Origin of the sequence: Anoxybacillus eryuanensis (assembly GCF_051200995.1) — a bacterium.
GTDB lineage: Bacteria > Bacillota > Bacilli > Bacillales > Anoxybacillaceae > Anoxybacillus > Anoxybacillus tengchongensis.
Genome location: NZ_JBPODS010000014.1, coordinates 1 through 57,493 on the forward strand (window position 1 = coordinate 1; position 57,493 = coordinate 57,493).

The window sequence follows — 57,493 nt, forward strand, 5'->3', positions numbered from 1 at the left end:
AATCGGAGAAAATTCGCAAACATTTTGCACGGTATTTCCGATTTTCATCCAAAATAATTTGAAAAAGTAGTTCTGAAATAGTGTGCTAATTTACACCATTATCTCTCCCCCTTGTCCTCTTTCCTTACTCATTTTAACATTACAAAAATATTCAGAAAAGAAAAAAACCTATACCTAATTATGGCATAGGTTTTCGATACTTTACTTCACAACGGTAAATCGGGTTCCCTTTTTCTGAAAATTTTTGTTCATATTCTGTCATGACATTTCCTTCAAAATTACTTCGATGAAGATCAAGGCTGACATATTGAAGAATTAAACCATATTGCGAGAAGCTGACCAGAGAATATTCAAACAATCCACGGTTATCCGTTTTAAAATGAATTTCTCCCTCATCAACTAAAATGTTTTCGTATAGCTCTAAAAACGAGCGATACGTTAGGCGACGTTTTTCATGTCGCTTTTTTGGCCACGGATCAGAGAAGTTCAAATAAATACGTTCAACCTCTCCTTTAGCAAAAATATTTGTTAAATCTTTTGCATTAACATTTAATAAGCGCAAATTTGGTAAATCATTTTCAATTAACTTGTCAAGCGCACATACGATGACGCTCTCATACAATTCAATTCCGATGTAGTTAATATTCGGGTTCGTTTTTGCCATTTCCGTAATAAAGCGACCTTTGCCTGTACCAATTTCGATATGGATCGGATGATCGTTTGAAAACAATTCACGCCAGCGCCCTTTGTATTGTTCGGGTTGCTGGATAATGTATTGTGGATATGCTGCAATTTTTTCTTTCGCCCAAGGCTTATTTCTTAAACGCACGTCTCATCCTCCGTTTCTTTGCATATAAAAAGATAAAAATGGCCATATTAATAAGCGAATAGGGGGATGAACATGGCCATTAATCATGAGCATCAATTAACTGTATTAAAAGATATTTTATCGGAACATCAACTCGATCGTTTAGGAACGGTAGCAGAATGTGAACAAATTGAGCGACTCGCCAAATCGTTGATGGCGAACGATGCTGTCCATTCTGAACTGAAGCAAACATTGTCTCATATTTACACGTACAGTCAAAACGGCAAAAATTCAGCCGATCTTTCTTCACATATCAATCAACACGAACAGCAACTAGCTGATTGGATGGATCAGTTAACGTAGTACATGTTCAAGGAAATGCAACAGTCGTTGCATTTCCTTTTCATTATTTCGGTCTTTATGCCATGCAAGCAACCCAATCGTCTGGGCAACAGTATACCATTTCATACGTAACTGCAGTTGTTCATCGAACTCCATACCATATTCCTCCAACCAACTCACCCACTGTTCTCTTGGAATGTAAGCATATAATAACATTCCGATATCAATCGCAGGATCCGCGATCATTGCGCTATCCCAGTCAATTAAATATAGTTGATTATCTTCTGTTAACAGCCAATTATTATGATTCATATCACAATGGCAAACGACATAATCCGTACAATACACATCATCTACGTGTCGCTCTAAAAATGCAAATGCGTCCCGAACAGTCGCGTGCGCATTTAACTCAACATGTTCATTCTTCTTGACTTCCTCTAGCAAACGATGAGGTACCAAAGGCTTTTTGCCGAGACGCTCCATCATCCCCAGCAACTCTTTCGAGCGATGAATTTTCCGAAGTAATTGGGCAACTTGTTTGCTAGTCATATCATGCGGCTTTAATTCACGCGCTTGCAAAAATTGTTGAGCGGTAATGACATCTCCATTTTCCATTCGTTTCGTCCATACTAATTTTGGAACGATTCCTTCTGCCGATAAAACAGCTAAAAATGGAGAAGAGTTGCGTTTCAAAAACAACTTCTTCCCATCGTGCTCCGCAATATATGCATCCCCTGTCGCACCACCTGCCGGGGAAATTTCCCACTCCTTACCTAGTAACTGTTCCAAGTGAGCTCACCTTTCGACTTAGTCAAAATAAAAATTGCAATTGTCATCTTACTAGATTTTATCTTTCTCATCGTTTCCCCGTCAACATTCAATTAATACCCACGTGCCAATTCCATTTATTTCAATGTACCATTCACTTATTTTTCCTATATCTTCTCCATTCGAGCTAAATATAATTTCCCATTTTCCTTCAAAAAGAGGCAATGTCGTTTTTTTCTCCTCATTATGATGAACAACAACAATTTGCTCCCATGAACCATATGCACCAACGTCAACTAGTTGATAAGCAATAACAGATGGATGTGTATCATAAAATTTTATGTGACGCCGAACTTGATCGGCAGTAAAAAAACGAAACGCGCCATGTTTTTTACGAAGCGCAATGAGGGCCATTATCTCTCGAATATCTTCTTCCCATTCACTTTTCCGCTCCCAATCGATTCGATTCACTTCATCAGGAGCGTTATAGCTATTTTCAATTCCTTGTTTTGTTCGATAAAACTCTTGACCGCTGTGCAAAAAAGGGATACCTTGCGATAATAAAACGATAGCTGTAGCTAGCTTCTGACGTTTGCGACGAATATATTCACTCTCATGCGAATTCGCAATCATCATTTTATCCCATAATGTATGATTATCGTGACATTCGACGTAATTGACACTTTGCCTTGGCGAAAAAAATAGATGAATGCTTCCCAGAATAACTTCCATTACTGCTTCTTTATATGAGCAATCCCCTAACGCAAATCCTCGATCGTATACTTGGAATGTGCTACCTTTAACATAGTCACGAAATCGATCATTAAAGTAAGCGATGCGTGGCGTATGTTTTGCGTTCGCAATCGTTGTCTTTTTTTCTTGAGGTAACGGAGTAGCTAACTCCCAACCTTCACCAAGAACAAGAACGGTCGGATCAATTGCATCGATGGCACGACGAACGTCATTCATTGTATCGATATCTAAAATGCCCATTAAATCGAAACGAAATCCATCGACGCCGTATTCACTTAGCCAATATGTCACTGAATCAATGATAAATTTTCGTACCATTTTTCTCTCAGATGCTAAATCATTTCCGACCCCTGTTCCGTTTGACGGATAACCGTTTGATTCATATCGAAAATAATAGCCCGGGACGAGATGTTCAAACGATGATGTTTCACGAATATATACATGATTATATACAACGTCTAAAATGACGCGAATACCTTCTTGCTGAAATGCTCGAATTGCCTGTTTTAGCTCCATGATACGCACATATGGATCAATCGGATCAGTTGCATAACTTCCTTCTGGAGCATTGTAATGTACCGTATTGTATCCCCAGTTGTATTCAAGTGGCTCGAGCTCATTAACTCCCTCAAAATCTTGTACTGGCATGAGTTGAACATGCGTAACACCGAGCTGTTTAATATAAGAAAGACCTGTTAGTGTTTTATTAGGACCTATTGTTCCCCGTTCCGTTAAACCCATGTACTTCCCTTTTTGTTTTACTCCACTTCTTGGATGAATCGTAAAATCGCGCACATGCATTTCATAAATGATCGCATCTGTCATGGAAATAAACGGAGGCATGTCTGGCTTTGGCATGTTTGTCTTTGTCAGATCAACAACAACACCATATGCGCCGTTCACCGAAACGGCTTTCGCATAAGGATCAACGGCTTCACGCCAAACAAAATTGATGTATGTCTTATACGTATACAAAAAATGCTCCATATCTTCATACAATGTATATGTCCATATCCCTTTTTGTTCTCGCACCATTACATAAGTCGTTTCTTCTTTCGTCTTTGGATGAATAAGCTTTAATAACACCGTTGTTGCCGTCGGAGCCCACACTTTAAACGTCGTTTTTTCCGGTTTGTATGTTGCACCGAGATCATTTCCGTCATATGCATATAAATCGTCAAACGCTTTTGTTCGCATCACTGCTCCTACTTGTAAAGGGGCTTGCCATCCTTCTTCCGTATAAACGACATATCGTTTCCCTAATGGAACAATAAAAGGGACGGAACACTCATATTTTGTAAATGGTTGCTGTTTCTCGCTTGAACGAACTGTTAAACGGTATGCCGTTTGTTCCTCATCGCATAAAAAAAATATTGGTGCGCGTTCGTGAACAACATCGTTCGGTAGCAAAATGGTAATTAACGTCAACTCATCTAAATAGGCTTCAAACGGGTGTTGTTTTGTCATCATTATCGGTCACCAACTTCCACTTTTGAAGTGAATCATTTTTGTTGTAAAATAGAGCGAGATAAGGGAGGGAGAAATGATGCATTCATGCATCTCATGTAGCGTTCCATTTCCAATTTTACAATCTGGCTACTTACTTATTATGCAGGAAGAGCAAAAAAAGTATTTATGTTATTCGTATGATTCATTGCAACAATTAGCGACATATTTAGAAACAATCGATCCGAAAGAAAAATCATTAGTTGCGTTATGCAAGAATCCCGATTCACCAGGGGCGTTCGTTCCAATTCATGAGTTAAGCATTCGAATTAAGCATGAAGATGTTGTCCAATGCATAACAAACGGACCGCTCACAAGTTATTTACAACCGATTATTCATACAAAAACAGGAGACGTTTTCGGCTATGAGTGTTTACTGCGCTCACAACGCTTTTCGCCTAAACAGCTTTTTTCTGTCGCACAACAAACAGGTTTGCATACATTTTTAGATCGACGAGCACGCGAAGAAGCGATTCGAGCACGTACAAAAATAAAAAAAGGGATAAAAAGTTTCATTAACTTTTTACCATCAACAATTTACAATCCCGAATTTTGTCTTCGTCATACATTTTCCATCGTCGAACAATATGAAGTAGCACCTGAAGATCTTGTATTTGAAGTTGTCGAGACCGAAAAAATCATTGATGTTGACCATTTAAAGAACGTATTTGCCACATATAAACGATCAGGAATGAAAGTAGCCTTAGACGACGTCGGTGCCGGCTTTTCAACAATCGATATGCTTACGCTATTACAACCTGATTATGTAAAAATTGATCGCCACTACATTCAAAATTGCGACCAAGAAAAAGAGAAACAAGCGTTTTTAAAAGAAGTAACTCGAATTGCGCAGGCGCTTGGCATTCACGTACTTGCTGAAGGAATTGAACGAAAAGAAGAATTAGACTACTGTAGAGAAATTGGCATTCCGTTTGCCCAAGGCTACTATATCGGCAAACCGAGCCCAAATCCGCTATAAAAGAGGCTGAGCTCTACTCATCAGCCTCTTCAACTTCTTCAATGACGAGCGGATCGTAATAGCGTGTATCACAATACGTCAACAATGATTGTGCTGCCTTCAGTTGCATATGCTTCAGCGGCATGGTCAACTGTCTGAGTGACATAAACCATGCATCATAATGACGGCGATCGATAATGTCAAGATCGCTCGGTGCGTAACGATAATCAATATATCCTTCTCGATTTATCAACACTTTTTTAATCGGCATATCGACGGAAAATTGTTTATAAATCGTTTGAACAACTTTTTCTGTTCGGTGAAGCGAAATCATCGGGTTGACGATTTTTCGCTCCACATCATCAAAAATCTCCGTCCAAAAACGTTCAGCTGAACCAACGATAATGTTATTTTTTCGTTCTTCCGTAAACGCAATGCACCACGTTGTCGTTGGGCTAATTAAAATCGTATTTAGCTCGACAGGAGCTTTTTTCAATAAAAACACAGGTTTATACATACATAAGTACGTATCAGGAAAACGTTGCAAAAAATATTTCAAATATACATCATAATAATATTTCGGATCAATAATGGATTCTTCCGTTAACGTTGAACTTGCCCAACGAATTTGCAGTTGAAACAGCTTTTCTAAAAATAATATCTTTAATTCTTCAAGCGTTTTCGGTTCGGACGTAATGGAAAACATAAAGTCTTCCTCTTCTTCCGATTGTTCATTTTCGTCTGTCACATCTTTTACTTTTTTTCTTGTCCATATTTGCTTAATTTTATCAAAAAGAGACGTCTCTTCCTCAAGCCATTTCCATGATTCATATGAATGTGGTTCTACCCTTAAAGCAAGTTGCCCCGTCTCCCATGCATGCTTCATTCGTTCCCATTGCTTCTTTTTTAAGCGAATGAACTCGCTTGGATAATGATAAATATCTAGCTCGTAGCGCGAAATATAATCTTGAAGCTTAATCAGCTGTCCCACGCCTTAACCCCCAGCAATCTATTGTTACTTTCATTCTACAACAAAAGTAACAACGGGCAAAGAAGAGAAGCAAAAATCGCACTTAACGTCATTGCTACCGAGCTAATCGCTGCTTCTTTTTTACCCATTTCAAGTGCTTTTGCAGTACCAATGCCATGTGAAGCCGCTCCAAGTCCGCTTCCGATCCCTAAAGCTGTGGTGAGGCGTAAGCGTTGAAAAATCGTTGGTCCAAACATTGCGCCAAAAATTCCTGCAACCATGACATATACAGCGGCAAGCGTTGGTATGCCGCCAATGAGCGCTGCAATATCCATTGCAACGGGTGAAGTGACTGATTTCGGAATAATGGAGCGAACAACTTGTTCAGGTAAATGAAAAAGACGTGCTAATAATAAGCCACTTCCCATCCCAATGATCGCCCCGAAAAATGTGCTACATAATAACGGCCATAAAAACTGTTTTAGAGTATAACGATGTTGGTAGAGCGGTAAAGCTAGCGCGACAACTGCTGGACCTAGCAAATGAACAAGCCATTTTCCTCCATCCATATATTGTTCGTACGATAGATGAAAAAGCGATAATGTGATAATAATAACGACTGTGCTCGTTGCAATGGGCACAAGCAATGGAAAATAAAAGCGCGCATACAATTTGCGCATCGCCATATACACAACAATTGTCCACAAAAGCATACTAGCGCCAATCATGCCCTTTTCACCTCACGCACTCGCTTTTGTTCACGTGTTTGTGCCCATTGACCAATGAAACCAACAAACAACATGACGATCATCGTGCTCACGATGACAACGAAAATGGACCATATCCCTTTCCCTGAGAAAAGTTCAACATAATCCATAACACCAACAGTCGCCGGGATAAACAACAGTGTTAAATGAGACAAAAGCATGTTGGCACCACGAGAGATCCACTCTTCCTTCACTATTCCGCTCATTAACAATAAAAATAGAAATAACATCCCTATCATACTTCCTGGAATAGGAATGTGTAACAGTTGCTGAATAAATGAACCGACAACATACAATGTATACAATACCCCAATTTGAATGATCGCAATCCCCATCTCTTCTCCCCCTTTTGTCCAATTATGAAAGAGGAAAGCGCATAAGTGGCTTATATTTCGGTGTTTCATTTACATGTGTCTCATATAACACAACGTCATGCACAAAAAATTGAACATCTTCTCCTTCCATTTTTCGTGGATATGTTTCAAGTGAGAATGGAAACGAGCCGTTCCATTTTTTAGCGAGCGTAATATGCGGTGTAAATGGTCGTGCATCAAGAGAAAAACCAATCTTTTTGCAAACGTCATACACATCTTGACGAAGGGAAAACAAACGAGGCTCTTCTTTTACGCCATACCATAAAATACGCGAGCCAAACGAATAAACTTCACTCAGTTGCAACGAAAATGCCTTATGTTTTCGAACCGTTTTTGGCATACGTTCTGCAATTTGTTTTCGCTCTTCTTCCGTTACCCTCCCTAAAAACGCAAGTGTGATGTGATAATCTTCCTCATGAACGAACAAACGAAATGGCGCTTTCCATTGAGACATAAAATGATGTAGCCGCTTTTTTACTTCGCTCGGTACAGGAACTGCCAAAAAATAGTGCATTTATGTCCCACCTTTTAATTTTCTAAATTTTATCAAATTTCCGATACTTTATGCAATGTCTTTTTTGACTGCCAAGCAAAAATGACCATTCCTCCAAATGTCAACAATCCAAAAAATAAATATACGTGCTCGATCGTCCAATGCTCTAAAATATACCCCCCTACAAACGTACAAAACCAACTCCCAAGCCCATTTCCAACCGTGGCATAAAGCGATACAGCCGTCGTACGCACGTGTGCGGGAGTAATGTCACGAACATATTGGAGAGCAGCTGGAATAAACAAACCGACAGACGCCCCTTGTACAATTGTCGTTGCATATACAATAGCTAGTGGTGGTTCAAAAAAGTAAAATGTCCACCGAGCACAAGACAAAGTTGTCGCAACTAATAACACGCTCATCATTCCAAACTTTCGGACGACGCCGTCAGCAAATTTCATAAATGGTGCTTCACTTCCTGCGGCTAATAAAAAGGCAAGTCCTACGCCTGCAAGCGTTCCACCTAAATCAGTAATCAAAATACCGAAATAAAAATTATTAGCATAAATCGGACCGAAAACGAGAAATGTCGTCAACAAAAATAAAAGAAACCTAGGAATACGAATCAATGCTTTCATTCCTTCTCGAATGTTCACTTTTGCACTTGACTGCTCTCTTGGCAACTTCCATGCTAGTACACTCGAAATAATGAGCAAAGCAAAGAAAATGTAAAAAATAAAACGAAGATGGAATAACTGAGCGACTTGTCCTGCAATCGGAACAGCAGCAGCAAATCCAAGTGCTCCCCATAAACGAATCGAACCATACCGTTCATTCGCTTTTTGCACATAATGAAGCGTAATACTGTCAGATAGTGGAACAATACCACTTTGCATAACTGCAAGTAATGCGGCAATCACAAGCAACCATACATAAGAATGAACGAGCGAATACATAAAGCCAAAAAAAGCCGTACCTAATAAAGATACGATTAACACTTGAACTGGTTTGCGCGTATAATCGCTTATCATTCCCCAAATTGGCTGGATGAAAATCATAACGATCGGGCTAATCGACATAATCATCCCGATTTCCGTTCCCGACAATCCGACTTCATCTTTTAAGTACACAGATAATAGCGGAAAAAGCGAACCGAAACTAAAAAATTGCAAAAAGTAAAACATGCGAAAAATACGTGTATACACGAAAAATCCCCCATATCGATATAAAATGACGAAAAGTACCGTCATGAGCGACGGCACTTTTCATTATAACATATTTTTGGAAATTGTCATTTTGCTAACTCATAAATAGCTTGAGCGTAAATAGCTGTTGCTTTAACCAAATCATCAATAAACATGTACTCATCTTTTTGGTGTGCCACATCTGGACGATTCGGAAATAGCGGGCCAAACGCCACCCCCGCTTGTAAAGAACGCGCATATGTCCCACCGCCAATCGCAAGCAACGATGCCCGTTCGCCCGTCTGTTCTTCGTAAACACGTTGCAATGTTTGTACGAGCGGATGATCTTTCGCGACATAATGTGGTGAAGAATGAGAAAAGTTTGTTAACGTAAAGTGATGACGGTTTGCTGCTCGCTCGATCGCCTCTTTCGTACGTGTAATGTTGCTCGTCACAGGATAGCGCAAATTAATGCCGATCTTTCCCCCGTGTTCACTTGTATATGAAAGAACACCGACATTAATCGTCAAATCACCTAGTTCCTCATTTGTATGCGCAACCCCTAATTGCTGTCCGCGTGTATCTCCGTGAAAATATTGGGAAACAAAACGGACGAACTCGGCTGCTTGCGAATCAAGTGCTTCATTCACCAAAAATTTTGTAAGCCATAGCCCTGCATTTACTCCGTTGTTCGGTTCCATGCCGTGAGCAGAAACACCTTGAAGATATAGCTTCACCGTGTCGCCATCTACATATGCCTCACCTTCAAGCGTATGCGAACGTAAAAATGCGAGAAAACGATCTTTTATGTCGTTTCCGTTTTGCAAAATAGCTTCCGCAAAATCTGGAACCATATTGTATCGACGGCCAGCTTGAAACGAAAGAAGAACACAATCATGTGCTTGCTTATTCATTGGCTGTTGAATAAGATCAAAGTCGGCAATCCCTTTTTCAGCGTAAATAATCGGAAAGTCAGCATCTGGCGCAAAGCCAAGCGTCGGCATGGACTCCGTTTGAAAATATCGTTCGACACATTGCCAATCGCTTTCCTCATCTGTTCCAATAATCATGCGTACACGCTTAGATAGTGGGAGCCCTAGCTCTTTCACAATTTTCATCGCATAAAATGCGGCAATCGTCGGACCTTTATCATCTAAAGCACCACGTGCATAAATTTTCCCATCGACGATCGTTGCCCCAAACGGATCAAACGTCCAACCGTCACCAGCGGGAACAACATCAACATGACATAAAATCCCAACAATCTCTTCTCCATCACCCATTTCAATGTGTCCGGCTAATCCGTCTACATTTTTCACAACAAATCCTTCTTCTTCCCCGCGTTTTAGCATGTAACAAAGCGCTTCATACACTTCTTTTCCTAGCGGAGCTTCTTTCGTCGCTGTTTGTTCATTACGTACGCTTGGAATGCGCAAAAATGTTTGTAAATCTTGCAAAAGGGCTTTTTCTCGCTTTTTTACTTCTTCCATCCAGTTCATATTCATCGTCACTTTCACCTTTCCTTAAGAAAAATATGGTATTAATTGTGTAAATATTGTGTAAAATTCAGCAAATTTATAGCATTTTTCTTATGCTTTCGTGTAAAATAAATAGTGAGACATCTAGTTTTTCATCTTTGTTGTACCATGCGAATGATGTGACGATAGGGAGTGATCATTTGAAACCATCTACCGATCGCATGCTAACCCGTATTAAGTCCGTCTACATGTTCATTAATGAGAGAGGAACAGTGACAACGCAAGAGCTCGTGGACGAATTTGGTATTACTCCACGAACGATTCAGCGGGATTTAAACGTGTTAGCATACAACGACTTAATTCACAGCCCTAGCAAAGGTAAATGGACAACAACTAAAAAAAGAGTGAAGATGTCGTCATAATGAAATGTATATAGACGGAACCTGAGCGATGCAGGTTCCTATTTTTTGTCCTCTCCCTTTAATAAAGCAATTTCTTCATCTGTCAATTCGCGGTACTCTCCCGGTTCTAACGTTTCATCAAGCGGTATGGGTCCCATTTGAATACGTTTTAAATAAACAACACGTTTACCGATCGCTTGAAACATTCGTTTAATTTGATGAAACTTCCCTTCTGTAATCGTAACCTGAACATCCGAGCGCAAACCGGAACGGATGATCACAAGCTCTGCCGGTTTTGTTTCATATCCATCATCAAGCACAACACCGCGCTGAAATGCAGCAACATCCGCTTCCGTGACTTCCCCATCAATAATCGCTTCATACGTTTTCGGGACATGTTTTTTTGGTGACAACAACTGATGAGCAAGTTGTCCATCGTTTGTTAACAACAATAACCCTTCCGTATCTTTGTCAAGTCGTCCGACCGGGAATGGATCAAAAATCCGATCTTCCTCTTCTAACAAATCAACAACCGTTTCTTCCACCGCATCTTCCGTCGCTGAAATGACTCCTTTTGGCTTGTTCATCATTAAGTAAATAAACGGTTTATACTCCACTTCTTCTTCCCATACAGTAACAACCTGCGCTTTTGGATCGACATGTATTTTTGCATCTTTAACGATCGTTCCATCGACTTTAACTACGCCTGCTTTCAACAGCTTTTTTACTTCTTTTCTCGTTCCATATCCCATGTTAGCTAATAATTTATCAATTCGTAGCACTACAATCCCTCCAAATGTTTTTCATTTTTAGGCGTTCGTCCATACACCGATGTCTACTGTCACATATACTACCTACGTAACAATTAAAGCGAAAGGAGTTTTCCAAATGGATGAACGCCAACAACAGCAACAAATGCCGGGCATGCCTTATTACGGGGGCTCTCCGTTCACACCAGGATTCCCTAGTGGATTTCCGGGTACACCAGGATTTCCGGGCACACCAAATTTTCCAAGCGGTTCCCTCGAACGCCGCGTCGATCGCCTTGAGCGCATAACAGAGCGCCAACAACAACAAATTAACAATTTAAATCGACGTCTCCAACGCGTTGAGCGTCAACTCGGATTTCCATTTAGCAGCGACTTCTAATAGAAAGAAGAAGGCTATGACACAGCCTTCTTTTCTTTTTTTCTAAAAAATGAAAAACGGTTGCCAAATAAAGCATATAGCAAGTTTGACCGTTCACTTAAATAAAAATAAACAGCCGCTCCAATGAGTCCACCAAATGCAACAATGATCACGGATTGGATCATGCTCCCATTGTAATGCAGGACACGATCCATAAGTTTTACAATCGGCCAAACGACTGCGCACATGATCGTCGTCAAAATCCCCATAAACAATATACGCTTGGCGACAAAATGATAACGATAATTTGTGTAACGTTGAATAACCCATAAGTTTAATCCAACTGACAATGCATATCCGATTGTCGTCGCTAAAATGGCTCCCATCGTTTCAAACGAGACGATAAGTATATAGTTAAAAAATAATTTAAACAAAAGTCCGATTGTTAAACTGATTACAGTAAACTTTTGTTTATTAATTCCTTGCAAAATAGCTGCCGTCACAGAAAATAAAGCAAAGAAAATGGCCGTTGGCGCATATGCTCGTAACACTTCTGTTCCTAGTGGATCATAGCTATAAAAAGCTGCGTATACGTATTCAGATAAAAGCGCCATACCAATGACTGCAGGCATCGTAATAAACATAACAACTTGAAACGTATCGTTTAAATACTTTCGTAACCGCTTGCTTTCCCCTTGCACGTACGCCTTCGTAATCGTCGGAATAAGCGTTAAACTAAACGACGTCGCTAATGTCACCGGAATGATAACTAACTTTTGTGCCCATACATTAAAAATGCCGTATGCGTCTTCAGAAATCGAACCAAGCCCGATGCTCGCCATCGCTTTGTTAAATGTAAATTGATCAATAAGCTGATATAGCGGCATCGCTAACCCAACAAAAGCAAATGGAGCTGCATAGGCGATCAGCTCTTTATACATATCTTTTAACGACATATGGATCGTGCCACGATCTTGCTTTAATATTTCATCTAAAAACGATTTTCGCTTAAACCAGTATATAAATAAAACAGCTAGTCCACCAACTGCACCGATAAATGCTGCGAACGTTGCCACTTGAATGGCAGTCACAAGTGAACCGTCGAAAATACGTAAAACGATATAACTACCCGCAAGCAAAAAGATGATGCGAACAAGTTGTTCAACAACTTGCGAAAGCGCCGTCGGTCCCATCGACTCATGCCCTTGGAAAAACCCTCGAATTAAGCTCATCATCGGCACAAGCAATAAAGCAAAACTGACCGCACGAATGACAGAGGTGACATCGGCAATCGAGTTGCCGTGACCATCATCATTTACGACAAATGGGGCTAACAGCGGCGCACTCATATATAAAATGAGCCATGCGAGAAAACCAGTGATTGCCATTAACGTTATCCCTGACCGAAACAATTTTCGTCCAATCGCATATTCCCCAAGCGCATTGTATTTTGACACAAACTTGGATACTGCAAGCGGCACACCCATCGTTGCAATACTAATAAACAACGTATATGGAACATATCCATACGAATAAAGGGCTCCTCCTTGTTTTCCAACCAGCTGATAAAATGGGAAGACGTATATAAGCCCTAATATACGCGATAAAAACACGCCCCCGGTTAAAATAAATGTGCCTCTTAACAACTTTGATGATGACATATTATCCCTTCCTTAACGGATTCATTGCTCCACCTATTTTAGCACACTTTTTTCTTTTCCATAAAATCATTATAATCATAACAGAAAGGACGTGAAAGTGATGATGTATGATGTCGTAGTCATCGGTGGAGGGCCGTCAGGACTGATGGCAGCCATCGCCGCCGGAGAACAAGGTGGACGTGTCCTCCTTATTGATAAAGGGGACAAACTCGGACGAAAGTTAGCGATTTCAGGCGGTGGGCGTTGCAATGTGACGAACCGAAAACCGATCGATGAACTCATTCAACATATTCCAGGGAACGGTCGTTTCTTATATGGTGCATTTTCGTTGTTTAATAATGAAGATATTATTCATTTTTTTGAACGGCTCGGTGTTCCGTTAAAAGAAGAAGACCATGGTCGTATGTTCCCGGTGAGCGATAGTGCACAATCTGTCGTACAAGCCCTTCTTCACGAGTTAAAACGATTGCACGTCGACATTCGCGTTCATACCCCTGTGAAAGACATTGAATATAAAGATGGATCCGTATATGGGGTGACACTGCAAACAGGGGAGATGATTCGAGCAAAAGCGGTTGTCGTTGCCGTTGGTGGCAAATCTGTACCACATACCGGTTCAACAGGTGACGGCTACGCATGGGCAGAAAAAGCGGGACATACAATTACAGAGCTATTTCCAACGGAAGTGCCGATTATTTCACATGAACCATTTATTCAAAAGCGAACGTTACAAGGACTATCATTGCGTAATGTTGCATTAAGCGTATTCAACGAAAAAGGAAAACCAACCGTCACACATCGGATGGATATGATTTTTACGCATTTCGGTATTTCAGGACCTGCTGCCTTACGATGTAGCCAATTTGTTGTGAAACAGTTAAAAAAACAATCTTCTGTGACCATGGTGATTGATGCGTTGCCAGATGAAAAAGAAGAGACATTATTTCAACGTATTGTGCGCGCCATGAAAGAAGAGCCGAAAAAAACAATAAAAACCATTGTTAAAGCGACGATTTCTCTTCCAGAGCGATATGTATTGTTTTTACTCGAGCAAGCAACCATTGATCCACATACGGTTGCAAGCACGTTAAGCCATGACAAAGTGAGGGCGTTTGTTGCCTTATTTAAAAAATTTTCTTTTTCTGTACATGGCACGTTGCCACTTGAAAAAGCGTTCGTCACAGGTGGAGGAGTATCCGTCAAAGAAGTTCATCCAAAAGAAATGGCATCTAAACTGATGAAAGGTCTTTATTTTTGCGGAGAAATTTTAGACATTCATGGTTATACGGGCGGCTATAATATTACCGCTGCCCTTGTGACCGGTCGGCTTGCCGGCATGCATGCTGCCATTTATGCAAACCAATAAGATCGTCGATCAAGCGATCTTATTGGCTTCTTCCATTATACAAGTTCTCCATCCCAGCCAAGCATGCCATCAATGACGTTACAAACATCATACCCATGCGCCTCTAAATAACGACACACATGCTCACTACGAACACCAGAACGACAAATAATGATATACGTTTCATTTTTGTCTAGCTCGTTCATTCTTTCTGGAATATCCCCCATTTTTATATGTATCGCTGATGGAATCATTCCGAAGGCGACTTCTTCATCTTCGCGTACATCAATGACGTGAACATGCTCACCTGCTTGTATCATTTGTTTTAGCTGTACTGCTGTCATTTCTTTCATCCATCTCTTCCTTTCTCTTATTGAAAGCCTCTCACCGCATATGTGAGAGGCTTGTTTGTAATTAATTTGCGACAATGTTCACTAGTTTTCCTGGGACAGCGATCACTTTACGCACCGTTTTTCCTTCGATTTGTTCTTTAATTTTTTCGTCTCCCATCGCCAATTGCTCGAGCTGTTCTTTTGTTGCATCAGCAGGAACGTGTAGTTTCGCACGCACTTTTCCGTTTATTTGAATGACGATTTCAATTTCATCTTCAACTAATTTCGCTTCATCGTATGCTGGCCAAGCTTCATATGCGATCGTATTGTTATGTCCAAGCTTTTCCCATAGCTCTTCAGCAATATGTGGGCAAACTGGCGACAATAGCTTTACAAATCCTTCCATATACACTTTTGGCAATACAGGCGCTTTATATGCTTCATTAATAAACACCATTAATTGCGAAATCGCTGTATTGAAGCGAAGCGCTTCGTAATCTTCGGTTACTTTTTTCACCGTTTGGTGATATACACGCTCAAGCGTATCTGTTTCTGGGTTATCAACGATTTTTGGATTTAATTCGCCGTTTTCTTCAACGAACAGACGCCATACGCGATCTAAAAAGCGACGTGCACCGTCAAGTCCTTTTGTCGACCATGCAATCGATGCTTCTAAAGGACCCATAAACATCTCGTACAAACGCAACGTGTCAGCGCCATGACTTTCAACAATATCGTCTGGATTGACGACATTTCCTTTTGATTTGCTCATTTTCTCATTATTTTCTCCAAGAATCATCCCTTGGTTAAATAGTTTTTGGAACGGTTCTTTTGTTGGTACAACACCAATATCGTATAAAAACTTATGCCAAAAACGCGCGTATAGTAAGTGTAATACGGCATGTTCTGCCCCACCAATATAAATGTCAACAGGTAGCCATTTTTCTAGTTTTTTAGGGTCTGCTAGTTGTTTATCGTTATGCGGATCGATGTAACGTAAATAATACCAGCAGCTTCCTGCCCACTGTGGCATCGTATTCGTTTCACGGCGACCTTTTTTGCCTGTTTTCGGGTCAACAACATTCACCCATTCTTCAATGTTTGCTAGTGGAGACTCTCCTGTGCCTGACGGTTTAATTTCATCTGTCTTCGGCAATACAAGCGGCAACTCTTCTTCTGGCACTGGTGTCATCGTTCCGTCTTCCCAATGAATAATTGGAATCGGTTCACCCCAATAACGTTGGCGGCTGAATAACCAATCGCGAAGGCGATACGATACTTTTTTCTCACCTTTTCCGTTGGCTTCCAACCATTCAATCATTTTTTTCATCGCTTCTTCTTTATTTAAACCGTTTAGGAAATCAGAGTTAATATGTTCCCCATCACCTGTGTACGCTTCTTTTGAAATGTCGCCACCGGCAACGACTTGTTTAATCGGCAAATTGAATTTTTTCGCAAATTCATAATCGCGCTCATCATGCGCCGGCACTGCCATAATCGCGCCTGTACCGTAGCTCATTAGCACGTAATCGGCGATCCAAATCGGCAATTTTTCTCCATTGGCTGGGTTGATTGCATACGCACCCGTAAATACACCTGTTTTTTCTTTCGCTAAATCGGTGCGCTCAAGATCGCTTTTGCTTTGAATTTGTTTTAAATAAGCTTCAACTACTTCTTTTTGCTCAGGTGTTGTAATTTTTTCAACGAGCGGATGTTCAGGGGCAAGCACCGCATAAGTTGCGCCAAATAACGTATCTGGACGCGTTGTAAACACCGTAAACGTTTCATCGTGTCCATCGACTTGAAAATGAATATTTGCTCCTTCTGAACGGCCAATCCAGTTGCGTTGCATTTCTTTTATGCTTTCAGGCCAGTCTAGTTCCTCTAAATCTTCAAGCAAACGATCGGCATATGCGGTAATGCGAAGCATCCATTGTTTCATCGGCTTACGAATGACCGGGTGACCGCCACGCTCGCTTTTTCCATCGATCACTTCTTCATTCGCTAATACCGTTCCTAGCGCTGGGCACCAGTTGACCGGCACTTCATCCATATACGCTAATCCTTTTTCATATAATTTTAAGAAAATCCATTGTGTCCATTTGTAATAGTTCGGATCAGTTGTATTCACTTCTCGATCCCAGTCATATGAAAAACCGAGCGATTTAATTTGACGGCGGAAGTTGTTAATATTTTTTTCTGTAAATTCAGCTGGGTCATTCCCTGTATCAAGCGCATATTGCTCGGCTGGCAATCCGAACGCATCCCACCCCATCGGATGCAACACGTTATATCCTTGCATGCGCTTCATGCGCGCTAAAATGTCCGTTGCTGTATATCCTTCTGGGTGACCAACGTGCAGTCCTGCCCCTGATGGATATGGGAACATGTCGAGCGCATAAAACTTTCGCTTTCCGTCATCTTCTGTCGTTTTAAACGTTTTATTTTCTTCCCAATACTTTTGCCATTTTTTCTCGATTTCACGATGATTAAAACTCACGTGACAAACCTCCTTTTTATCCATTTTTAACAAAAATGAAAAACAAAAAACCTCCCATCCCGAAAAGGGACGAGAGGATTCTCCCGCGGTACCACCCTTGTTAGCGCACGAATCGTGCACTCACTCTCATCATTAACGCAGATTCACGGCGCATGCTACTTCATTCGCACACGCAACTCCAAGGCGAGTTCGTAAACAAACTTCGGTTGACTCGCACCACCCGTCAACTCTCTGCATGCCATTTGTTTACTACTACTCCTTTTCACCGTCATTTCGATTATTTCATTATACACATTATTTTAAAAAATTTACGTCCACGTTGCAAGTGTATTCAAGTATGGCTGCTCAATCATACAAATGATATATGATGTGAAAAATGAAAAATAATTAAAAAATTATTGTAATTTTACATTTAAGTTATTATATACTAAAATAAAAAAGGTGGTTACAATAAATGACAAAAAAATTATTTCTCATCTTCTCTATATTTGTCAGTTTTCTTTTTTTCGGATGTCAGTCAAAACACACGAAAGAATTTATTGTTTTCGGGAAATGGGACGGTGTATATGTAGCAAAAAAAGATGATCCTTTTGTTCTTAACTTCATTTTACTTAGTGATAGTCCTCTAACAAACGTGACATCTATCGACTTTCCCGAAATCTCACACGCAATCGATGACATGCAATATGATCTTATCGAAGGTGATAAATACAAAGACTTTCAATTATTTAATATCGCTGTAAATTTACGTTTAAAAGAAGTAAGTAGCGCGACACTATCTAAAATAACTCTCATATTTGATCAAAAATACAAAGAGACATTCCCGATCGGTCAGATCAAGTTAGCTGTAGGCGAGAAAAGGATATTTACTCCACAAAATGAGTATGTGACAACGTATCCAAATACGCAATTTTTTCAAGCGAAGCTGAAAAACATTTCACAACATACGATTCAAATAAAGGGTGTAACTGTAGAAAACACTTATTTACAGACAAAAGATGTAAAAATAAACGATCAATCAGAAAAACAGAGTGTAAGGCAGAACGAAACAATAAATATGTATTTTACTCTTGCTGAAAAGGCAGAAAAAAAAGCTCACTTTTATATTGTTACACCAAAAATTGAATATGAATGTGCAGGAAAAACATCAAGCACATATATCGATCCCGTTTTTTACGGTGTGACAACTCTTACTCCCGAAAAACTAGACAATATTTTAAAAAAAACTGAGTGACTCCCCACCCGGAGCATCTCCGAGTGGGGAAATTACGTTTCATTATGATATTCTGCTTTTGCTTCTTGCCCTTTTTTTGCATTCCTTTGTTTCATTTCTTTTACCGGATCACCAAAATCTTTCGCATGCAACGTTTTTTGTTCTGGATTGTTTTGTTTCGAACGTTTTTTCATCGTTTTCCTCCTAGTGACGAAGTAAAATCATATCGTTTTGTAATTGTTCAAGCTGCAGGCGCATGCGATGTAATTGTTCGCGCTGTTGGGCGTTACAACTTAACGAAAAATGCGCCAAATCGGTCACCGCATGTTCGAGCATTTGCTGGGCTTTTACATATTCTGTATCGTTATAATGTTCAAGCTTGCTCGCTTCCGTATATTGCTCTTTCGCATAGCGAAGCACATCTTCACAATGCTGCAAAAATTCATCCATCGACTGTCTTGTTGCCATACGCATCCCTTCCTTTCTTCTCTATCGCTTTATAGTTTGTACATTTTCTTGTCATTTATCACAGCACCATTGAGTTTCACGCTTGAAACGTGCTACAATGCTAAAATGATGCGAGGTGATAAATATGAATCCTTTTCCATATACAAACGACAATAAACGGTACCATACATGGAATTATCATTTACGCCAAACGTTCGGCGAAAAAGTGTTTAAAGTGTCGCTTGATGCAGGATTTGACTGTCCAAATCGCGACGGCACGGTCGCGTATGGCGGTTGCACATTTTGTAGCGCTGCGGGTTCCGGTGATTTTGCTGGCAGACGAACAGACGATTTAGTGACACAATTTCATACGATTAAAGAAAAAATGCATACGAAATGGAAAGATGGCAAATACATCGCCTATTTTCAAGCGTTCACAAATACGCATGCACCCGTTGACGTCTTGCGTGAAAAATTCGAATCGGTGTTACATTTAGACGGTGTCGTCGGTTTATCAATCGCTACACGACCTGACTGTTTGCCGGATGATGTCGTTGACTATTTAGCCGAATTGAATGAGCGAACGTATTTATGGGTCGAACTTGGCTTACAAACTGTTCATGAACAAACCGCTGCTTTAATCAACCGCGCACACGACTTTTCGTGTTATGTAGAAGGGGTACAAAAGCTACGCAAACACGGCATTCGTGTTTGTACCCATATTATTAACGGATTGCCGCTTGAAACGTACGACATGATGATGGAAACAGCAAAGACGGTGGCGCATTTGGATGTACAAGGCATTAAAATACATTTGCTTCATTTGTTAAAAGGAACACCAATGGTAAAACAATATGAAAAAGGAATGCTCCGCTTTTTAACGTTCGATGAGTATGTTCAACTCGTTTGCGATCAGTTAGAAGTGTTACCGCCAGAAATGATCGTTCATCGCATTACAGGAGATGGTCCAATCGATTTAATGATCGGTCCGATGTGGAGCGTCAATAAATGGGAAGTGTTAAACGCCATCGATGCTGAACTAGAGCGACGTAATAGTTATCAAGGAAAAAAATATGTGCGAAAGGAAGAAAGATGATGAAACTAATGCGCATTTTACCGTTTGCGCGCTCGCTCATCGATTTAGCGGTCAAAGAAGGGGATATCGTCGTCGATGCAACGGTTGGTAACGGTCATGATACGCTTTACTTAGCTGAACGTGTCGGACCGTCTGGACATGTGTTCGGGTTCGACATTCAAGCACAAGCGATTGAAAACACGACAAAACGATTGCGCGAACATCATATGGAATCACGGGTCACGCTTGTGCAAGCAAGCCACGCAGAACTTTATGTGCATATTCCCTCCGAATATAAAGGGCGCATTACCGGAGCGATGTTTAATCTCGGCTATTTGCCCGGGGGAGATAAACAAATTGTCACAAGGCCAAACTCAACGATTGCTGCCATTGAACAGTTGCTCGACATCATGGCTCCTGAAGGAGTCATTGTACTCGTGATTTACCACGGTCATCCTGAAGGAGCGATCGAACGGGATGCCCTTTTGCAATACGTCTCAGCAATCGATCAACAACGCGCGCATGTCATTCGATACGAATTTATGAATCAAGTCAACTATCCACCGTTTATCGTCGCGATTGAGAAGAGGTAAAAAAGTAGCGATCGGTTCTCCCTATCGCTACTTTTGTTTAGTTAGTGAAATATTTCTTCTAAATCAACAAACAAATCCGAAAAGTAAACAGATTGAACAATCCCTATGCTCACCTTAATATCTGCCTGCTCATACAACCCGTCTTCATTTAATGCATAAACGGTAACTGCTTGTTTCATCGGATTAACGATCCAATATTCTTTTACACCATATTCCATATATAAATTAAATTTCGTTACTAAATCATGCGCTTGATTGGAAGGGCTCAATATTTCAACAATTAACGTTGGAACGCCAACATATTTTGTGTCTGTAAATCCTGATGGATCACAAATAATGCTTAAATCAGGAATGACAAGTTTTCGCTCAGAACATTTCTCACTCACTAATTCAATATCCGTTGGAGCCGCAAATACTTTACATGTCTTTCTTTTTAAATAATTCCCAAATATCGTATGAAGATTGCTCGATACAAGTTGATGCTGAATGCTAGGCGAAGGAGTCATATAAACAACACCATTAATGTATTCTAACCTTTCATCACTATTTTGGCGCATCATTAAATATTGTTCATACGTCACATGCGAAAAGCGAGGCAACGACATGATCATCCCTCTTTTCTTTTCTTTCATTATATAGCAATTTTCTCATACATACATCCATCTTTGCCATTTTCGATACATTCTGCCGTTCCAATAAAAGAAGTGAGATGTCATGCCACCAGCGCGCAACAATTGTTTCGCTAGCTTACGAATGGTTTCTTGCCCATGCACTTTTTCATCTGATAAATATAATCCGAGCAAACCACGATGAATAAAGCGATGAAATTCACGATGCGGCAACTGCGCAATATGGCGTTCTGCTTCTTCAACGAAATGGCATAAACGAGCAAATAATGTCTCCTCATTTGGATAATAAAAACAAAAGTTTAAATCTCCACCTTGCCGATCTTCTTCTTGATCAATGAAATAATCAAGCAAAATATGCAATCCTTGTACATATGGAAAATAGCTATTCCGTACCCGTTCAGCGAGACGAATATCAAACGAGTCGTTATAAGCGTAAGCGACTAAACAAAAAATACCGAGCGTCGAACCAGAACAGGCGGAAAATTCGTACCACTCCATTTTCGGCAACGATGCTTCATGCTTAGCGAACCATTGCTTCAAGCGCGGAATACGCTCTTCCTCTTTTACATGTTTATGTACTTGTAAGTCACAATAATATGATGCAAGTTCATGTAAAAATGGAGCAATGACGTCATAATGTTTCACTTCTTGTAACATTTCTTGGCACGTATCGACAAGAGCATGCAAATAGCCACCGTCCTCTTGTTCGGCACGATAGCGATAATACGCCTCTTTTTTTGCGCCGATAGTTAACGCATGGATCATCGAATCGTGCAACGCACGAAAATCGGTCGGATCAAGCGACGTGCTGCGATCGCATAAATTATCTAAATAATCACTAATCGTTTGATAAGCAACGATAAAACGAATGCATCGCTCCATTTCTTTTCCTGCAAGTAAAGATAAAATGGCGCCTCCCTCACAATGAAACGTTTTTGTTGCGATGCTCGCTAACGCTTGTTTGCGCAATTCTTCATCTGGAATAGCTTCTGCTCTTTTTTTCCAAATAGCTAGTTCGCGGTGAACGAGCGGAAAAACACGACGGTATACAGCTCGCATGAGACTAAACGGATTTGTTGGAACGTTCAATGAGTTCACTCCTTTGCAGTTGCAAAGTTAAAAACGTATGGGCATATAAAAATACTTGTTCACGTTCAAGTTCGTTAAAAATTTCGTGATATAGCTTTGGCCATTCTTTATACACTTTTTCGCTTACCGTCAGCTGATCAAACCATGATTTCACTGCACTTTTATCGACAATTTTGTCATCCCCCGCCTGCATGACAAGCATTGGCACGTCTGGCAAGTCTGCCATTTTTTCGTGCGCGATACGAATCGCCTTCACTAACTCGCGATACCAACGAACAGACACTTTTGTTACATATAATGAATCGTTTTTATCCATCTCACGCACTTCTTCATTTCGTGTTGCCATTTCTACCGTTAATCCAGATGGAAACCGCTTTTTCGGATGAATGACATTTAAAATGCGCGAGGCGATTTCAAGTGCTTTGGACGGATAATGAACGAGCCCTAAACATGGAGAAGATAAAATGACACCGCGCACAGGAAGACGCTTTTCTTGCAATGTACGAATAACAATGAGCCCACCCATGCTGTGACCGAATAAAAAAATAGGCTGTTCATACACGCTTGCTTCATGAACCCAACTTGCGACTGCTTCAATATATTCGTCAAATGAATCGATATGTCCTCTTCGACTGCGTGATGTCGTTCCTTGCCCCGGTAAATCTCCTGCAACAACGTGAAAACCGTGCATGCGAAACATTTCAATCAACCATTTATAACGACCGTGATGCTCAGCTGCACCGTGAACGATCACGATCGTTCCTTTCGCGTTTTCTCCTTCCCATTTCCACATATACTGCCCCCCTTTATATTTACGAATAGCCGAAAAATTTGTACACTAAATATAACAAATTGAAACGAAAGGAACGAGTCAAATGATTTATCCTTATAAAGAACATACACCAAACATTGCACCTTCCGCCTTTATTGCAGATTATGTCACAATTACAGGCGATGTAACGATTGGAGAGGAAACGAGCGTTTGGTTTAACACGGTCATTCGCGGAGATGTCGCGCCGACAATCATCGGTAACCGTGTAAACATTCAAGACAACTCTGTCCTTCATCAAAGTCCAAACAATCCACTCATCATTGAAGATGATGTCACCGTTGGTCATCAAGTCATTTTACATAGTGCGATCATTAGAAAAGGCGCTCTCGTCGGCATGGGTTCGATCGTTTTAGACGGTGCTGAAATTGGTGAAGGTGCGTTTATCGGTGCTGGCAGCCTCGTGCCTCAAGGGAAAAAAATCCCTCCTCGCACACTCGCATTCGGACGCCCAGCGAAAGTGATTCGTGAACTAACTGAAGAAGATGAGCGTGAAATGGCACGCATTCGCCGCGAATATGTTGAAAAAGGACAATATTATAAGTCGCTTCAATTAAACAAACCACGCAATAAATAAGAGCGTGGTATTTTTACATTGTTTTATTATTGACTTAACATATATATTTTATCATAAATTCAGGGGGATTTGCTTATGTTACGAAAATGGTACGATTGGGAATGCAAGTTGTTTTACAGCATTAATCGTTATTTTGATCGGAAATGGCTAAACGCCTATTTTCGTTCGATTACACACATCGGAGGCGCAACATTTTCAATTACAGCGGTTATGCTAGCCATTTGGTTATTGCATGATGAATGGCGCGATACTGCTATCGCAAGTGCGATCGCCTTAGCACTTAGCCATATTCCTGTCGCAATAATGAAAAAAATGTATCCTCGCAAACGACCGTATATTTCACTGCATAACACGAAAGTAACAAAAAACCCATTAACTGACCATTCATTTCCATCAGGACATACGACGGCCACATTCTCTGTCGTTATTCCATTTTTATTATACGCTCCACCATTAATGATTTGGCTGTTGCCGATCGCATGTAGTGTCGCTGTTTCGCGCATTTATTTAGGGCTCCATTATCCGTCTGATGTGCTTGCTGGTTGTATGCTCGGTACGTTGTTTGGCGTCGCTTCATTTTCTGTCATTTTATAAGGGAGGAATGGGCATGAAAATTGCTTTATTCACTGACACATTCGCCCCTGAAGTAAACGGGGTAGCCCGTACATTAAAAAGATGGGTCGATTTTTTAGAAAACCACCAAGTTGAATACCGCGTTTTCGCTCCGGAAACGCGGTCAGAAGATGTTTCGACAAATTGTATTTATCACTTCAAAAGCTTTCGTTTTTTTCTTTATCCCGAATGTCGTTTGGCAATCCCAAACATGATGACTATAAGAGAGCAGCTAGAGCAATTTCGACCAACGCTCATCCACATTGCTACTCCATTTAATATTGGTTTGTGTGGTTTGCATTATGCCAAAAAAATGAATATCCCCTTCGTCGCTTCTTATCATACCCATTTTGATCAATACTTACACTACTACAACCTCGATTTTTTATCACCGTGGCTTTGGCGTTATATGCATTGGTTTCATCGTTCTGCCGAAAAAATTTTCATCCCTTCTGAAGAAACGCTCAATCACTTGCAACAGCGTGGCTTTACAAACTTACACATTTGGTCGCGTGGCGTCGATTGCACAACGTTTTATCCGAGAGAAGACAACCAGCCATTTCGACAAGCATATGGCATTACTGAACCGTATATCGTTTTATATGTCGGACGGTTAGCGCGGGAAAAAAATGTCGATTTACTCATCCAACTCGCCAAACAAATGCCATCTTCTATTCGTTGGATGATCGTTGGAGACGGACCGCTAAAAGGGCAATTACAACAAGTAGCTCCAAGCAATGTGACGTTTACAGGTTTTTTAAGCGGAGAGGCACTCGCTGAAGCATATGCATTCGCAGATGTACTAGCATTTCCATCACCAACAGAAACGTTTGGCAATGTCGTATTAGAATCATTCGCATCAGGAACTCCTGTTGTTTGCGCAAATCGTGGTGGCGTAACAACAATTGTGAAAGAGCAACAAACAGGTTTATTGTGCCCTCCTCATGATTTAAACGCTTGGCGAGCAGCAATTGAATATATGTTAGAAAATAAAGAAAAACGAAAACAAATGGGGAAAGCCGCTCGGGAATACGCAAAAACGAAAGACTGGAACAGCATATTCACCGAACTTCTTTCCCACTATGAACAAGTGATGCATAAACGCGAGTCTCGTTACGCATAAGAGCGAAGGAGCGGAGATGGCTTTGCAAAATCGTACTTTTCTTCTACATACACGGCATGCCAAACGATAAACATCAGTACCGTCCATAATTTTCGACTATAATCGGCTTTTCCTGTCGCATGATCATTAAGCAACTGCAAAAGCACATGCTTATGGAATAAATGATTCGTTTCACTTTGTTGGATCATCATTTTTGCCCAATCGTACAACTCATCTTTTAACCAGTGACGAATCGGAACAGGGAAACCGAGTTTTTTACGATGCAATACGTGGTCTGGAACAATGCCTTCTGCCACTTTCCGCAATATATACTTTGTTGTACCGTTAGCTGTTTTCAAGTGGGAAGGTATATGCTTAGCTACTGCGAACACTTCTTTGTCTAAAAACGGGACACGCAACTCAAGCGAATGAGCCATCGTCATTTTGTCAGCCTTTAACAAAATATCTCCACATAACCACGTATGCAAATCGACATATTGCATTTGTTCGACGGGATCGTATAACGCTGTTTCATCATATAAATGTTTCGTTACGTTCGTATATTTCCAATCGCTCTTGTATCCTTTTAATATAAGGGCTTTTTCTTTTTCCTCAAACATTTTTGCGTTGCCAATATATCTATCACGCAATGGTGTCGTACCGCGTTCGATAAAACTTTTTCCTTTCACTCCTTCTGGAAGAAGACGAGCGAGCATGCGTAATACGTGCTTCATCGGCTGAGGAAGATGATTAAACAGGCGTAAAGAATGTGGTTCACGGTAAATATTGTAACCTCCAAATAATTCATCTGCCCCTTCACCTGATAAAACGACCGTCACACGCTTTCTCGCTTCACGAGCGACAAAATAAAGCGGGACAGCGGCAGGATCAGCAAGCGGGTCATCCATATGCCACATAATACGTGGAAGTGCTTGTACGTATTCTTCTGGAGAAATAATATAGCTGTAATGTCGAACGTGTAGTTGATCAGCTGTTTCTTTCGCCACATCTATTTCACTAAACCCTTCTCGGGCAAATCCAACCGAAAACGTCTCGAGCTGCGGATGAAATTGTTTAGCTATCGCAACAACAAGGGAAGAATCAATCCCACCGGATAAAAAAGAACCGACAGGCACATCGCTACGCATATGCACTTCAATCGATTTGAATAGTGCATCGCGAATATCACTAATCCACTTTTCTTCTGATTGATGGATCGGCGTAAATGTTGGGGTAAAATAACGAACAAACATCGGTTGCTCGCCAATTTTTTTCTTGATATAATGCCCAGGCTTCAGTCTAAAAATATTTGCTGTCATTGTAAGTGGCTCTGGCACATATTGAAACGTTAAATAATGATGGAGTGCTTCTCTGTTGATATCTCCATCAATTGCTAATAAGAGGCTTTTCTTTTCCGAAGCAACGAGAAGACGATCATCTTCAATCGTATAAAAAAATGGCTTAATACCAAACGGATCGCGTGCAGCAAATACTATTTTTTCTTCTTTATCCCAAATGACGAAAGCAAACATACCGCGCAATTGCTGAACACAAGCCTCTTTTGTTTCAGCATATAACGCTAAAATAACTTCTGTATCTGAATGTGTCGTAAATTTATATCCTTTTTGCTCAAGTTGCTCGCGCAATTCAATATAGTTGTAGATTTCTCCATTAAAAATAATCCAATATCGATCATTTTCATAGGAAAGCGGCTGATGACCTGCCTCTAAATCAATAATGCTCAGACGACGAAAAGCAAAATGCACATGCTCATCGAAAAAATATCCTTCGTCATCTGGTCCACGATGAATAATCGCATCATTCATCTGACGAAACGTCTGTTTCCATTCACCGCATATTTGATTTGGTTGATCATATATAACCCCAACAAAGCCACACATGTTTTCACCCCGTTTCACTAACAAATAGAGAGAGCTACATGACGTAACTCTCTCCCTTTTCTTACTTCGCTAACTGTAACGCTTGTTGTTTTAATGCTTCTGCTTTATCAGTACGCTCCCAAGGAAGATCAATATCTGTGCGACCAAAGTGACCGTAAGCAGCTGTTTGTTTGTAAATTGGACGGCGAAGATCAAGCATTTTGATGATGCCTGCTGGGCGAAGGTCAAAATTGTTGCGCACCACTTCAATTAATACATCTTCAGATACTTTACCTGTGCCGAACGTATCAATGGAAATTGATACTGGTTGCGCCACACCGATCGCATACGCTAACTGCACTTCACATTTATCTGCAAGACCTGCTGCAACGATGTTTTTCGCTACGTAACGAGCGGCATATGCTGCCGAACGGTCTACTTTCGTTGGGTCTTTTCCTGAGAATGCTCCACCACCGTGACGAGCATAACCACCGTACGTGTCAACGATAATTTTGCGTCCTGTTAACCCTGCATCACCTTGTGGGCCGCCGATCACGAAACGACCTGTTGGGTTAATGAAATATTTTGTGTTTTCATCGATCAACTCCGCTGGAACAACAGGTTGAATGACATGCTCTTTAATGTTGCGTACAATTTGATCTTGTGTAATTTCTGGATGATGTTGTGTAGAAACAACGATCGTATCGATACGTACAGGTTTGCCGTTTTCATCATACTCCACTGTCACTTGCGTTTTTCCGTCTGGACGTAAATAAGGTAAGATATCTTCTTTCCGCACTTCAGCTAGACGGCGCGCAAGTTTATGTGCGAGCGAAATTGGAAGCGGCATAAGCTCTTTCGTTTCGTTGCACGCGAAGCCAAACATTAATCCTTGGTCACCTGCACCGATCGCCTCGATTTCTTCATCTGTCATTTGCCCTTCACGAGCTTCTAACGCTTTGTCAACACCCATCGCAATATCTGGAGATTGCTCATCAATTGATGTTAATACAGCGCACGTATCTGCATCAAAGCCGTATTTTGCGCGCGTATAGCCAATTTCACGAATCGTTTCACGGACAATTTTCGGAATATCTACATATGTAGATGTTGTAATTTCCCCGCTCACTAAAACAAGCCCTGTTGTTACGCTCGTTTCACACGCAACACGCGCATTTGGATCATTCGCTAAAATCGCATCTAAAATCGCATCGGAAATTTGGTCACAAATTTTATCCGGATGCCCTTCCGTTACAGATTCAGACGTAAACAGACGACGTTTAGGCATTCAAACATTCCTCCTCAATAATAATGACAAATGATACGGTACTCATCCCTCTTATTATGGTCTATCGTGAAAAAAACCTTTCCTTCAGAGGAAAGGTTTTTGCATTTGTCTGCGCCTTTCACTCTTATCGTTCAAGGGCGTTCCCTTGCCACAGGTTAGCACCTTTTCACATACGTGACGGTTGCTGGGTTTCATCGGGCCTGTCTCCCTCCACCAACTCGGGATAAGAGTATCCGTTCATCTCAGCATCATATCACATATATCATCAGCGAGTCAACGTTTTTTCTACTGTAATGATTTTGAAAATAAATTCAAGAAAAATACACGAATTAGTATGGACTATTTATTAAAATGTGTTATACTTTTTACATAAAGATAAATCAAACAAAGGTAGGTTTTGTCCAATGAATTCCATTGAACTGACAAACAAATTATCGACACTCTTACAAAGGGATGGGGTTTTTCATAACTTATCTGTACCACGACTAGTAGAGAAGGTATTAACTCGGAAAGAAGGCATTCTTACTTTATCAGGAGCGATTTGTGCAACAACAGGAAAATATACAGGTCGCTCCCCGAAAGATAAATATATTGTCGAAGAGCCATCCGTGAAACATAAAATTGATTGGGGAACTGTCAATCAGCCAATTTCTGAAGAAGTATTTGATAAACTTTACAACAAAGTAATCGACTACTTAATGACAAAAGAAGAATTGTTTGTATTTAATGGCTTCGCAGGCGCTGATCCAGCTTATCGTTTGCCGATTCAAGTTGTCAACGAATTTGCTTGGCATAACTTATTCGCCCATCAGTTGTTCATTCGTCCAACAACGGAAGAATTACAAGCGCATGAGCCACAATTTACAGTCATTTCTGCTCCAACATTTAAAGCCGATCCAGCCGTTGACGGCACGCGTTCAGAAACGTTTATTATCATCTCGTTTGAACGTCGCACTGTGCTAATTGGTGGAACAGAATATGCAGGTGAAATGAAAAAATCAATTTTCTCCGTCATGAACTTCTTATTGCCAGAGCAAGGAATCTTCCCGATGCACTGCTCAGCAAACGTAGGTCAAGAAGGCGATGTCGCGCTCTTTTTTGGTTTATCAGGGACAGGGAAAACGACGCTTTCTGCTGATCCAAACCGTCGCTTAATTGGCGATGACGAGCACGGTTGGTCAAACAACGGTGTCTTTAATATTGAAGGCGGATGTTATGCCAAGTGCATTAACTTATCACGTGAAAAAGAGCCACAAATTTTTGACGCGATTCGCTTCGGCTCGGTATTAGAAAACGTCATGATTGACCCAGATACGCGCATACCAAACTATGATGATGCGACGTTAACTGAAAATACACGTGCAGCATACCCGCTTGAAGCGATGGATAACATCGTTCAGCCAAGCGTTGCTGGTCACCCGCATACAATCGTCTTTTTAACAGCGGACGCGTTCGGGGTATTGCCACCAATTAGCAAACTCACAAAAGAGCAAGCAATGTATCATTTCTTAAGCGGGTATACAAGCAAGTTAGCGGGTACAGAGCGCGGAATTACAGCACCAGAAGCAACGTTCTCTACATGCTTCGGCTCGCCGTTTCTACCGCTTCCAGCAACACGATATGCAGACATGCTCGGACAAAAAATCGATGCTCACGACGTTCAAGTCTTTTTAGTGAACACCGGTTGGACTGGTGGTGGATACGGCGTTGGTGAACGAATGAAGCTGTCGTATACGCGCGCAATGGTGAAAGCAGCATTAGAAGGAGAGTTAAATAACGTAGAAACCATTCAAGATCCTATTTTTGGATTACACATTCCACTTCACGTCCCAGGTGTCCCTGATGAAGTGCTACAACCAAAAAGCACATGGGCGGATCAAGAAGCGTACGAACAAAAAGCAAAAGAACTTGCGGCGAAGTTCCGCGAAAACTTCAAGAAATTCAAAAACGTTGACCCACGCATTGAACAGTTCGGTGGACCAATTGGATAAACGACAAAAGCTGCCTGCTTATTCGGCAGCTTTTTTCATTTTTAATGACTTCGTACAAACCATTTTTACTATGAAACATATAGTAGTATATAGAAATGAACAAAAGGAGGATACAAAATGAATGGACTATTGGCTCTCCCGCAATTAAAAGATATACGCCATCTTCTCCCTACTCGTTCTGGACAGTCGTACAAAAAAACAACATTGCAGCAAAAAACACATATTATTATTCATCATAGTTTAACGAAAACAGGCTCGGCATTTGCGTTTGCTAATTATCATGTTAGCAAGGGGTGGCCAGGAATCGGATACCATTTTGTTATCGAACAAGACGGAACGATTCACTTTTGCAACGATTTAGAAACAATTAGTTACCATGTTGGCAACCATAACTCATACTGCATCGGCATTTGTTTAACAGGGGATTTTCGCACACAACAACCGACGAATGAACAAAAACAATCATTGAAAGCATTATACAAAACACTTGTCAGCATCTTGCCGAACTATAAAGACGTAAAAGGACATAACGAACTGAAAGGATATGAATGGAAACAATGCCCGTGCTTTAACTACTTAGAAGTACTAAATGAAAAAGAGAACGTCACTGTTCAGATCAAAGAAGAAGTAAAACAATATACCGTTCAACAAGGAGATACGTTATGGGCAATTAGCCAAAAAACAGGAGTAAGTGTAAAAACGTTACTTCGTCTAAATCCAGACATCAATCCACGAACATTACAGCCTGGCCAACAAATAATTATCGAAAAGCAAGTAAACAAGACAGAAGTCAAGCCTCCATCACAATCGACCAATCAACCACTAAAACAACAAAATCCAATCGAACAATTGATAAACAAACTTCCGAATAAAGTATTACGATACGGTGATCGTGGTGAAGACGTGCGCTTCTTACAACAAGCATTAAATGCAATCAATTTCAAATGTGGAGCAGAAGACGGGATATTCGGCAAAAAAACGTTAGATGCTGTGCAACGGGTCAATCTCATGTTTTCTGGTGGAAATAAAAATGGTGTTTATGACGAAAAGACGAAAAATTATATAGTAAGTAAGCTAAAAGAAAAAATAAAATAGCTTTTAAGCATACATCTCCCCTATAATAAAGCATGAGGGGGGATTGGCTATGCATATGGCAGATGCGCTCATTTCACCTACGGTAGGAGTGGCGATGTGGGGGGCTACAGCAGGTATAGCAAGCTACTCATTAAAAAAATTGAACATTGAAGCCGATGAAAAAAAGCTACCACTTATGGGAGTGCTCGGAGCATTTGTATTTGCCGCGCAAATGATTAACTTTGCTATTCCAGGTACAGGATCGAGCGGACATTTAGGAGGCGGACTGTTGCTCGCCGCTTTGCTCGGTCCGTATGCAGCATTTTTAACGTTATCCGTCGTTTTATTTATACAAGCACTCTTTTTTGCAGACGGTGGCCTGTTAGCTTTCGGATGTAACGTGCTTAATCTCGGCTTTTACACATGTTTTATCGCCTATCCTGTATACAAGCGGCTCATTCGTCGAACGAACATATGGTTGGCCTCCATCATTGCTGCTGTCGTTGGATTACAACTCGGTGCATTTAGTGTCGTCGTTCAAACATTGTTGTCTGGCAAAGTCGAGCTTCCATTTACAACTTTCACATTATTTATGCAACCTATTCATTTAGCGATTGGCATTGTAGAAGGAATAGCTACCGCTACTGTTATCTCCTTTGTTGCAAAAACAAAACCAGAGCTTTCGCCAACAATAGAGACGCCGATGAATCGCCTCATCGGGACGCTCGGTTTGCTCGCTCTAATGATTGGTGGCATTTTTTCATCCATCGCCTCTTCTAAGCCAGATGGATTAGAGTGGTCTATTTTTCATACGATCGGTACGGATGAACTGCATGCAACAACAGCAATTCATCACGCGTTTGAACGTCTCCAGCAATCGCTTGCTTTGCTTCCTGACTACAATCTGAAAGGCGGAGGCGCATCGATCGGATGGTTAGATATCGGGACAAGTATTTCTGGTATTATCGGTGCATTCATTGTTGCTGTAGCAATCATGGCGCCATACATTATTATTAAAAAATGGAGAAAAGAAGCGTGATCTATCCACCTATGCTAAACATTGTGCAACGACGTCATATTCATCCGCTAAGCATGCTAATTATAACGTTTACATACATCTTCGTCGTTGCCTCGTTTCATTCATATGCTTTTATTGAATTGATGCCGTTATCGCTTTACCCGATCGCCATGATCATTTTTTATCGCCTTTCCATTCGTCATATAAAACACGTACTCATCGCTTCATTGCCATTTGCTACAGCCATAGGAGTTTCGCAATTGCTTTTTATTGATGAACATATATTATTTTTTCATTGGTACATCGAAGCAAGATGGTTGGCTTTTTCTACATTTGTTTTAAAAAACACGCTTGCAATACTTGCAGCAACCGTTTTATTTTTAACTACACCGATTGAACAACTTGCTGGGGCGCTCCTTTCTTTGCGCATCCCATGCTTTCTCGTTATTCAATTACTTTTGACATATCGATACATTTTTTTATTTTTAGAGGAAGCAAAACGACTTCGTCAGGCGTACATGTTGCGAGCCCCACACCATCGCGCTATCAAATTATCTGTTTGGGGATCGCTCGTCGGACACTTACTTTTACGAACTTTCGATCGTGCTGAGCGCGTGTATGAAGCAATGACGTTGCGAGGCTTTTCTATTCAACGTATGCATATAAAAATAAAACGATGGACAACGAGAGAGATGATATACACATATGTAACGATTACATTGTTCATCGTTTATCGTTTGGTGGTCATATGATGATAAATGTATCAAATGTTTTCTACGTATATCCAGATGGTCATGAAGCCATTCGTGATCTTTCTTTTTCTGTTCAAAAGGGAGAATGCATTGGCATCATTGGGGCAAACGGTGCAGGAAAATCGACGTTATTAAAACTGCTCGTCGGATTATATACGCCCCAAAGTGGATGCATTTTCATTGACAACATGCGCATGTCGAAACAAACGTTACGACATATTCGTCAGATTGTTGGCTTTACATTTCAACAAGCAGACGATCAATTATTTATGCCGACTGTCTACGAGGATGTCGCATTTGCACTTCGCAATGACGGCATAAATGAAAATGAGGTGAAACAACGGGTAACAAATGCTTTAACAATCGTTGGCGCTATGCATTTAAAAGACCGTCCACCTTATCGTTTGTCTGAAGGGGAAAAACGGCTCGTCACTATAGCAACTGTGCTCGCAACAGAACCGAAAATTTTGCTGATGGATGAACCAACAGCGGCTCTTGATCCGAAAGCGCGGCGAACGCTCATTCACCTCGTTCAATCGTTGCCACACACAAAAATTGTAACGACACATGACCTCGACTTCGTACTTGAATGTTGTGAGCGAACGATTGTACTCGCAAACGGAACGATCGTATACGACGGACCGACAGAAAACGTGTTAACGAACGAACCGTTTTTACACGAACATCACTTAGAGCTCCCTCTTATGCTGCAAAGGAAAAAATAAGGCGTGGCTCATTGCCACGTCTTATCTTTATTCTACAAACAAAAAAAAGCGCCATATACCGGCGCTTCAGCTTGTCGACAAAGTCGACAAGCTGGCTTATTTTTGTTTGACCATTTTTTCTAAAACATTTTCTTTCACTTTATGCGAAAGGTCATCTATATTTAATCCATTTCCGAGCGTTCCGTACACGTATCCTTCGCGCGGTTCGATGAGTTCTGTTTGCTCATGATAAAGCCGCGGCGTTTTCCATAGGGCAATTAATGCTTTTGTCATCGGCATTTCATGATAACGATCCGGCCATAGTTGTTTAATATATTGTTTAACTAGCGGGTAATATTTTGAACTCATTGCTGGGAATAAATGATGTTCTGTATGGTGTGAAAAGTTAAAATGCAACACATCGATCCATTTCGGCACAATAACTGTTAAGCTATTAGCTAGCGGATCGTTAACCGGAACGAGTGGATTTAAGCGATGATTCGTTGAAATGTACCCCATAACGATCGCATTTCCAATAAGCAATGGAAGAACGAAGGCAAAGAGCCATTTTTCCACCCCGATCATCAACAATAACCCAATCCATATCGACCAAGGTAATACAAACTGCCAAAATACGGCGCGGCGACTGCCCCGTTCAAACTCCTTCCAAAAGTGAAGAAGCATATGAAGCGAATGAGCTGTAAACATCCCTGCTAAAGACAAAAATGAGAAAAACGCACGAATCGGAAACGGAATACGGTAAATCCAACGAAGAAAACGACTTTGGGCTAAACGTTTGATCGTCGGCCACGCATCTGGATCAAGCTCCTCATGTTGAGTATGCACATGATGCGTTGCGTTATGCCACTTTCTCCATAACTTTGGACCTGTGCATAGCGGCAAAAACGCGATGCCACCTAATAAATCACGAAGCCAAGTTCGCTTTACGACCGTTCCATGCAAAATTTCATGCCCTAAAAACCCTAAACCTGCAAAACAAAATCCAATAACAACCGAAAGCAATCCGTTCCATAACCAATGTAGATCAAATAAAGAAATCGTGACAATGCTGCTAACTAAAACGAGCATGTAAGCAAGACCACCGAACAGACGAGATGGAACAGGACGGAACGCTTCCTCAGGTAAATACGGAGCAATGCGAGCCGCGTACCACCCAAATGAATGAAATTGTTTCATCAATAAAAAAACTCCCCTCATACGTAAACACTTCACTTCAAAAAGAAATGAATATTCAAACATCTCTTTCTAAAGCTTATTGTCATCGTATCATTTACATTCTTGTCCTGTCAATAGAATTTATTACTAGGTTATATGATTTATTTATATGATATGGTTACAAAACATGAAATGTAGTTGTGTAATCGTCATAAATGTGTTTCAATGAAGGTAAAAATGTGGAGGGTGAGCCATATGGGTATGCCGTTAGAGATTCAAACGATGATCGTCACGAACGGAAAAGAAAAACGAATCGAACATAACCTATTCACTTTGCAAAAAGAAGGCTATCGTCTATATCCGCTTGATATCCCATTAGAAGTAAGACGAACAAAACACGGAGAAGCAACAGGACAAGCTGTTGTCAAAAAACTTGTTCTTGAAAACGAGACAACGATCGTTACATATGAATTGATTGCCTTACATTCGATTAATTAAACCGTCGTGTCATCTGTCACGGCGGTTTTCTTTTTCGGGCATTCACACATTTTTATTAGGCGCATACGATAAAGCAAACGAAAGGAAAGAGGGGAAGAAGATGCGAAAATGGGGGTTTTTGCTCATTGTTTTGACGTTTTTACTCGCGGCTTGCTCATCAAATGATGTAAAAACGTTGCGCATTGCCGAAGTCACTCGATCAATTTTTTACGCTCCACAATACGTAGCAATTGAGAAAGGTTTTTTTGCTGAAGAAGGACTTCATGTTGAGCTAAATACGACGTGGGGTGGCGATAAAACAATGACGACGCTTTTATCGAACGGAGCAGATATTGCACTTGTCGGTTCCGAAACATCTATTTACGTATACAGTCAAGGAGCTGTTGATCCGGTCATCAATTTCGCACAATTGACACAAACCGATGGTACATTTTTAGTTTCCCGCGAACCAATCGCCAACTTCACTTGGGATCAACTGAAAGGAAGTACATTTTTAGGGCAACGAAAAGGCGGTATGCCGCAAATGGTCGGAGAGTACGTATTGAAGCAACACGGAATCGATCCACATAAAGACTTACATCTCATTCAAAATATTGAATTTGCCAATATTGCCAATGCGTTCGCGAGCGGAACAGGTGATTTCGTCCAACTATTCGAACCGACGGCTAGCATTTTTGAACAAGAAGGAAAAGGGTATATTGTCGCTTCGTTCGGAACAGAATCTGGACACCTCCCGTACACAACATTTATGGCAAAACAAAGTTTCATTGATGAAAATAAAGATGTCATCGAAAAATTTACGCGTGCCCTCTATAAAGCACAGACATGGGTGCAAACACACGATGCAAAAGAAATTGCAGCAGTCATTCAACCATATTTTGAAAATACACATATCTCTCTTATCGAAAAAGTCGTCGAGCGCTATAAAAATCAAGGCTCATATGCAACTGATCCGATTTTAGACGAAGAAGAGTGGAACCATCTTCAAAACGTGATGAAAGAAGCAAATGAGTTACCATCCTACATTGACCACTCGATTTTAGTGAATACATCGTTCGCTGAAAAAGCGAAAAAGTAGGTGAACATCATGCCCATTTTAACAATTGATCAAGTGATGCACGCCTACGTCACCAATCAATCTGCCGTATTAGCGCTTGATCATTTGTCGCTCAATGTCGAGAGAGGAGAATTTCTCTCCTTCCTCGGCCCAAGCGGCTGTGGAAAAACGACGCTTCTTTCCATTATTGCTGGATTGATCACCCCGACAAAAGGGCGTGTGCTGATCGAAGGAAAAGAGATACACACAATGCGCCAAACGATTGGGTATATGCTCCAACATGATTATTTGTTCCCGTGGAAAACGATTGAACAAAACGTCACACTCGGATTAAAACTAACGGGCAAATATAGCGAGAAAACGAAGAAACAAACGCTCGCCTTATTGCACCAAATCGGTCTGCGCGATGTCGATAACCGCTATCCGAATGAATTGTCAGGAGGAATGCGCCAGCGTGCCGCCCTCGTACGTACACTTGCAACCGATCCGAAAATATTGTTGTTAGATGAACCTTTTTCTGCGCTCGATTATCAAACAAAACTTAAACTAGAAGATCTCGTATGGGAGACGTTAAAACAATATAGAAAAACGGCACTTCTCGTCACGCACGATATTGGTGAAGCCATTGCGATGAGCGATCGAATCGTTTTATTTACCGCTAGACCAGGAAAAATTCAAAAAATCATTACCGTTCCAGATTCATTAAGAGCTTGTACACCGTTTCAAGCTCGTCAACATCCAGATTTTTCACCGCTCTTTCAAATGATTTGGAAGGAGTTAGAGGGCATTGAACAAACATGAATGGTTGCAACGTATATACGATCAGTATATGGCATATGAAAAACGTGAAAAACGAATTGTCCGCTTTTTTCAAGCGATCATTGTCATTGCATTTTTCAGCTTATGGGAAATCGCAAGCCGTTTTCATTGGATCGATCCTCTTTTATTTAGCTCACCGTCCTCGATTTGGCATTTGTTTATGACAAAAATACGCGATCACACATTGCTTTCACATACAACCGTCACATTAACAGAGACCATACTTGGTTTTATTGTTGGGACGATGATTGGCGTTTGTTTTGCTGCAATACTTTGGTGGTTTCCTCGCGTCTCAAAAATTGTTGATCCGTACTTAGTCATTTTAAACGCCATGCCAAAAGTAGCACTTGGCCCGATTTTCATCGTCGCACTCGGACCAAATATGACATCGATTGTCGCGATGGGAGCGATCATTTCGATCATTATTACAACGATTGTCGTTTACACCTCGTTTAAAGAAGTAGATGCAAACTACATCAAAGTACTTCAAACGTTCGGTGCAACGAAGCAACAATGGTTTACAGAAGTCATTTTACCTGCTTCCTTTCCGACCATTATTTCAACGCTAAAAGTAAACGTTGGTTTATCTTGGGTTGGTGTCATCGTCGGTGAATTTCTCGTCTCTAAACAAGGGCTCGGTTATATGATTATTTACGGCTTCCAAGTGTTTAACTTTACGCTCGTTTTATTAAGTTTGCTTATGATTGCTTTACTCTCTAGCATCATGTACCAGCTTGTCGGTTGGCTTGAAAAAAAATTAATAAAACGCGTATAACCCCACGCATAAAGAAAAAGCGGTGGGGTTTTAAATCATTCCCCGCCGCTGTAACTCTTGTTTCGTATATGCCCATACGCCATCTTTCATAATAAAACTAAATCGTCCATCTGTCGTTACATCATCTGGTATGTACTCCATTTGTACAGGACCGTTTGTTTCAAAATACGACTCTCTCTGTTCAAGAAAAGCTACGTAGGCAAAATAAATATTTTTTACGATCGTTTCATTTGGGCGTTTCACTTCATACTGCCCGATATATGTAATCGTTTGAACAATCCCCCCTGTTTCTTCTCTTACTTCGCGAATGGCTGCCTGTTCCGCTGTCTCTCCTTCTTCCACTTTTCCACCAGGAAACTCCCAACCACGTATTTCGTGATTTGTCAACAGCCAGCTATGATTGTAACGACAAACAACGAAAACATGTTTCGGATGTCTTGAAAAAGGATGATCAGAAAAAGAAAGTCGAACATCGTATCCATAATAATCTTGAAATACTATCATCACCGTCTACCCTCAACTGTACGTTTTCTTTATTGTACCATACAGTGAAATCGTCGACAGTCTTTACGACTCTATAACTCCCATCTTTTCAATTTGTTGCTTTGCCTCTTCATCCCCAAGTTCATAAATCATTTCATATGCTTTTTTTATGGCGTTGTCATATCCGTCGTTCGGCCGATCATAATGATATTGTACATATGGCACATGTGCGCGCCAAAACGACTGCCAATCAGATGAATACATTTCATCAAAATACTCCCGTAATTGAATGATTTCTTCATCCGTCGCCTCAATACGAAATTCCCATGGTGAAGCGGTTTTTACTTGTGAAATTTCACCGCGTGCCACTGAAACATAATACGTTTTTTTCATCGACCCACCTCTTTTCCGTTTGTTACGGTTAGTGTGAGTCGATCCATTTGTTTTCATGCAACGAAAGCATAAAACGCTCGACAAAACACAAAAAGGTGGGATTCCCCACCTTATCCAAGAAACGATTTTAACATCCATACGTGCTTTTCTAAACTTTGATGAATGCCTAAAAGCATATCACCTGTCGTTTCATCATCAATTTCTCCCGCATAATTCATGCCATCTTTTAGCTCTTGAATCATCGTTTCAAAATCGCGAACGATTTCTTCCACCATTTCTTCTGCTGTTTCATTTCCTTTTGCTTCATGTACAGAAGCTGCCGCTAAATAATCTTTCATCGTCGCTAACGGTTTTCCGCCTAACGCCAACAGACGCTCAGCCAACTCGTCGATATGTAGCGCTGCTTCATTGTATAACTCTTCAAATTTTGTGTGCAATGTAAAAAACTGTGGTCCTTTCACATACCAATGATAGTTGTGTAGCTTCACATAAAGCACGTTCCAATTTGCAATTTGTTTATTAACTATGTCAATTAATTTCTCTTTCACGCTTATTCCCTCCTTAACTATAAGCTTTCCTCTTCTTCATTGTAGCAAACAAAAAAATTTTTGGAAAATGAAACGTACTGTATTATTTTATAAAAAAGCTCAGGAAAAAATCCTGAACTTTTTAACCGAACACTTTTTTCAATTCTTCTTTTGGCTGCGATAGCCAATAGCGCATAAGCCGTTTGGCTCCTTCTAAATCATGCAATTTCGCTTGACCGCACTCTTTTTCTGTTGCGGCTGGCACTTCTGTAACCATCGATGCCTCGTTCATTGTCGCCTCAAGCAAGTCAATAATTTCTTCGACTGTTGGTGTACCACTAACAACTAAATAATAACCTGTTTGACATCCCATCGGGGAAATGTCGATAATATCGAAATGATCATATTTTTCGGCATGCTTACGAATGTGCACCGCTAACAAATGCTCAAGCGTATGAATGGCTGCTGGCTGCATTGCTTCTTTATTTGGCTGACAAAAGCGAATATCAAATTTATTCACAACACCGTCACTGCCGACTTGATGAACACCACAATGGCGAACGTACGGTGCCTTGACTGCACAATGATCCAGCTCAAAGCTTTCTACTGAAGGCATATGTCCCACCTCTTTTTTAATTGTTACGTTTTTATCATACACAAAAGTCCGACTTTTTTCATCTTTTTTTGTTGGAATGGATTTATACATCTATGTTACAATAAGAAAAAATAGGGGTAGGTGTATGATATGAAGCATATATTCATTTTACTCATTCGCTTTTATCAACGATTTATTTCCCCTTTAAAACCGCCAACATGCCGCTTTTATCCAACTTGTTCTCATTATGGATTAGAAGCTATTCGTCGCTTCGGTGCGCTTAAAGGAGGCTATTTAACAATAAAACGCATTTTAAAATGCCATCCGTTTCATCCCGGTGGATTTGATCCTGTACCAGAGAAAGAGGAAAAATAATTGCCCTTTCTCTTTTTTTTCGGTATGATAAACGATGTAAATCGTAATAATTACGTTTTAAGAAAGGAGAATAATATGATGAAAGTTCCTGTCACCGTATTAAGTGGGTATTTAGGCTCTGGGAAAACAACGTTGCTTAATCATATTTTAAACAATCGGGAAGGATTAAAAATTGCTGTCATCGTCAATGACATGAGCGAGGTCAATATTGATGCCGAACTCATTCAACAAGGTGGCTTTTCACGCACCGAAGAAAAACTTGTACAAATTCAAAACGGCTGTATTTGCTGTACGCTGCGGGAAGATTTAATGAAAGAAGTCAAAAAACTTGTTGATGCAGGAAACATCGATTATATCGTTATCGAATCATCCGGCATTAGCGAACCGATTCCTGTTGCACAAACGTTTACGTATATCGACGAAGAGTTTGGTATTGACTTAACATCAACTTGTCGATTAGATACGATGGTTACGGTTGTAGATGCTAATCGTTTTTGGCATGATTTCGCTTCAGGTGAAACGTTATTGGATCGTAAACAAGCGATCGATGAAACGGATACACGCGAAGTCGTTGATCTATTAATTGATCAAATTGAATTTGCGAACGTGCTTATTTTAAATAAAATCGATTGTATTTCAAAAGAAGATGCAGACGAATTAGAAACTCTTTTGCGCAAATTAAATCCAGAAGCGAAAATCATTCGGACGACATATGGAAAAGTAGCGCTCCATGATATTTTAAATACGCGCTTATTTGACTTTGAAAAAGCAAGTCAATCGGCTGGATGGATCAAAGAACTAAATGAAGAACACACACCAGAGACAGAGGAATATGGTATTTCTTCTTTTGTATATCGCCGCCGTCGACCGTTTCACCCTGAGCGTTTGATGCATTGGCTTGAACATTGGCCTGTTGAAATCGTTCGTGCAAAAGGCTTTTTCTGGCTCGCTTCGCGCAACAATATGTGTGGACTTCTTTCGCAAGCTGGACCGTCCATTATGATTCAGGGGGCTGGCGAATGGATTGCGACATATCCTCCACATGAACGTGAACGCATTTTGCAAGAAGAACAAGAATTGCGTGCAAAATGGGATGATACGTATGGTGATCGTATGACAGAACTCGTGTTTATCGGAATCGATATGGATGAACAGGAAATTTCTTCTTCACTCGATACATGCTTGTTAACGGATGAAGAAATGGGCAAAGATTGGTCAACATTTGTCGACCCACTTCCGCCATTTGTTAGTTTTTCATAGTTTTCAAATCGTAACGATTACGATATAATAAAACGAGAGAAAAGGATGTTTTCTGTTTTTCAGAGACATCCTTCTTTTTGGAAGGAGGAAAAAAATGAGGTTGAACATCATTTTATCAATCATTCTTACGATCACACTAACATTATTTGGATGTAATAAACAAGAACAACTAGCGCCGTCAACGACAGAGAAAACAAACAACAAACTTATCATTTATACAACTGTATACCCACTTCAAGATTTTGCTCAAAAAATCGGCGGTGAGCACGTTCAAGTGGAAAGCGTATACCCTCCTGGTGTCGATGTTCACACATATGAACCGACAGCAAAAACGATGCAACAAATCGCAGATGCTGACGCTTTCATTTACATCGGTCAAGGCATGGAAGGATTTGTTGAACGCATCGTCAAAACGCTAGAAAATGAGCGAGTCAAGTTCGTGGAAGCAACCGCAGGAATGGATTTACTTCGATCCAATCATACTCATGAAGATGAGCATGCTCACGAAAACGAACATGCGCATGAAGATGAACAAAAAGACGAACATGATCACGGAGATGTAGATCCTCACGTTTGGCTGGATCCGATTTATTCCATTCAAATGGCTGAAACAATTAAACAAACACTAATAGAACTAAAACCTGAGGCGAAACAAGATTTTGAACAAAACTTTGCTTCGTTAAAACAGCAGCTTGAACAGCTCGATAGCCAGTTTCAACAATTGATAAAAGACGCGAAAACAAAAGAAATTCTTGTTGCTCATGCCGCATACGGCTATTGGGAAAAACGATACGGCTTAAAACAAATAAGCGTAACGGGGCTATCACCAACAAACGAACCTTCACAAAAACAACTCGCTTCAATCATCAAGAAAGCAAAAGAACATAATATACGCTATATCTTTTTTGAACAAAACGTGACATCCAAAATTGCTGAAGTTGTAAAAAATGAAGTTGGTGCTGATGTGCTCATTCTTCATAATTTAGAAGCTCGTACAAATGATGATATCGCAAATAGCAAAGATTACTTTGCCATTATGAATGACAATATATCGGCATTAAAAAAAGCACTACAATAAGCGATCGTAACGGTCGCTTATTTTTTTGCATATTTTTTCTCTTTTCACATCAAACTATGAAACGACAATGTATGGAAAGGAATGAACATTTCGGTATGGATCACGTATTAACAGCAAGAACGCTCTTTGGAACAACGATGGCGTTTCACATTATTTTTGCGACGCTCGGAGTTGGTATTCCGCTTATGATTTTATTAGCTGAGTTGCTATATCAAAAAACAAAAGACAATGACTATGCACTCATGGCAAATCGTTGGACGAAAGCGCTTGCCATTTTGCTTGGCGTAGCAATCCCGTCTGGAACGATTGCGGGCGTACAACTTTCTCTTTTATGGCCAGGGTTTATGGAAGTGATCGGCAAAGTGATGGCACTCCCATTTCAAATTGAAATTTATGCGTTTTTCGTTGAAGCGTTGTTTTTATCCATTTACGTATATGCCGCTAACCGCATTTCTCCAACGATGCGCATCGTGAGCTTGACGTTTGTTGCCATTGGGGCAGCCGCTTCTGCCATTTTAATTACGAACGTACATGCCTTTGAAGGTACGCCGACAGGCTTTCGGATCGAAAACGGACAAATTGTCGACGTCGACCCATGGAAAGCGTTTTTTAATCCGAGCTTCGCAGTTACAGCTACACACGTTGTTTTATCAGCTTATATGACCGGAGCTTTTACGATCGCTTCCATCGCTGCCTATAAGATGTTGAAAAATAAACATAACGAGCGCATTCAGCTTTTTCATAAAAAAGCACTGATGCTCGGGTTAACAGTCGGTGGTGTGTTTTCTCTATTAACGGCGATCAACGGGCATGAATCAGCGCAACTCCTTCATGAGTATCAACCTGAAAAATTAGCCGCTGCCGAAGGATTGTTTGAGACACAGTCGCACGCCCCCCTCGTTATCGGTGGTTTTACAGATCGCGAAACACAAACGGTAAAATGGGGTATTGAAATTCCGTGGCTACTTAGCTTTTTAGCTGGTAATCGCTTCGATACTGTCGTTATTGGTTTAAATGATTTTCCTGAAGAATGGTGGCCTCCGTTATTCGTCCATACACTTTTTAATGCAATGGTCGGGATTGGCATGTTTCTTCTTCTCCTTTCGATCGTCGGATTCATTTGGCATCGAGTAAAAAAACAACACATATTTCCGAACTGGTTTATGTGGACGATCGTTACCGCCGGTCCCCTCGCCCTTCTCGGCATTGAATTTGGTTGGATTTTTGCTTGCACAGGCAGGCAACCGTGGGTTATTTATCGCATGATGACAACTGCAGAAGCTGTGACTCAATCAACAAATTTAGGAACACTTTTTCTTTTATTTACGTCCATTTACGTATTTTTACTTGTAGCCGTCGTGCTCGTCTTACGTTCGTACTTCCGCCGTCACCCGATTGAACAACATTTATCGACACACATGTAGAAAGGAGCAAGATCATGACAGATGAATTAATTGCTATTTCGATTTTATGGGGATTTATTTTTATTTACGCCGTCATGGCGACGATGGACTTTGGAGCTGGTTTTTGGTCGATGGTATATATGAACCGCCCTCAAACGAAAGCGACGAAAATTGCCAATCGATATTTGTCACCGACATGGGAAGTGACAAATGTATTTATCGTCGCGATCGTCGTGGCGCTCGTTAGCTTTTTTCCAGGAGCCACGTTTATGCTCGGCACGATTTTACTCATTCCTGGAAGCATCATTTTACTTTTGCTCACTATTCGCAGTGCGTTTCTCGTTTTTTCACACGTTGCTCCTAAGTATGAAAAAGTGCTCGTTTACATTTCTGGTATAAGCGGTTTGCTTATTCCAGCCTTTTTAATTAGCGTCTTACCCATTACACATGGATCTTTCGTTGAAACGGTTAATGGCGTCAGTCACCTTCGTCTAGACCGTCTATTTACAAGCCCACACGAATATGCATTCATTGCCTTTGCTATAACAAGCACACTTTTTCTTTCTTCACTTTTATTAGCGGATTACTCGAACGAAGCAAACGAAACCGAAGCCTATGCGATTTATCGTCGCGATGCGCTCATTATCGGGCCATTTGCTCTCCTCTCTTCAATTTTAATTATGATCACGATGCGAAGCGAAGCGCGTTGGTTGTATGATGGGATGATTGCGTATTGGCCATGGCTTGCTGCTTCTGTCGCACTATTTCTCGTGGCTGGTTTAGCTCTTTTTCTTCCTTCATGGAGAAAGAAAAACGGACGTGGGATGCCCCGCCTTGCAGTTGTAGCAATCGTATTACAGTATTTTTGTGCAAGTTACGCATATGGAAAAGCTCATTTACCATATATGATTTATCCAGATGTAACAATCGAGTCTGGATTTACGCATCCGAATACGTTTCGTGCCCTTTTTGTGACATATATCGTCGGCTTTGCAATTTTATTTCCAGGATTCATTTATTTTTGGCGGCTGTTTATGAAAGACCGGCGGTATGTAGCAAATGATGAAAAATAATGATTGCAAATGTTGAAATTTTTCGCTATAGTTTTAAACGTAAACCTTTTTCGTACAATATATTGTGATAAAAAATAAAAATAATAACTATATATTGAAACCGACAAGTGAAGGTGTCCAAGCGGACTTAATAGGGAATCTGGTGCGAATCCAGAACTGTCCCCGCAACTGTGTGCGCAGACGAAATGGAAACAACACCACTGTATATGTCAGCTTTTCAGGCGCATATATGGGAAGGAATCCAAAGTAGGAAGAAGCGCAAGTCAGGAGACCTGCCTTCCTTGTATCGTTTCATATTCTTCGGGGATTGAGAAGATGAAACGATGGTGAAAGCATGCCTTTTTCCATCGTTTCATCCGCTCAACTAGAGCGGATTTTTATTTTTAGGGGAAGGGATGTTACATGATGCACGTAAAAGAAAAAACGGAAATGAATGAAGAGACGGTTCGAACTTTGTTATTTCATATTTTTAAAGACTTTCCACACTTATCAAGTGAGCGATACATCGAGCGTACGATACGGTCACTGACGTATACAAAATCATACGATGACATAATGAACAAACTTATTTTAAATGCACTTGACGAAATCACGGTAGAACAGCCGGATTGGACGTTTGTTGCAGCTCGTCTCTATTTGCAACAGTTATACGACGAAGCAGCTATAAATCGCGGCTATGATCGATCCGAAACATATGGCTACTTTTATGAGTTGCAAACACAGCTCGTTGATCTTGGGATTTACGATCCTTTTGTACTCGAACGATATACGAAAGAAGAACTACAAGAAGCAGGGACATGGATCGATCCGAAAAAAGACGAGCTATTTACATACATCGGGTTAAAAACGCTCGTTGATCGCTATTTAGCAAAAGGATATAACGGCGAAATTTATGAATTGCCACAAGAGCGTTTTCTAACGATCGCCCTCACGCTCATGGTGAATGAAGATAAATCCAAACGAATGGATTTAGTAAAAGAAGCCTATTGGGCGCTATCGAATCAATACATGACTGTGGCTACACCAACTTACGCCAATGCAGGAAAGTCTTACGGACAATTATCAAGTTGTTTTATTGATACAGTCGATGACAGTTTAATCGGCATTTATGAATCAAATACAGACATCGCTCGTTTATCTAAAGGCGGTGGCGGAATTGGTGTATATTTAGGAAAAATTCGCGCGCGCAACTCGGATATTAAAGGATTTAAAGGTGTATCGTCTGGTGTCATTCCATGGATGCGTCAATTAAACAATACGGCTGTATCGGTGGATCAACTTGGTACGCGTCAAGGGTCTATTGCTGTATATTTAGATGTTTGGCATAAAGATATTTTCTCTTTCTTAGATGCAAAATTAAACAATGGGGACGAACGTCAGAAATGTCATGATTTATTTTACGGCGTATGCATTCCAGACTTATTTATGGAGCAAGTCGAAAAACGTGGCGATTGGTATTTGTTCGATCCACACGAAGTGAAAAAGGTAATGGGTTGGAAAGATAAAAACGGCAATCCGCTTGGTCTTGAAGATTTTTACGATGAAGAGCGAGGTCATGGCTCCTTCCGTGAAAAATATGAGGAGTGTGTCAATCATCCTCAGTTAAGCAAAGAGCACGTGCCTGCCATTGAAATTATGAAGCGCATTTTAAAATCACAATTAGAAACAGGAACACCTTATATGTTTTACCGTGATGAAGCAAATCGAATGAACCCAAACAAACATACAGGAATGATTTATTCAAGTAATTTATGTACGGAAATTATGCAAAATATGAGCCCAACAACTATAACAAAAGAATATACACAAGATGGCGAAATTATTGTTCATAAAAAACCGGGCGATTTTGTTGTCTGCAACCTATCTAGTATTCATCTTGCTCGTGCCGTACAAGATAATGTATTAGAACGGCTCATTCCGATTCAAGTGCGCATGTTAGATAACGTGATTGATTTAAACGAAGATCGGATTGAAGTGTTGCAAGCGGTGATGACAAATAAAAAGTACCGTGCCATCGGTCTAGGGGCATTTTCTTGGCATCATTTATTAGCGTTAAAAGGGATTAAATGGAATAGCGAAGAAAGCGTACGACTTGCTGATCAATTGTTCGAAAAAATCGCTTATTTAACGATTCAAGCAAGCATGGAATTGGCAAAAGAAAAAGGAGTTTATCCAGCGTTTAAAGGATCGGATTGGCATACAGGAGCGTATTTTGAGTTGCGTGACTATCATTCACATGATGATTTAGATTGGGACGGTTTAAAACAACAAGTCATGAAACATGGTATTCGCAACGGTTATTTAATGGCGCCTGCGCCAAATGCTTCGACTTCCGTTTTAGCCAATGGAACCGCATCATGCGACCCTGTGTTTAACCGTTTATACTTTGAGGAAAAGAAAAATTACAAGATTCCTGTGACTGTGCCAGATTTAAGTCCAAAAACGTATTGGTATTATACAAATGCCTATGAAGTCGATCAAAAAATGAGTATTCGTCAAAATGCAGCAAGACAAAAACATGTCGATCAATCGCTAAGCTTTAATCTATATGTCTATAATACAATCAAAGCCAAAGATCTGCTTGATTTACACCTAACCGCATGGAAAGAGCGTTTAAAATCAACGTATTACGTTCGTAGTACCGCCGTAACAATTGAAGAATGCGATGTTTGTTCATCGTAGGAGGAAAAAATATGAACGTTCTCATTTGCTATACATCGAAAACAGGAAACACGAAAGAAGTCGCTTTGTTGATTGAGGAAGCTTTTCATTCACATGGACATGCCGTGAAAACGATGAATATTGACCATGTTTTTGCTATCGAATCACTCATCCATGAAGCGCATCTCCTTCTATTCGGTTCGTACACATGGGGAAATGGACAACTTCCACATGAAATGAGGAGAATGCTTCGTTTTCTTATTAAAGAACGAAAACTTACTCTGCCTCCTGTTGCGCTATTTGGTACAGGAGATCAAATGTGGCCATATTATTGCCGTGCAGTTGATGAAATGGCATACCATCTACGAAAAGTCACACCGGTACTTGGCATACTGAAAATTGAGCAATCGCCACGCGGACATCAACAACATTTGCCGGCTTTGTTCGTACAACGACTACTAGAGGAGGTCGAACATTTTGTTATTGACGAAAGTAAAGTTGTTGGAACCGTCGCATCCAAATAAGGCAACAAGCATTATCAACGGAAAAGCAAGCGGCATTTTAAACTGGAATGATATTAAGTATAGTCACTTTTATGACATATATAAAATGCTGCTCGCAAACTTTTGGACGCCATTTGAAATTAACATGTCTGACGATATTAAACAATGGCACACGTTAAGCGAGCGAGAGCGCGATGCGTTTTTACACATTATCGGCTTACTTTCGATTTTAGACTCTGTTCAACCGAACTTTATTGGAGCAATGAAAGAATATATTACCGATCCGAGCGTCAAAGCGATTTTTTCGATTATCGAACAGCAAGAAGTGGTACATAATCAGTCGTACTCATACGTTCTTGCCTCGATCGAAAAATTATCCGAGCAACATCGCGCCTTTGAAATGGCGCGTACGAATCCGCACATTTATAAACGAAATGAGCACGTTATTCGCGTATATGAAGCATTTCGTGAACAACCGACTGTTGAAACATTTTGCCGAGCCCTTGTCGCTTCACTCGTATTAGAAGGAATTAATTTTTACTCTGGTTTCGCCTTTTTTTACAATTTAGCTAGAAACCATAAAATGTTAAAAACATCAACAATGATTAGCTATATTAATAAAGATGAGCTATGCCATAGCTACTTTATTTCTCAACTCGTACGCGCTGTGTTATGGGAAAATCCATATATTGATGAAGATGGAGCGTTTTCTGCGTGGATATATGACTATATCGACGAAGCCATTCGTTACGAAACAGAATGGTCGCGCTTTGTGTTGCGCGATATAGATGGCATTGATGTCATCGAAATGGAGAAATATATTGAATATCTTGGAAATAAACGATTGCGTATGCTCGGCTTAGATGATCGATACTATGCAGATGAAAATAGTATGCCTTGGATTCGCGTCTTTAGCGATGAAAATGTGAACTTAGGCAAAACGGACTTTTTCGAAGCCCGTCCACGTTCATATACAAAAACAACAGATATTAATGGGTTTGACGAATTGTAAAAAACCGGGTAACCTACCCGGTTTTTTTACAATATGTTTCACTTGTAAACGTAACATAAGATAAATGATTTTTCATTATATCATATATTCGGATTGTTTTCGGTTTTTGACCGAAATGATTTTCAAATTGTTGAGATGCATCTAATGAAGAAATATGATCAACAACAAAAACATTCATACATGATGGTACAACTCCTATGTGAGACGTACATGATGCGGTAATAAAGGCATCACGAGCACCTAATATGTGAACAAAAGACTGATCGTTCGCAACGAAACGAAGCAAGTAATCCGTCATTTGTGCAATCGTTTTATAATATGTAACGGGAGAATCACAAGAAGCGATCGAAAACGATGATGTTGCCCGTTCAATTCCTTTTAGCAACGTAAGTGATGAACGATGAGGTGAACATATGCTGTAATGATAAGCTAACACTTCATTCAAAAACGATTGCCACAATGTCATCTCACTTCCCCCATTTGCTGAATGACGGATTGGATGGAACTCCATGAACGTTTCACAAAATAAATTGGCTTATGTTGGTCTTTTGCTTTTTGTTTAATGACTTTCGCTAAATTATGGTTAATATAATCCGTCATAACAAATACCATATCAACGTGCTCAGGAATTTGTCGTTTCACCATATTCACTTTCCTGCCATCTAAATGAATAATCTCCTTAAATCCTGAGTTTTTTAATTTATCGGTAATGTTTCCTAAATGATCTGCTCCAACAACTAATAATGATGACATGTAACTCCCTCCAAATTTTTTTATATTCCATAATCTCATTCTAATTGAGAATGATTATCTATGTCAATATTATTGATAAAAATTCTCAATAATATTGCTCATTTTTTCATGTTATGTCTTGCCAATGTTTTGTCTACACTAACATCAGCATAAAGAAAGGAGGAAATAATCATGGCAAAAGATGTACTTTGTGAAGTGCAAAACTGCCAGTTTTGGTCGCAAGGCAACCGATGTAGTGCAGACGCCATTTACGTCGTAAGCCATGCAGGTGCAACAGCAACGAGCTCGACAGAAACAGACTGTAAAACGTTCCAACCGAGCGAATAATTAAACACCCCTTGCCTGTCGCAAGGGGTTTTCCAATTTTTCGACGTTAAAAACAATGAATAGACACATTTTTTTAAAATTATCGCCACAGTTTTGCAACATTTCTATCATCTCTTTCTCACGTGTTAAGGTTACTCTTATACATAGTAAAATACTTAACATGTTGGAGGGGGACTTATGAGCGATGTGCTTTTGTTAAGCCGTTTTCAATTTGCAATTACAGTTTTTTATCACTTTTTATTCGTTCCGTTAACCATTGGGCTTATTGTTTTGCTTGCGTGGATGGAAACGCAACATGTGCGAACAAAAAATCCGCTTTATCGACAAATGGCAGACTTTTGGGGGAAACTATTTGCCATTAACTTCGTTCTCGGTGTAGTCACAGGTATCACGATGGAATTTCAATTCGGAACAAACTGGTCTGAGTATTCGAAATATATGGGGGATATTTTCGGATCTCCTCTCGCCATTGAAGCGCTCGTTGCTTTCTTTTTAGAATCAACATTTATGGGCATTTGGCTGTTCGGAAAAGATAAAATTTCACCGAAACTTCGTGCCTTTTCAATTTGGATGGTTGCAATCGGTACAAACATTTCAGCACTTTGGATTATTACAGCAAACGGTTTTATGCAAAATCCCGTTGGGTATATTGAAAGAAATGGACGTATCGAACTACAAAACTTTTGGGAAGTTGTAACAAACCCATATGCTTGGCATATGTTTGTACACACTGTTGTCAGCTGTTATATCGTTGGGGCATTTTTTGTCATGGCGGTTAGCGCATGGCATTTATTGCGTAAACAACATGTCGAGTTTTTCAAAAAATCGTTTAAATACGGACTCATTTTAGGACTAATCGCAGCAACAGCGACACCATTTATTGGTCATAAATCAGCATCGTTTGCAGCAAAAATGCAACCAGCTAAAGGTGCAGCGCTTGAAGCGGTTTGGGAAACAAAAGAAAGTTTACCATTTCACATTATTCAAATTCCCGACCCAGAAAATGAGCGAAATATCGTTGAATTTTTAACAATTCCAAAGCTCGGTAGCTATTTTTACACACATTCGTTTGATGGAAAAGTCGTTGGATTTGATCAAATTCCAAAAGATGAACGTCCAAATGTTAACATCGTCTTTTATTCATTTCGTTTAATGGTCGCACTCGGTTTATATTTTGTCGCTCTATTTTGGTACGGATTTTACTTATATCGCAAAAATAAATTAGTGGAATCACGACGTTTCCTAAAACTTGTGATGTATTCTGTGTTACTGCCGTATGTGGCTATTAATGCTGGATGGGTTGTTGCTGAAGTTGGTCGCCAACCTTGGACAGTGTACGGATTAATGCGCACAGCTGAAGCCGTATCACCAATTTCACTTTCGCAAATCATTTTCTCACTTGTCAGCCTCGTTTTATTTTATACCATCTTGCTTATTGCTGACGTGTACTTAATGTTAAAGTATGCGAAAAAGGGACCATACACAACCACAGCTACGAAAGGTGGGGAAGTTCAACATGTCTCATGAAACAGTGGCGATCATTTGGTTTGGTCTATGGGGACTCATTTGGACGGTGTACTTCGTTTTAGATGGATATACGCTAGGCACGGGGATGTTGTTTCCGTTTTTAACGAAAAATCGACAAGAGCGAAATCAACTCCAAGAAGCTGTCGGACCGTTTTGGGGTGGCAATGAAGTATGGTTAATTACAGCTGGCGGAGCTACATTCGCTGCATTTCCTGCTGTTTATGCTGACTTATTTAGCTTCTTATATACGCCGATGATGCTTATTTTATTCGCGCTCTTTTTCCGTGCTGCTGGATTGGAATTTATGCATAAAGACGATTCACCTCTTTGGCAAAAAAGCTGGAAATGGGCATTTACAATTAGCAGTTTTGCTTTAGCACTTTTATTTGGCGTTGCATTTGCGAATTTGTTTTACGGCTTAAAAATTGGTCCATCCGGATATGAAGGAACGTTGTTCACTTTGCTTCATCCGTACGGTCTTTTAGGTGGCTTATTATTTATTAGCTTATTTGCTGTCTCTGGTGCCTTATGGGTCATGCTAAAAACAGTTGGAGATGTAGCAGAGCGTGCCTATAAAGTGGCCCGTCCAGCTTCCGTTGTTGCAACGGTCGTATTATCTCTTTTCTTCGTTGCAACGAGCAATCGTACGCCGCTATTTAACAACTTTACGAAAGCACCAATTCTTTGGATTGTACCAGCACTAGCTTTTGTATGTGCATTGCTCATGCTATTGTTCGTCTGGCAAAGACGAATTGGACTTGCGTTTACAAACATTTGTTTGACAATTTTCACACTTATGGCAACTGGTTTTATCGGCATGTTCCCAAATATGCTTCCTTCGCGCATCAACGATGAATATAGCACGACGCTTTTTGAAGCAGCAGGAAGTGAATTGAACTTAAAAATTATGCTCGGCGTCGCTATTGTCATGGTACCGATCGTCGTGGGCTATCAACTTTGGAGCTATAAACTGTTCAAAGAAAAAATTACGAAAGAAACAGCAAAAGGATATCAATAAATGAAGAGAGAGGAGGCTTGTTACGCCTCCTCTACCCATGTTTTTAGCTTATGGCGCATCAGTTTGTTTGTGGCATTGCGCGGCAGATGGTCAACGATATAAATTCGCTTTGGAACTTTATATTTAGCCAATTTACTCATACAAAACAACTTTAATTGTTCTTCCGTTGCTGTTTGGTCATGTAATACAACAAAGGCATGCGGCACTTGTCCCCATGTTTCATCGGCAACTCCAATGACACCTGCTTCTTTTACTGCCTTATGTTCCGAAAGTACCGACTCAATTTCAGCAGGATATACATTTTCTCCCCCAGAAATAATTAAATCTGAACGACGGTCAAGAACATATAAAAATCCTTCTTCGTCCATATACCCAATATCTCCTGTATATAACCAACCATCTTTTAAAACTGCATTCGTTTCCTTTTCATTTTGCCAATACCCTTTCATGACACTTGGACCTTTTACAACAATCTCTCCTACTTCATTTGCATTCATTTGCCGTCCGTCTTTTTCGATGCGAATGCTCATATGAAACAGGGGTTTTCCTGCCGAACCATGTTTATGACGAGCATCTGGAGGTAATGTAGCCACTTGAGAAGCGGTTTCTGTCATACCATACGTTTGATATACAGGTATGTTCCAGTCGGCACACGATTGCAATAATGGCTGCGAAACAGGTCCTCCTCCCACAAGCATACAGCGGAATGACGAAGGATACGGCTCATTTAGTTGTTGAGTCATTTGTTGCACCATTGTGCTCACAGCGGACATCATCGTAACTTTCCCTTGGCAAATCAGTTCATTCACGCGTTTCGCATCAAACGACGGCATAATATAAACCCCCATGCCATAAATGACACTCCGCATTAAAATCGACAAACCACTAACATGAAAAAACGGAACAGCCGCAAGCCAACAATCATTTTCATTCAATCCAAGGTTTAAAGCAGAACCAATCGCACTCCACCAATGATTTCCATACGTTTGCATAACACCTTTTGGTTTTCCTGTCGTCCCTGATGTATACATGATGGTTGCTACATCATCAAGATTGTACATCGTTTGCCATTCTCCATCTCGTTCACCGAATGTCATAAATTCGTTCCATTCAATTGCTCGTTCATCCGGAAACGACTCATCACAAATGACGAAACGTGCTCCGCTATGTTCTAGTTGCCACTTCACTTCTTCAACAGATAAACGTACATTTTGTAACAAAACAATTGCACCAATATAATGAAGGGCGTGAATAACTTCGACCATATGTACACTATTTTTCATCAAAACGGCTACAACGTCTCCTTTTTTTACACCAAGATATGCAAATTGCCTTGCTCGTTTTACCGTCCGCTTATGGAGCTCAGCAAATGAAATCTCTTGCGTATCATCATATAGCGCCACGCGATCCGGAGTTAAATATGTACGTTGACGTAACCAATTTGGGATCATCTTCACACCACCTTCAAAAAAACAGCTTGATGTGCATACATCAAGCTGTTTTTATTTTTACGGAAAACGTGGAAACTGCTTAAAGTCCGGTTTCCGTTTTTCTTTAAATGCATCGCGTCCTTCTTTTGCCTCATCTGTCGTATAGTAAAGAAGCGTCGCATCTCCGGCAAGTTGTTGAATGCCTGCAAGTCCATCTGTATCTGCATTAAACGCGGCTTTTAAGAAACGAATAGCTGTCGGGCTTTTCTCTAAAATTTCTTCCGCCCATTTCACCGTTTCTTCCTCTAACTGTTCAAGCGGAACAACTTTATTGACTAATCCCATTTCTAACGCTTCTTGTGCATTGTATTGACGACATAAATACCAAATTTCACGCGCTTTTTTATGACCGACAATACGCGCTAAATAACCAGCACCGTACCCACCATCAAAGCTACCCACTTTCGGTCCTGTTTGTCCAAAAATCGCGTTGTCTGCTGCAATCGTTAAATCACATACGACATGCAACACATGGCCGCCACCAATCGCATAACCTGCAACCATCGCAATGACAGGCTTCGGAATAACACGAATTAAACGTTGCAAGTCTAATACGTTTAAGCGTGGGATTTGATCGTCCCCCACATATCCACCATGTCCCCGCACTTTTTGATCGCCACCCGAGCAAAACGCTTTGCCGCCTGCCCCTGTTAAAATGATGACACCAATATTTGCATCGTCACGCGCATACGCAAACGCATCAATTAATTCCATGACCGTCTTTGGACGAAATGCATTATGTACTTCGGGACGATTAATTGTAATTTTTGCGATTCCATTGTACGTTTCGTACAAAATATCTTCATATTCCCTCTCTTTTACCCATTCAATCGCCATGCAATAAACCTCCTCTTAACACAAATTGTTGAACAAGCGTACCAAAACGCTCACGCTGCTCCATATGCACAACGTGCCCGGCATGCGGAACGGTAATGAGCGTTCCGTTTGGTAATAATTGTACCATTTCTGACGCAATTCGACAAAACTTTTCATCTTCTTCTCCACAAATCAACAATGTTGGCATATGTAATTGATGCAACGTCTCCCACCAAGAAGGTTGTGCGCCTGTCCCCATTCCTCGTAAACTGTTGGCTAATCCAATCGCTGTATGTTGTAATCGTTCTTCTCGCAACCTTTGTTGCACATCTTTTGGCAATCGTTGAAGCGAAGAAAATAAAGGGATTTTCTCCCATTTATCAACAAACGATGCAACCCCATGTTGTTCAATAAACTGCGCTAATCGTTCATCTTCTTCGCGACGTTTCATTCTTTCTTTTTCCGTTTTTAGACCGGGAGAGCTACTTTCTAATATGAGCGTTTGAACATACTGCGGATAAAGAACCGCAAATGTGAGCGCAAGTCGCCCCCCCATGGAATATCCTAATATATGCGCTTTTTTTATTTCTAATTGTTCAAATAATATAGCAATATCTTTTGCGATGATCTCGATGTCATATCGCTGTACAGCTGAAGGAGCATCCGTTCGTCCGTGACCGAGAATGTCAATGGTGACGCATTGCATATGTTGGCTCCAAGTTGAAATAAACGGATGCCACGTTTGGCAGCTACCGGTAAATCCGTGTAGTAACAACAGCGGTTGTCCACTTCCATACATTTCTACATAATACGTTTGCCCTTGAACGACAAACTTCATGCTCATTCCCCTTTATTCAACAAGTTGGACATTTCCTGGGAAACATCTTTCCACAATTTCCGGTGAATTTTGACATTATATTCACGTGATGTCGGAACTTCAATGACGTTTAATGTCGGACGTGAAAGGGCGTGCGTCACTGCCCGTCGAAAATGTTCCCACGTCTCTACTTTTTCATAATGTCCATCATACATATTTACGACATGCTCAAACGATAAATCGGTCGGCGTACCAAATAATCGTTCAAAATGTTTTGGTTCATTCGCTTGTGGCAAGAACGAAAAAATGCCCCCACCGTTATTGTTTAGCACGATGATGGTCGCATGCAGCTTTTGTAATTTTGCTGCCAACAAACCATTTAAATCGTGATAAAATGACAAGTCACCGATAACTAA

Annotated in this window: 62 protein-coding genes, 2 riboswitches and 1 other annotated feature (1 of these 65 cut by a window edge); of the genes, 31 read left to right on the forward strand and 31 right to left on the reverse strand. The window is 40.5% G+C overall.

The annotated features are described in order from the left end of the window. Positions 1-178: 178 nt before the first annotated feature. Positions 179-829: a tRNA (guanosine(46)-N7)-methyltransferase TrmB gene (trmB, locus tag HNQ84_RS12055; protein ID WP_435622257.1), complete on the reverse strand. Its 651-nt coding sequence runs from the start codon at positions 827-829 to the stop codon at positions 179-181. A gap of 72 nt (positions 830-901) precedes the next feature. On the opposite strand from trmB, the gene HNQ84_RS12060 reads away from it, so the two are divergent. Beyond that, a complete protein-coding gene (locus HNQ84_RS12060; protein ID WP_435622258.1) occupies positions 902-1,171 on the forward strand; it encodes a YtzH-like family protein in 270 nt (89 codons plus the stop codon). Here HNQ84_RS12060 and HNQ84_RS12065 read toward each other — a convergent pair. Beyond that, positions 1,163-1,939, reverse strand: a complete 777-nt coding sequence (locus HNQ84_RS12065) for a phosphotransferase family protein (RefSeq protein WP_183241940.1) — start codon at positions 1,937-1,939, stop codon at positions 1,163-1,165. The genes HNQ84_RS12060 and HNQ84_RS12065 overlap by 9 nt on opposite strands. Positions 1,940-2,020: 81 nt before the next feature. Next, on the reverse strand, positions 2,021-4,141 hold the full coding sequence (gene pulA / locus HNQ84_RS12070; RefSeq protein WP_435622259.1) for a type I pullulanase: 2,121 nt from the start codon (positions 4,139-4,141) through the stop codon (positions 2,021-2,023). A gap of 76 nt (positions 4,142-4,217) precedes the next feature. On the opposite strand from pulA, the gene HNQ84_RS12075 reads away from it, so the two are divergent. Further along, entirely contained in the window at positions 4,218-5,156 is a 939-nt protein-coding gene (locus HNQ84_RS12075) for an EAL domain-containing protein (protein WP_435622260.1), read from the forward strand. Between the two features lie 13 nt (positions 5,157-5,169). On the opposite strand, the gene HNQ84_RS12080 is transcribed toward HNQ84_RS12075, so the two are convergent. The 6 genes from HNQ84_RS12080 to pepV form a co-directional block, all read right to left on the reverse strand. Beyond that, positions 5,170-6,126, reverse strand: coding sequence for an NERD domain-containing protein (locus HNQ84_RS12080; protein WP_435622261.1), 957 nt, complete (start codon positions 6,124-6,126; stop codon positions 5,170-5,172). Between the two features lie 35 nt (positions 6,127-6,161). Then, complete coding sequence (locus HNQ84_RS12085) at positions 6,162-6,833, reverse strand: LrgB family protein (protein ID WP_435622262.1); 672 nt, start codon at positions 6,831-6,833, stop codon at positions 6,162-6,164. Then, positions 6,830-7,207 carry a CidA/LrgA family protein gene (locus tag HNQ84_RS12090; protein WP_435622263.1) on the reverse strand — a complete coding sequence of 126 codons (378 nt, stop codon included), beginning with the start codon at positions 7,205-7,207 and terminating at the stop codon, positions 6,830-6,832. Before HNQ84_RS12090 ends, HNQ84_RS12085 begins: the two co-directional genes overlap by 4 nt. 22 nt (positions 7,208-7,229) lie before the next feature. Continuing rightward, complete coding sequence (gene thpR / locus HNQ84_RS12095; RefSeq protein WP_435622264.1) at positions 7,230-7,760, reverse strand: RNA 2',3'-cyclic phosphodiesterase; 531 nt, start codon at positions 7,758-7,760, stop codon at positions 7,230-7,232. A gap of 32 nt (positions 7,761-7,792) precedes the next feature. Next, positions 7,793-8,944 (reverse strand): MFS transporter, encoded by a 1,152-nt coding sequence (locus HNQ84_RS12100; RefSeq protein ID WP_435622265.1) that lies wholly within the window; start codon positions 8,942-8,944, stop codon positions 7,793-7,795. An 86-nt stretch (positions 8,945-9,030) separates the two neighbouring features. After that, positions 9,031-10,428, reverse strand: coding sequence for a dipeptidase PepV (gene pepV / locus HNQ84_RS12105; protein ID WP_435622266.1), 1,398 nt, complete (start codon positions 10,426-10,428; stop codon positions 9,031-9,033). Positions 10,429-10,601: 173 nt separating this feature from the next. Here pepV and HNQ84_RS12110 point away from each other — a divergent pair, with 173 nt between their 5' ends. After that, positions 10,602-10,823, forward strand: a complete 222-nt coding sequence (locus tag HNQ84_RS12110) for a DeoR family transcriptional regulator (RefSeq protein WP_012574138.1) — start codon at positions 10,602-10,604, stop codon at positions 10,821-10,823. A 38-nt stretch (positions 10,824-10,861) separates the two neighbouring features. On the opposite strand, the gene HNQ84_RS12115 is transcribed toward HNQ84_RS12110, so the two are convergent. Beyond that, positions 10,862-11,584: a pseudouridine synthase gene (locus HNQ84_RS12115; RefSeq protein ID WP_080730263.1), complete on the reverse strand. Its 723-nt coding sequence runs from the start codon at positions 11,582-11,584 to the stop codon at positions 10,862-10,864. A 106-nt stretch (positions 11,585-11,690) separates the two neighbouring features. Between HNQ84_RS12115 and HNQ84_RS12120 the strand changes: the two genes are divergently transcribed. Further along, complete coding sequence (locus HNQ84_RS12120) at positions 11,691-11,951, forward strand: hypothetical protein (RefSeq protein ID WP_082180290.1); 261 nt, start codon at positions 11,691-11,693, stop codon at positions 11,949-11,951. A 14-nt stretch (positions 11,952-11,965) separates the two neighbouring features. Here HNQ84_RS12120 and HNQ84_RS12125 read toward each other — a convergent pair whose 3' ends face one another. Beyond that, positions 11,966-13,591: a putative polysaccharide biosynthesis protein gene (locus HNQ84_RS12125; protein WP_435622267.1), complete on the reverse strand. Its 1,626-nt coding sequence runs from the start codon at positions 13,589-13,591 to the stop codon at positions 11,966-11,968. Between the two features lie 100 nt (positions 13,592-13,691). On the opposite strand from HNQ84_RS12125, the gene HNQ84_RS12130 reads away from it, so the two are divergent. Continuing rightward, complete coding sequence (locus tag HNQ84_RS12130; protein ID WP_435622268.1) at positions 13,692-14,957, forward strand: BaiN/RdsA family NAD(P)/FAD-dependent oxidoreductase; 1,266 nt, start codon at positions 13,692-13,694, stop codon at positions 14,955-14,957. A 35-nt stretch (positions 14,958-14,992) separates the two neighbouring features. On the opposite strand, the gene HNQ84_RS12135 is transcribed toward HNQ84_RS12130, so the two are convergent. Together HNQ84_RS12135 and leuS are read right to left on the reverse strand one after the other, a co-directional pair. Beyond that, positions 14,993-15,289 (reverse strand): rhodanese-like domain-containing protein, encoded by a 297-nt coding sequence (locus tag HNQ84_RS12135; protein WP_435622269.1) that lies wholly within the window; start codon positions 15,287-15,289, stop codon positions 14,993-14,995. A 61-nt stretch (positions 15,290-15,350) separates the two neighbouring features. Continuing rightward, on the reverse strand, positions 15,351-17,768 hold the full coding sequence (leuS, locus tag HNQ84_RS12140; protein ID WP_435622270.1) for a leucine--tRNA ligase: 2,418 nt from the start codon (positions 17,766-17,768) through the stop codon (positions 15,351-15,353). 62 nt (positions 17,769-17,830) lie between these two features. Beyond that, positions 17,831-18,043 (reverse strand) — a binding site (T-box leader). 179 nt (positions 18,044-18,222) lie between these two features. On the opposite strand from leuS, the gene HNQ84_RS12145 reads away from it, so the two are divergent. After that, complete coding sequence (locus tag HNQ84_RS12145) at positions 18,223-19,002, forward strand: hypothetical protein (protein WP_435622271.1); 780 nt, start codon at positions 18,223-18,225, stop codon at positions 19,000-19,002. Positions 19,003-19,034: 32 nt separating this feature from the next. Here HNQ84_RS12145 and HNQ84_RS12150 read toward each other — a convergent pair whose 3' ends face one another. Both HNQ84_RS12150 and HNQ84_RS12155 read right to left on the reverse strand, forming a co-directional pair. Continuing rightward, on the reverse strand, positions 19,035-19,175 hold the full coding sequence (locus tag HNQ84_RS12150; protein ID WP_435622272.1) for a hypothetical protein: 141 nt from the start codon (positions 19,173-19,175) through the stop codon (positions 19,035-19,037). Between the two features lie 10 nt (positions 19,176-19,185). Beyond that, positions 19,186-19,449 (reverse strand): YtzC family protein, encoded by a 264-nt coding sequence (locus HNQ84_RS12155; RefSeq protein WP_003397789.1) that lies wholly within the window; start codon positions 19,447-19,449, stop codon positions 19,186-19,188. 124 nt (positions 19,450-19,573) lie between these two features. On the opposite strand from HNQ84_RS12155, the gene mnmL reads away from it, so the two are divergent. Then, on the forward strand, positions 19,574-20,524 hold the full coding sequence (gene mnmL, locus HNQ84_RS12160) for a tRNA modification radical SAM protein MnmL/YtqA (RefSeq protein WP_435622273.1): 951 nt from the start codon (positions 19,574-19,576) through the stop codon (positions 20,522-20,524). Beyond that, positions 20,524-21,096, forward strand: coding sequence for a tRNA 5-(aminomethyl)-2-thiouridylate-methyltransferase MnmM (mnmM, locus tag HNQ84_RS12165; protein WP_032100440.1), 573 nt, complete (start codon positions 20,524-20,526; stop codon positions 21,094-21,096). Before mnmL ends, mnmM begins: the two co-directional genes overlap by 1 nt. 41 nt (positions 21,097-21,137) lie before the next feature. On the opposite strand, the gene HNQ84_RS12170 is transcribed toward mnmM, so the two are convergent. Genes HNQ84_RS12170 through HNQ84_RS12180 form a run of 3 tightly spaced genes read right to left on the reverse strand, consistent with a single transcriptional unit; the run spans position 21,138 to position 23,607 of the window. Then, the gene (locus HNQ84_RS12170) at positions 21,138-21,701 is read right to left on the reverse strand and encodes a Uma2 family endonuclease (protein ID WP_032100441.1); all 564 of its coding nucleotides are present in this window, start codon (positions 21,699-21,701) and stop codon (positions 21,138-21,140) included. 42 nt (positions 21,702-21,743) lie between these two features. After that, positions 21,744-22,814 carry a tetraprenyl-beta-curcumene synthase family protein gene (locus HNQ84_RS12175; RefSeq protein ID WP_183250032.1) on the reverse strand — a complete coding sequence of 357 codons (1,071 nt, stop codon included), beginning with the start codon at positions 22,812-22,814 and terminating at the stop codon, positions 21,744-21,746. Next, a complete protein-coding gene (locus HNQ84_RS12180) occupies positions 22,789-23,607 on the reverse strand; it encodes an alpha/beta hydrolase (protein ID WP_435622274.1) in 819 nt (272 codons plus the stop codon). The genes HNQ84_RS12175 and HNQ84_RS12180 overlap by 26 nt, the downstream gene beginning before the upstream one ends. Positions 23,608-23,689: 82 nt before the next feature. Here HNQ84_RS12180 and HNQ84_RS12185 point away from each other — a divergent pair, with 82 nt between their 5' ends. The 3 genes from HNQ84_RS12185 (at position 23,690) to HNQ84_RS12195 (ending at position 25,955) form a co-directional block, all read left to right on the forward strand. After that, entirely contained in the window at positions 23,690-24,220 is a 531-nt protein-coding gene (locus tag HNQ84_RS12185; RefSeq protein ID WP_183250036.1) for a gamma carbonic anhydrase, read from the forward strand. 75 nt (positions 24,221-24,295) lie between these two features. Beyond that, on the forward strand, positions 24,296-24,814 hold the full coding sequence (locus HNQ84_RS12190) for a phosphatase PAP2 family protein (RefSeq protein WP_183250038.1): 519 nt from the start codon (positions 24,296-24,298) through the stop codon (positions 24,812-24,814). 13 nt (positions 24,815-24,827) lie between these two features. Then, positions 24,828-25,955 (forward strand): glycosyltransferase family 4 protein, encoded by a 1,128-nt coding sequence (locus HNQ84_RS12195; RefSeq protein WP_183250040.1) that lies wholly within the window; start codon positions 24,828-24,830, stop codon positions 25,953-25,955. Here the strand turns inward: HNQ84_RS12195 and asnB are convergent. Both asnB and metK read right to left on the reverse strand, forming a co-directional pair. Continuing rightward, positions 25,946-27,835, reverse strand: a complete 1,890-nt coding sequence (asnB, locus tag HNQ84_RS12200; RefSeq protein ID WP_435622275.1) for an asparagine synthase (glutamine-hydrolyzing) — start codon at positions 27,833-27,835, stop codon at positions 25,946-25,948. The two genes, HNQ84_RS12195 and asnB, sit on opposite strands and share 10 nt — an antisense overlap. A 61-nt stretch (positions 27,836-27,896) precedes the next feature. Then, the gene (gene metK / locus HNQ84_RS12205) at positions 27,897-29,102 is read right to left on the reverse strand and encodes a methionine adenosyltransferase (protein WP_004888955.1); all 1,206 of its coding nucleotides are present in this window, start codon (positions 29,100-29,102) and stop codon (positions 27,897-27,899) included. A gap of 121 nt (positions 29,103-29,223) precedes the next feature. Beyond that, positions 29,224-29,332: riboswitch (SAM riboswitch) on the reverse strand. A gap of 174 nt (positions 29,333-29,506) precedes the next feature. Between metK and pckA the strand changes: the two genes are divergently transcribed. The 5 genes from pckA to HNQ84_RS12230 all read left to right on the forward strand — a co-directional run bounded on the left by pckA (position 29,507) and on the right by HNQ84_RS12230 (position 34,662). Further along, complete coding sequence (gene pckA, locus HNQ84_RS12210) at positions 29,507-31,093, forward strand: phosphoenolpyruvate carboxykinase (ATP) (protein ID WP_435622276.1); 1,587 nt, start codon at positions 29,507-29,509, stop codon at positions 31,091-31,093. 117 nt (positions 31,094-31,210) lie between these two features. Then, positions 31,211-32,188 (forward strand): N-acetylmuramoyl-L-alanine amidase, encoded by a 978-nt coding sequence (locus HNQ84_RS12215; RefSeq protein WP_435622277.1) that lies wholly within the window; start codon positions 31,211-31,213, stop codon positions 32,186-32,188. A 49-nt stretch (positions 32,189-32,237) separates the two neighbouring features. Beyond that, positions 32,238-33,206, forward strand: a complete 969-nt coding sequence (locus HNQ84_RS12220) for an energy-coupling factor ABC transporter permease (protein ID WP_435622278.1) — start codon at positions 32,238-32,240, stop codon at positions 33,204-33,206. Beyond that, positions 33,203-33,937: an energy-coupling factor transporter transmembrane component T family protein gene (locus tag HNQ84_RS12225; RefSeq protein WP_435622279.1), complete on the forward strand. Its 735-nt coding sequence runs from the start codon at positions 33,203-33,205 to the stop codon at positions 33,935-33,937. The genes HNQ84_RS12220 and HNQ84_RS12225 overlap by 4 nt, the downstream gene beginning before the upstream one ends. Then, positions 33,937-34,662, forward strand: a complete 726-nt coding sequence (locus tag HNQ84_RS12230; protein ID WP_435622280.1) for an energy-coupling factor ABC transporter ATP-binding protein — start codon at positions 33,937-33,939, stop codon at positions 34,660-34,662. Before HNQ84_RS12225 ends, HNQ84_RS12230 begins: the two co-directional genes overlap by 1 nt. A 96-nt stretch (positions 34,663-34,758) precedes the next feature. On the opposite strand, the gene desB is transcribed toward HNQ84_RS12230, so the two are convergent. Beyond that, the gene (desB, locus tag HNQ84_RS12235) at positions 34,759-35,838 is read right to left on the reverse strand and encodes a Delta(10) desaturase DesB (protein WP_435622305.1); all 1,080 of its coding nucleotides are present in this window, start codon (positions 35,836-35,838) and stop codon (positions 34,759-34,761) included. Between the two features lie 234 nt (positions 35,839-36,072). Here desB and HNQ84_RS12240 point away from each other — a divergent pair, with 234 nt between their 5' ends. The 4 genes from HNQ84_RS12240 to HNQ84_RS12255 all read left to right on the forward strand — a co-directional run bounded on the left by HNQ84_RS12240 (position 36,073) and on the right by HNQ84_RS12255 (position 38,966). Next, positions 36,073-36,315, forward strand: coding sequence for a DUF2584 domain-containing protein (locus HNQ84_RS12240; RefSeq protein ID WP_435622281.1), 243 nt, complete (start codon positions 36,073-36,075; stop codon positions 36,313-36,315). A 100-nt stretch (positions 36,316-36,415) separates the two neighbouring features. Continuing rightward, positions 36,416-37,393 (forward strand): ABC transporter substrate-binding protein, encoded by a 978-nt coding sequence (locus HNQ84_RS12245; protein WP_435622282.1) that lies wholly within the window; start codon positions 36,416-36,418, stop codon positions 37,391-37,393. Between the two features lie 9 nt (positions 37,394-37,402). Then, positions 37,403-38,173, forward strand: coding sequence for an ABC transporter ATP-binding protein (locus tag HNQ84_RS12250; protein WP_435622283.1), 771 nt, complete (start codon positions 37,403-37,405; stop codon positions 38,171-38,173). Further along, a complete protein-coding gene (locus HNQ84_RS12255; RefSeq protein WP_435622284.1) occupies positions 38,160-38,966 on the forward strand; it encodes an ABC transporter permease in 807 nt (268 codons plus the stop codon). The genes HNQ84_RS12250 and HNQ84_RS12255 overlap by 14 nt, the downstream gene beginning before the upstream one ends. A 30-nt stretch (positions 38,967-38,996) precedes the next feature. Here HNQ84_RS12255 and ytkD read toward each other — a convergent pair whose 3' ends face one another. The 4 genes from ytkD to HNQ84_RS12275 form a co-directional block, all read right to left on the reverse strand. Continuing rightward, positions 38,997-39,470 (reverse strand): RNA deprotection pyrophosphohydrolase, encoded by a 474-nt coding sequence (gene ytkD, locus HNQ84_RS12260; protein ID WP_435622306.1) that lies wholly within the window; start codon positions 39,468-39,470, stop codon positions 38,997-38,999. A 63-nt stretch (positions 39,471-39,533) separates the two neighbouring features. Next, on the reverse strand, positions 39,534-39,842 hold the full coding sequence (locus tag HNQ84_RS12265; RefSeq protein ID WP_435622285.1) for a hydrolase: 309 nt from the start codon (positions 39,840-39,842) through the stop codon (positions 39,534-39,536). A 110-nt stretch (positions 39,843-39,952) separates the two neighbouring features. Beyond that, a complete protein-coding gene (locus tag HNQ84_RS12270) occupies positions 39,953-40,390 on the reverse strand; it encodes a Dps family protein (RefSeq protein WP_055440162.1) in 438 nt (145 codons plus the stop codon). A gap of 121 nt (positions 40,391-40,511) precedes the next feature. After that, a complete protein-coding gene (locus HNQ84_RS12275) occupies positions 40,512-40,985 on the reverse strand; it encodes an S-ribosylhomocysteine lyase (protein WP_055440163.1) in 474 nt (157 codons plus the stop codon). Positions 40,986-41,114: 129 nt separating this feature from the next. Between HNQ84_RS12275 and yidD the strand changes: the two genes are divergently transcribed. The 8 genes from yidD (at position 41,115) to HNQ84_RS12315 (ending at position 50,329) form a co-directional block, all read left to right on the forward strand. Next, positions 41,115-41,339, forward strand: coding sequence for a membrane protein insertion efficiency factor YidD (yidD, locus tag HNQ84_RS12280; protein WP_032100458.1), 225 nt, complete (start codon positions 41,115-41,117; stop codon positions 41,337-41,339). Between the two features lie 75 nt (positions 41,340-41,414). After that, a complete protein-coding gene (locus HNQ84_RS12285; RefSeq protein ID WP_435622286.1) occupies positions 41,415-42,599 on the forward strand; it encodes a GTP-binding protein in 1,185 nt (394 codons plus the stop codon). A 94-nt stretch (positions 42,600-42,693) separates the two neighbouring features. Beyond that, the gene (locus HNQ84_RS12290; protein ID WP_435622287.1) at positions 42,694-43,677 is read left to right on the forward strand and encodes a metal ABC transporter substrate-binding protein; all 984 of its coding nucleotides are present in this window, start codon (positions 42,694-42,696) and stop codon (positions 43,675-43,677) included. Positions 43,678-43,748: 71 nt separating this feature from the next. After that, positions 43,749-45,101 (forward strand): cytochrome ubiquinol oxidase subunit I, encoded by a 1,353-nt coding sequence (locus HNQ84_RS12295; RefSeq protein ID WP_435622288.1) that lies wholly within the window; start codon positions 43,749-43,751, stop codon positions 45,099-45,101. A 14-nt stretch (positions 45,102-45,115) separates the two neighbouring features. Next, a complete protein-coding gene (locus HNQ84_RS12300) occupies positions 45,116-46,153 on the forward strand; it encodes a cytochrome d ubiquinol oxidase subunit II (RefSeq protein WP_435622289.1) in 1,038 nt (345 codons plus the stop codon). 94 nt (positions 46,154-46,247) lie between these two features. Next, positions 46,248-46,448: riboswitch (cobalamin riboswitch) on the forward strand. Positions 46,449-46,558: 110 nt separating this feature from the next. Continuing rightward, complete coding sequence (locus tag HNQ84_RS12305; protein ID WP_435622307.1) at positions 46,559-48,835, forward strand: ribonucleoside-diphosphate reductase subunit alpha; 2,277 nt, start codon at positions 46,559-46,561, stop codon at positions 48,833-48,835. A gap of 11 nt (positions 48,836-48,846) precedes the next feature. Then, positions 48,847-49,338, forward strand: a complete 492-nt coding sequence (locus HNQ84_RS12310) for a flavodoxin domain-containing protein (RefSeq protein WP_435622290.1) — start codon at positions 48,847-48,849, stop codon at positions 49,336-49,338. After that, positions 49,292-50,329 carry a ribonucleotide-diphosphate reductase subunit beta gene (locus HNQ84_RS12315; RefSeq protein WP_435622291.1) on the forward strand — a complete coding sequence of 346 codons (1,038 nt, stop codon included), beginning with the start codon at positions 49,292-49,294 and terminating at the stop codon, positions 50,327-50,329. The genes HNQ84_RS12310 and HNQ84_RS12315 overlap by 47 nt, the downstream gene beginning before the upstream one ends. Positions 50,330-50,342: 13 nt before the next feature. Here HNQ84_RS12315 and HNQ84_RS12320 read toward each other — a convergent pair whose 3' ends face one another. Both HNQ84_RS12320 and HNQ84_RS12325 read right to left on the reverse strand, forming a co-directional pair. Further along, entirely contained in the window at positions 50,343-50,795 is a 453-nt protein-coding gene (locus HNQ84_RS12320; RefSeq protein WP_435622292.1) for a diverged REC-like domain-containing protein, read from the reverse strand. Continuing rightward, positions 50,792-51,082, reverse strand: coding sequence for a DUF2325 domain-containing protein (locus tag HNQ84_RS12325; protein ID WP_032100466.1), 291 nt, complete (start codon positions 51,080-51,082; stop codon positions 50,792-50,794). The genes HNQ84_RS12320 and HNQ84_RS12325 overlap by 4 nt, the downstream gene beginning before the upstream one ends. 171 nt (positions 51,083-51,253) lie before the next feature. Between HNQ84_RS12325 and HNQ84_RS12330 the strand changes: the two genes are divergently transcribed. From HNQ84_RS12330 to cydB, 3 genes are all read left to right on the forward strand, one after another. Continuing rightward, entirely contained in the window at positions 51,254-51,409 is a 156-nt protein-coding gene (locus HNQ84_RS12330; RefSeq protein WP_183241852.1) for a DUF1540 domain-containing protein, read from the forward strand. Positions 51,410-51,586: 177 nt separating this feature from the next. Next, positions 51,587-52,936, forward strand: a complete 1,350-nt coding sequence (locus HNQ84_RS12335) for a cytochrome ubiquinol oxidase subunit I (RefSeq protein ID WP_435622293.1) — start codon at positions 51,587-51,589, stop codon at positions 52,934-52,936. After that, positions 52,926-53,954, forward strand: coding sequence for a cytochrome d ubiquinol oxidase subunit II (gene cydB / locus HNQ84_RS12340; protein ID WP_435622294.1), 1,029 nt, complete (start codon positions 52,926-52,928; stop codon positions 53,952-53,954). The genes HNQ84_RS12335 and cydB overlap by 11 nt, the downstream gene beginning before the upstream one ends. Positions 53,955-53,974: 20 nt before the next feature. Here cydB and HNQ84_RS12345 read toward each other — a convergent pair whose 3' ends face one another. The 4 genes in view from HNQ84_RS12345 to menD are tightly spaced (at most 57 nt apart) and all read right to left on the reverse strand, a layout consistent with a single transcriptional unit that may run on beyond the window. Further along, complete coding sequence (locus HNQ84_RS12345) at positions 53,975-55,405, reverse strand: o-succinylbenzoate--CoA ligase (RefSeq protein ID WP_435622295.1); 1,431 nt, start codon at positions 55,403-55,405, stop codon at positions 53,975-53,977. A 57-nt stretch (positions 55,406-55,462) separates the two neighbouring features. Continuing rightward, positions 55,463-56,281 carry a 1,4-dihydroxy-2-naphthoyl-CoA synthase gene (menB, locus tag HNQ84_RS12350; RefSeq protein ID WP_035048670.1) on the reverse strand — a complete coding sequence of 273 codons (819 nt, stop codon included), beginning with the start codon at positions 56,279-56,281 and terminating at the stop codon, positions 55,463-55,465. Beyond that, complete coding sequence (gene menH, locus HNQ84_RS12355; protein WP_435622296.1) at positions 56,271-57,098, reverse strand: 2-succinyl-6-hydroxy-2,4-cyclohexadiene-1-carboxylate synthase; 828 nt, start codon at positions 57,096-57,098, stop codon at positions 56,271-56,273. Before menH ends, menB begins: the two co-directional genes overlap by 11 nt. A gap of 2 nt (positions 57,099-57,100) precedes the next feature. Beyond that, a protein-coding gene (gene menD, locus HNQ84_RS12360; RefSeq protein WP_435622297.1) for a 2-succinyl-5-enolpyruvyl-6-hydroxy-3-cyclohexene-1-carboxylic-acid synthase crosses the window boundary here: on the reverse strand, positions 57,101-57,493 show its 3' end. It continues 1,344 nt past the right edge of the window; only the last 393 of its 1,737 coding nucleotides appear in the window; its start codon lies beyond the right edge, outside the window — the gene reads right to left on this strand; its stop codon occupies positions 57,101-57,103.

Excerpts from the sequence above, each read along its gene's own strand:
- HNQ84_RS12215 (WP_435622277.1), top strand. The coding sequence starts at position 31,211 with ATGAATGGACTATTGGCTCTCCCGCAATTAAAAGATATACGCCATCTT.
- ytkD (WP_435622306.1), bottom strand. The coding sequence starts at position 39,470 with ATGATAGTATTTCAAGATTATTATGGATACGATGTTCGACTTTCTTTT.
- HNQ84_RS12330 (WP_183241852.1), top strand. The coding sequence starts at position 51,254 with ATGGCAAAAGATGTACTTTGTGAAGTGCAAAACTGCCAGTTTTGGTCG.
- thpR (WP_435622264.1), bottom strand. The coding sequence starts at position 7,760 with ATGCACTATTTTTTGGCAGTTCCTGTACCGAGCGAAGTAAAAAAGCGG.
- HNQ84_RS12285 (WP_435622286.1), top strand. The coding sequence starts at position 41,415 with ATGATGAAAGTTCCTGTCACCGTATTAAGTGGGTATTTAGGCTCTGGG.
- HNQ84_RS12265 (WP_435622285.1), bottom strand. The coding sequence starts at position 39,842 with ATGAAAAAAACGTATTATGTTTCAGTGGCACGCGGTGAAATTTCACAA.
- HNQ84_RS12305 (WP_435622307.1), top strand. The coding sequence starts at position 46,559 with ATGCACGTAAAAGAAAAAACGGAAATGAATGAAGAGACGGTTCGAACT.
- HNQ84_RS12245 (WP_435622282.1), top strand. The coding sequence starts at position 36,416 with ATGCGAAAATGGGGGTTTTTGCTCATTGTTTTGACGTTTTTACTCGCG.
- HNQ84_RS12325 (WP_032100466.1), bottom strand. The coding sequence starts at position 51,082 with ATGTCATCATTATTAGTTGTTGGAGCAGATCATTTAGGAAACATTACC.
- HNQ84_RS12300 (WP_435622289.1), top strand. The coding sequence starts at position 45,116 with ATGACAGATGAATTAATTGCTATTTCGATTTTATGGGGATTTATTTTT.
- pepV (WP_435622266.1), bottom strand. The coding sequence starts at position 10,428 with ATGAATATGAACTGGATGGAAGAAGTAAAAAAGCGAGAAAAAGCCCTT.
- HNQ84_RS12125 (WP_435622267.1), bottom strand. The coding sequence starts at position 13,591 with ATGTCATCATCAAAGTTGTTAAGAGGCACATTTATTTTAACCGGGGGC.
- HNQ84_RS12240 (WP_435622281.1), top strand. The coding sequence starts at position 36,073 with ATGGGTATGCCGTTAGAGATTCAAACGATGATCGTCACGAACGGAAAA.
- HNQ84_RS12320 (WP_435622292.1), bottom strand. The coding sequence starts at position 50,795 with ATGACATTGTGGCAATCGTTTTTGAATGAAGTGTTAGCTTATCATTAC.
- HNQ84_RS12295 (WP_435622288.1), top strand. The coding sequence starts at position 43,749 with ATGGAAAGGAATGAACATTTCGGTATGGATCACGTATTAACAGCAAGA.
- HNQ84_RS12085 (WP_435622262.1), bottom strand. The coding sequence starts at position 6,833 with ATGATTGGCGCTAGTATGCTTTTGTGGACAATTGTTGTGTATATGGCG.
- menH (WP_435622296.1), bottom strand. The coding sequence starts at position 57,098 with ATGAAGTTTGTCGTTCAAGGGCAAACGTATTATGTAGAAATGTATGGA.
- mnmM (WP_032100440.1), top strand. The coding sequence starts at position 20,524 with ATGAAACTAATGCGCATTTTACCGTTTGCGCGCTCGCTCATCGATTTA.
- desB (WP_435622305.1), bottom strand. The coding sequence starts at position 35,838 with ATGAAACAATTTCATTCATTTGGGTGGTACGCGGCTCGCATTGCTCCG.
- HNQ84_RS12090 (WP_435622263.1), bottom strand. The coding sequence starts at position 7,207 with ATGGGGATTGCGATCATTCAAATTGGGGTATTGTATACATTGTATGTT.
- HNQ84_RS12195 (WP_183250040.1), top strand. The coding sequence starts at position 24,828 with ATGAAAATTGCTTTATTCACTGACACATTCGCCCCTGAAGTAAACGGG.
- HNQ84_RS12220 (WP_435622278.1), top strand. The coding sequence starts at position 32,238 with ATGCATATGGCAGATGCGCTCATTTCACCTACGGTAGGAGTGGCGATG.
- menB (WP_035048670.1), bottom strand. The coding sequence starts at position 56,281 with ATGGCGATTGAATGGGTAAAAGAGAGGGAATATGAAGATATTTTGTAC.
- pulA (WP_435622259.1), bottom strand. The coding sequence starts at position 4,141 with ATGATGACAAAACAACACCCGTTTGAAGCCTATTTAGATGAGTTGACG.
- cydB (WP_435622294.1), top strand. The coding sequence starts at position 52,926 with ATGTCTCATGAAACAGTGGCGATCATTTGGTTTGGTCTATGGGGACTC.
- HNQ84_RS12290 (WP_435622287.1), top strand. The coding sequence starts at position 42,694 with ATGAGGTTGAACATCATTTTATCAATCATTCTTACGATCACACTAACA.
- metK (WP_004888955.1), bottom strand. The coding sequence starts at position 29,102 with ATGCCTAAACGTCGTCTGTTTACGTCTGAATCTGTAACGGAAGGGCAT.
- HNQ84_RS12155 (WP_003397789.1), bottom strand. The coding sequence starts at position 19,449 with ATGGCAACAAGACAGTCGATGGATGAATTTTTGCAGCATTGTGAAGAT.
- HNQ84_RS12250 (WP_435622283.1), top strand. The coding sequence starts at position 37,403 with ATGCCCATTTTAACAATTGATCAAGTGATGCACGCCTACGTCACCAAT.
- asnB (WP_435622275.1), bottom strand. The coding sequence starts at position 27,835 with ATGTGTGGCTTTGTTGGGGTTATATATGATCAACCAAATCAAATATGC.
- mnmL (WP_435622273.1), top strand. The coding sequence starts at position 19,574 with ATGAATCCTTTTCCATATACAAACGACAATAAACGGTACCATACATGG.
- HNQ84_RS12335 (WP_435622293.1), top strand. The coding sequence starts at position 51,587 with ATGAGCGATGTGCTTTTGTTAAGCCGTTTTCAATTTGCAATTACAGTT.
- pckA (WP_435622276.1), top strand. The coding sequence starts at position 29,507 with ATGAATTCCATTGAACTGACAAACAAATTATCGACACTCTTACAAAGG.
- HNQ84_RS12185 (WP_183250036.1), top strand. The coding sequence starts at position 23,690 with ATGATTTATCCTTATAAAGAACATACACCAAACATTGCACCTTCCGCC.
- HNQ84_RS12120 (WP_082180290.1), top strand. The coding sequence starts at position 11,691 with ATGGATGAACGCCAACAACAGCAACAAATGCCGGGCATGCCTTATTAC.
- yidD (WP_032100458.1), top strand. The coding sequence starts at position 41,115 with ATGAAGCATATATTCATTTTACTCATTCGCTTTTATCAACGATTTATT.
- HNQ84_RS12135 (WP_435622269.1), bottom strand. The coding sequence starts at position 15,289 with ATGAAAGAAATGACAGCAGTACAGCTAAAACAAATGATACAAGCAGGT.
- HNQ84_RS12310 (WP_435622290.1), top strand. The coding sequence starts at position 48,847 with ATGAACGTTCTCATTTGCTATACATCGAAAACAGGAAACACGAAAGAA.
- HNQ84_RS12130 (WP_435622268.1), top strand. The coding sequence starts at position 13,692 with ATGATGTATGATGTCGTAGTCATCGGTGGAGGGCCGTCAGGACTGATG.
- HNQ84_RS12060 (WP_435622258.1), top strand. The coding sequence starts at position 902 with ATGGCCATTAATCATGAGCATCAATTAACTGTATTAAAAGATATTTTA.
- HNQ84_RS12075 (WP_435622260.1), top strand. The coding sequence starts at position 4,218 with ATGCATTCATGCATCTCATGTAGCGTTCCATTTCCAATTTTACAATCT.
- HNQ84_RS12275 (WP_055440163.1), bottom strand. The coding sequence starts at position 40,985 with ATGCCTTCAGTAGAAAGCTTTGAGCTGGATCATTGTGCAGTCAAGGCA.
- HNQ84_RS12150 (WP_435622272.1), bottom strand. The coding sequence starts at position 19,175 with ATGAAAAAACGTTCGAAACAAAACAATCCAGAACAAAAAACGTTGCAT.
- HNQ84_RS12145 (WP_435622271.1), top strand. The coding sequence starts at position 18,223 with ATGACAAAAAAATTATTTCTCATCTTCTCTATATTTGTCAGTTTTCTT.
- HNQ84_RS12190 (WP_183250038.1), top strand. The coding sequence starts at position 24,296 with ATGTTACGAAAATGGTACGATTGGGAATGCAAGTTGTTTTACAGCATT.
- HNQ84_RS12170 (WP_032100441.1), bottom strand. The coding sequence starts at position 21,701 with ATGTCGTTGCCTCGCTTTTCGCATGTGACGTATGAACAATATTTAATG.
- HNQ84_RS12180 (WP_435622274.1), bottom strand. The coding sequence starts at position 23,607 with ATGTGGAAATGGGAAGGAGAAAACGCGAAAGGAACGATCGTGATCGTT.
- HNQ84_RS12230 (WP_435622280.1), top strand. The coding sequence starts at position 33,937 with ATGATAAATGTATCAAATGTTTTCTACGTATATCCAGATGGTCATGAA.
- HNQ84_RS12345 (WP_435622295.1), bottom strand. The coding sequence starts at position 55,405 with ATGATCCCAAATTGGTTACGTCAACGTACATATTTAACTCCGGATCGC.